Genomic DNA, 43590 nt, shown 5'->3' with positions numbered 1-43590 from the left:
GGGCCGTGGCCGCCCTCATCGCCCGCGCCACCGTCACCCACCTTCCCGGGGACGCGCGGCGCACGGACCTGGCCACCTTCACCTACTCCGACCGCCCGGTCGTCTCCCGCCCCGGCTGCCCCGTCTGCTCGGTGGCCGGGCAGGGCGAGGACCCGGTGCCGGTGGCGCCCTCGGCCCCCGTGGGGGCCCGCTACGAGCAGTCCGTGGCCATCCCGCCGGCCGCCTTCGTCGACTCCAAGGGCCACCAGCAGCACTACAAGCCCTCCAACCTGCGCCTTCAGCGCGAGTTCCGCGACTGGCCGGTCTGCCCGCGCACGCCTCTGCCGCCCGCCGACCTGGAGCGCCTCGACCAGCCCTGGCCCGTCGCGCACCCGCTCACCGATGACGGCTCCGACCCCGACCTCGTCACCCGCCCCACCCCGGCCGAGCTCGCCACGATCCTGGCGCTGTCGGTCGGCGTGCGCGAACCGCTCGGAGCCGAGCCCACCGGCCAGGGACCGGCCGAGGCCGCCCAGAGCCCGCTGAGCGCCAAGCTGCGCCGCTGGACGGCCGCCGGCGGCAACATCGGCTCGGTGACCGCCTACGTCCTCGTGCCCGAAAGCGGGCAGGCCGGACATGAGGCGAAGGAGGCGGCCGGGCAGCGGCCGGCCCCGGGCACCTACGTCTACATCGAGCGCGACCACGCCCTGGCCCTCATCGGTCCCGCCCCCGCGGCGGACGCGGAGACGGAGCCCCTGCCCGACGGCGTCGGCGCCCGGATCGTCCTGACCGGCAACGTGGACAAGGTGGCCCGCAAGTACTTCTCCTTCGCCCTGCGCATCGCCGTCCAGGACTGCGGCTGCTCCTTCGAGGTCATCCGCCTCGTCGCCGACGCCCTGGGAGTGCCGCTGCGCGCCCGGGCCCGCTGGGACGAGCAGCGCATCGCCCGGGCACTGGGCACCGACCCGGCCCGGGAGCCGGCCTGCATCGTCGTCGACCTGGGAGGCCGCCGTGCGCACTGACTTCGAGACGCTGCGCGAGCTCGTCGCCGGCTTCTCCGCCGGATCGGACACTCACCCCGCCGAGCCGAGCTCCGACGGCCTGGCCACGCGCCGCCCGCGCCCGCCGCTGGACTGCCAGGTGCCGGACGCGCTCGTCCCCGGCCCCCAGGAGCCCTACCCCTACAGCCTGCACCAGACCTTCGAGCGCCGCTCATCATCGACCACCTACGGTACCGAGCCGCTCGAGGCCGAGCCCCTCCTGGCCATGGTGCGCGACGCCCTGGCCGACGACGCGAGCACCTGGGGCCAGGACGCGGCGGCCTGCCCCCTGGAGCCCTTCGTCCTCCTCCTGCGCCCGAGTGGCGCTGAGCCGGGCATCTACCGGGTGAGGCTCGACGGCGTCGACCTCGTCCGCCCCCTGCCGCAGGCTGAGGAGATCGAGGGCATGGCGGTGCAGAAGGAGTTCGCCCGCGCCGGCGCCATCGTCTCGGTGGCCGCCAACCTCGATGAGGCCGACGCCTGGGGCGGGGCGGCCGGCTACCGCTTCACCATGGGCCGCAGCGCCGCCCTCATCTACTCGCTGCACCTGCGCGCCGTCGCCCGGGGACTGGTGGGGACGGTCTTCGCCGGCTTCGCCACCTCGGCGGTACGCCACCTGCTGGACTCCGACGGCGTCAGCCGCCACCAGATGTTCGCCGTCACCATCGCCAGTGCGCAGACGGCGTCGCCCGATGAGGCGGCCGGCTGACCCCGGTCACCAGTCGCGCGCTCCGGCGGTCCGCCGCCGGCACGACCGACCCAGAACTGCATACCGCGTCACAGAAGTTCCACAGACCACCCCGTTCGCGGGGTTGGGGCCCGGTCCCGGCAGACCGGACCCCCGGGGCCCGAACGGGCCCCGCTCCTGCCCACAAGACATCTGAGAGAAGGAGGTGAACAGCATATGACGAACAGCTCGATTGATCTCACCCTCGCCGACAGTGACTTCGGTGTCGAGGAGCTGCCCGAGGGCAACGCTCTGGGTTGTGCCTTCAGCAGCGCCAGCGCGTCCTGCCCGGCCAGCGCCGCCTCGGCCTCGTGCCCGGCCAGCGCCGCCTCGGCCTCGTGCCCGGCCTGTGCCGCCAGCGCGTCGACGACGTCCTGCTGACGACCCCATGGTGGCGGGTAGGGGACCGGGGTCCCCTACCCGCCACTGGCGGTACCCCGGAGCCCCGAGAACCGACCTGAGGGAGCCAAGAGCCCACGATGAGCACGGTGATGAGTACGGCGACGAGAACGCCGACGATCCCTGGTAGCCCCCCGACGTCTCCGATCCCGCGCCTGCGCCGCGGCGTGAGCCTCATCGTCGGGATGGACAACCAGCCGATGCTGTTCGACTCCGACTCGGGCAAGTACCACCGGCTCGGCGCGGCCGCCGCCTTCATCGTCAACCAGTTCGACGGGGTGCGCCCCCTGCCGACCATCATCGAGGAGCTGCCCCAGGACATCGACGAGGCGGGCGCCCAGCGCATCACGAGCCTGGTCGACAACCTGCGCGACAAGGGCCTCCTGTCGGGGAGCGAACCCGCCCCCGCCGTCCCCGAGGCCCCGGTGCGCACCCGGCGCACCCGCGGACGCCACACCGCCCAGCCCCGCCGGGCCCGCCACCTCAAGGTCGAGAGGCCCCGCCGCAGCGGGGGCTGGTGGCTGCCCCGCATCATCATCGCCCGCAAGTACCACCGGATCGTCGCCCCGATCGTCACCCTGCTCCAGCGCCTGCCGGCCCCCGCACTCAGCTGGGTCTTCCTGGCGCTGGCCGCCTGCGGGTACGCGGCCGGGGCCATGGCGCTCAGCTCCCTGGCCGGCGGCCCCCGCCCCGGCGTCCTCGTCTTCGTCACGGCGGTGGCGATCCAGCTGGTGAGCATCCTGCTCCACGAGTCCTGGCACGCCATCGTCGCCGGCTACCTGGGCACCCCGATCCGGGGACTGGGGGTGGCGCTCATGTTCTGGGCGATCCCCATCGCCTACGTCGACCGCACCGACTCCTACCGGGTGCGCTCCCGGCGCGGGCTGACCATGCTGGCCTTGGCCGGCATCTTCTCCGACGGCGTCGTCTGCGGCCTGGAGGCGGCCATCGCCTGGGCCTCGACGGGAACGGTGCGCCAGGTGGCCCTGACCCTGTGCGCCTTCCAGCTCACGATGCTCGTGACCAACCTCAACCCCCTCACCCAGTCCGACGGCGTCGCCGCGGTCGAGGCGGCCACCGGCTCGGTCAACCTGCGCGGGCGCTCCATGTTCGTGCTGCGCTGCGTCCTGGCCCGCCAGCCCCTGCCTCCCGCCCTGGCCGTCATGCGGCCCGCGGTGCGCTGGGGCTACTTCATCTACGGGCTGCTGTGCTCTCTTCTCGGACTGCTGGCCTTCGTGATGAGCATTGTATGGATAGGCTACTGGCTGTACGTCCTCGTGAAAGGTTTCCTCCTATGACGCAGCCGGTTCTCTCTCGTGCCGGTGCCTCCCCCTCCCGACAGCCGCAGCCCGTATCCGCCGTGACCCCCGGGGAGCCCATCCCGTCCGCTCCGTCCTCCGCCGTACCAGCGTCGGTACCGGCATCGGAGCCGGAGCCCCCGGCCCTGGCCCAGCCCGCCGTGGCCCTGCCGACCCTCGTGCGCCTGGGCGGGCTCCCGGTGCGGGCCGTCCCCGAGACCAGCGCCGCCGTCATCGGCACCCTGGACTACCTGCGCCGGCTCGACGAGGTGCTCGACGGCGCCGCGGAGCAGCTGCTCGACCCGCTCTACGAGATCGTCCCCACTCTGGACAAGACCGAGCGCCGCCCGGTCCTGCGCGCCAAGCGCTGCGTCTTCCAGGGGCGTGCCACCGACCTGTCCGAGGAGGTCCTGGCCGTCCTGCCCGCTGAGCTGCGCGCACTGCTGGAGCGCTGGGACGCCCTGGTGGCCCGCAAGGAGGAGACCCGCGCGCGCCTGGCCGTCCTGGTCGACGTCGACCTGGACCGCAGCCGCGAGCTGCTGGCGGCCGGCCTCGACGAGCCCGGCTACCAGGAGGCCCTGGCGATCGCCGCCCCGGCCCTCATCTCCACCCTGGCCGCCCGCGGCCGCAGGCTCGAGGACCCCCGCGTCCTGCGCACCCTCTACACCCTGGCCACCCGGGCCGCCCTCAAGACCAGCCCCTTCTCGGGACTGACCACCGTCAACGAGGCGGGCCGGCCGTCCACCGGGCGCAGCCACCGCATGGTGGCCACCCACCTGGCCTACCGCATCCTGAGCGCCACCGCCCAGGACCTGGCCCCCGACAGCGCCCTCTACCTCGAGCCCGCCCCTGTGCGCCGGGCCTTCAGCGCCGCTCCCGGCGCAGGCGCGGCCGGCGCCTACGGCCAGTACCCGCCCAGTGAGGCCGAGGCGGAGGCGCTGAGCGTCCTCGGCGAGCACGAGTACGGCAATGGCATGGTCTTCCGCCAGGAGACCGTCCAGCCCGCCCGCTGGCTCCAGGAGACCCACGACGCCCTGACCGGCGGCGGCATGCACGCCGTGCTCAGCGTGCGTGACGCCTGCGAGCGCGTGGGTGGCACCGACCCGCGCCTGCGCCTGGAGCGGCTGCTGGCCTCCGGCGCCATCGTGCCGCACGTGCCCTGGTACCGCGGGGAGAACCCCTTCCCGCTGCTGGCCGCCTCACTCTCACCGGAGCAGCAGCGCCAGTGGGGTAAGGACCTGGCCTGGCTGGCCCGGCTCGACGACGCCGTCGGCGCCGCCGACGGGCCCGGCCGTGCCGAGCTCCTCAACCGCACGGTGCGCCTGGCCGAGCGCGTCTTCCCCGACGGCGAGCTCGGCGAGCGCCCCAGCGGCTTCCTCTACGAGGACCGCGAGTCGACCCGCAGCTGGGTCGATCCCCTCGAGGACGCCCCCTTCGAGCAGGACGTCAAGACCCTGGGCGATCTCGCCGACCCCTGGGTGACCCGCTCCCACATCTACGACCTCATGGTGGCCCGGTTCGTCTCGCTGTTCGGCAACGGTGGGGTGTGCAAGGACCCGCTCGCCTTCTTCATGACCATCGCCCACGCCCCCGACGGCGACCAGGAGATGCTGCGCGCCGCCGGGCTCGACTACGCCGCCGGCCCCGACACGGAGCGTGCCGCCCTGTCCGGCGGGCTCTCCGGCTCGCCGAGGCACCTGGGCGCCTTCCTCCAGCCGGTGGCCCCCAGCGCCCGGACCTACGCCGCCGGCGGGGGGCTGACCGTCGTCAACGCCTTCACCAACGCCAACGGCTCCCTCCAGGCCCGCTTCCACCGGCTCCTGGGCTCCGGCTTCCGGGAGCGCCTGGCCACACGGATCCGCACTGCCTGGGGCACCGAGCGGGTCCTGGAGATCCAGGCCAGCACCGAGTGCAACACCGGTCAGGCCGTCTCCTGCGGGCTTCTGCCGCCGCTGGGCCTGCCCGGTGAGCCGGGGGCGCCGGACGCGGTCCCCCTCAGCTCCCTGCGGCTCGTCCACGACCCGGCCACGAGCACCCTGTTCCTGGCCGACGACGCCGGGCCCGTGGGACTGGCCTACCTGGGCCTGACCCCCCAGTACCTCCTGGGCGGCTACCTGTCCTGGCTGGTGCTGCTGAGCGACCCGTGGTCCCGGCTGCCCCCGTTCGCGGATCACTGGACCAGCCGCCGTCGGGACCTGGGCGGGCCCCTGCCCGACGAGGTGATGCACTCCGAGCGGACCGTGGCCGGCCGGTTGGTGACCCGGCGCGAGTCCTGGACCTTCCCGGCCGACCAGATCGCCCCGCTCATGGACCGCGACCTGACCACGACCCTGCTGCACATGGACGACCTGCGCAAGCAGTGGGACATACCGACGGAGGTGTTCGTCCACCAGCACATGCCCTCCCAGGGCGCCACCTTCGACCAGCACAAGCCTCGCTACGTGGACCTCACCTCGCCGGTCTCGCTGTTGGCGCTGCGCGGCTGGATCGACCCCGGCGCCGCCCACATCAGCTTCGTCGAGGCCCTCCCGGCCCGCGGCCAGGCCCTGGGGCTCACCCAGGACGGTGAGCCGACGGTGGCCGAGTACCTGGTGGGACTCCAGTGGCCCAAGAACCTGGGAGGCATGGCATGAGCACCTACGACGACGCCCAGCCCAACCGGCGGGAGCAGCGCAACCAGCCCAGCCGGCTCATCCGCTCCCGGAGGCTGCGCTGGCTCGGTGGGCGCTCGCGGGCCGGTGAGCAGGCGGAGCGCTCCGAGGCCGGTCAGCCCGGTCAGGGCGCCTCGACCCCGCAGGTGGGTGGATCGATCCCGGGGATCCAGCCCCTGGAGATGGCGGCCGCCGACTTCGGCAACCTGCGCGCCCAGCACAGCTCGATGCGTCAGCGGGGGGCGGCGCTGGCCAACCAGCATGAGAGCGTCGGCTGGCTGTACGCGCGGATTTACTGCGCCGGCGGGGACGACACCGACGCCCTGCTGCCCGAGATCGCCCAGTGGCTGGCCCGGGCCCGCGGACAGTGGGACATCCGCTCGGCACACTTCCTGCGCTTCGTCGACCTGCGCGGGCACCACATCCGGCTGCGGCTCAAGGCCGTTGAGGGTGTCCTGGACGACGCCTACGCGAGCATGCGCGAGCTGGGGGCCGTGGCCCAGCGCACCGAGGTGCGCACGGTCGAGCGTCTCGTCACCGACCCGATGACCGGCGGGATCGGTGCCAGCCGGCCCGGCATCACCTTCGGTGTCTACGGCCCCGAGTACGACAAGTACGGGGGAGTGGCCGGCGTCGAGGAGGCCGAGCGGCACTTCTACGTCTCCAGCCGATGGTGCCTGGACCACCAGGTCTGGCAGATCCCGCGTCCGGTGCCGCGGGCGGCTCTGGCGGCGCGGTTCCTGGCTCTGGCGGCCCGCAGCGCGCCGCTGCCCGAGGCCGAGCTGCTCTCCGCCCACCTGCGGATGTGGGGCTCGCGGCTTCCCGCCCACCTGCGTGACGGCAGCGCCCTGGGGCCGATCGTCCAGCAGCTGCTGGAGGTCATCGAGTTCCAGTTCGATGAGATCCCGTCCTGGAGTCAGGCGGCCGCTGCCGTCGGCGAGCTGGCAGACGACGCCGGACGCGCCATCGGGGTCATGGGGGCGGGCACCGGCGGCCGTCGGGCCCTGGACCTGCTGCACATCGACGTCAACCGGCTCGGCCTCAACCCGGCCGAGGAGTGCATCGCCGGGCTGTGCGCCCGTCAGCTCCTGACCGGGGGCGCCGTGCCCCCGGCCCAGCCTTCAGTCGCCGTCGGGTAGCCGCGCGCCGCCCTGCCGGAACCCTGAAACGCGCCGAGGTGTCCATGAGAAGGGGCCCTGAGTGTCGATGAAGGGCTGGAAGTGTCCACGGTGCTGACATCAACACTGCGCTGATCTCCCAGCCTGAGAAGAAACCCCGGGATTCCAACGTTCTGTGTCAGGTGCTTCGAGGGTCGGCGCGCTGATGTCAGCACCGTGGACACCCGGCCATTGCCGGACCCGCCGGCGGGGCCTCAGTCGTCCAGGTGGGAGACGAGCTCGGCGGCCAAGCCCGTGTAGGTGGCGGGCGCCAGGGCGAGCAGTCGCGCCTCGACGTCGTCGGGCATGCCGAGCCCGGAGATGAACTCGCGCATCCCCTCGGGCGTGACCTTCTTGCCGCGGGTGAGCTCCTTGAGGCGCTCGTAGGGGTCGGCCATGCCGGTTGCCCCGGCGACAGCGGCCGCCCGCATGGCCTGCTGGACGGGTTCGCCGAGCACCTCCCAGGTCGCCTCGAGGTCCTCCTCCAGGCGGGAGCGGTCGACGTCGAGCCCGGCCAGGCCCCGGCGGATATTGTCCACGGCCAGCAGCGAGTGCCCCAGGGCCACGCCCACGTTGCGCTGCGTGGTGGAGTCGGTGAGGTCCCGCTGGAGGCGGGAGGTGACGAGCGTGGCGGCCAGCGTGTCCAGCAGCGAGCAGGAGATCTCCAGGTTGGCCTCGCCGTTCTCGAAGCGGATCGGGTTGACCTTGTGCGGCATGGTTGACGAGCCGGTGGATCCCTGCGCGCTCAGGCGCTGGTGGAAGTAGCCCAGGGAGATGTAGGTCCACACATCCGTGGCCAGGTTGTGGGCGATCCGGTTGAAGCGGGCGACGTCGGAGTAGAGCTCGGCCTGCCAGTCGTGGGACTCGATCTGCGTGGTCAGCGGGTTCCAGGTCAGGCCCAGGTGCTCCACGAAGCCGCGGCCCACGGCCTGCCAGTCGGCGCCGGGAACGGAGACGACGTGCGCGCCGAAGGTGCCGGTGGCGCCATTGATCTTGCCCAGGTACTCGGTGGACTCGACGCGGCGCACCTGACGGCGCAGCCGGTGGGCCAGGACCGCCAGCTCCTTGCCGAGCGTGGTGGGGGTGGCCGGCTGGCCGTGCGTGCGCGCCAGCATGGCGGCGTCGGCGTACTCGTGGGCCATGGCGGCCAGGTCCTCGACCAGCCCGCGCGCGGCCGGCAGCCACACCTGCTCGATGGCGGCGCGGATCGTCAGGGCGTAGGAGAGGTTGTTGATGTCCTCGCTGGTGCAGAAGATGTGGACGATCTCGCCGACCGTGGGCAGCACGGTGGGGCCGCCGTCGGCGCCGACGACGCCGGGGGCCTGGGCGGCCGCGGTCAGGCGCCGTTTGAGGAGGTACTCGACGGCCTTGACGTCGTGGCGGGTCTCGGCCTCGATGGCGCCGAGCTCGGCGATCTCCTGGGCCCCGAAGTCCTCGACGACACCGCGCAGGTAGGCCTTCTCCGTCTCACTCAGGCGAGGGGCGCCGGGCAGGACGCCGCCGTCGGTGAGGTGGATGAGCCACTCGACCTCGACCTGCAGGCGGGCCCGGTTGAGCGCGGCCTCGGAGAGGTGATTGACCAGTGGGGCGGCGACGGCGCGGTAGCGGCCGTCCAGGGGGCCCAGAGCGATGGCGGGGGAGATGGTGGAGAGATCGGCCATGCCGCTCATTGTGGCAGGTTGCCACCGATCTCTGCGAGCGGGGCGTCCTGGGCGGTGACGAGGGCGGGCTGCGCCTCGGGCCGGCGGTGGCGGTAGGCGTTCACGATGACATAGAGCAGGATGCCGGCCGACGGCAGGTTGATGGCGGCAGCGGGCTCATGGCTGTAGAGGCCGTGACCGAGCAGAGCGGTCGCCAGCCCCAGGCCGATGACGGCCAGCGCGAGGACCGAGGGACCCGGGATGCGCTGCGACGGCTCGGCACGCTGAACGTGCTGGGCCTGGAGAAGGATGAGACTGACCGTCAGCAGGCTCAGAGGGGTCAGGAGGGAGGTTTGCCAGCCGAATAGGCCGCCACCGACGGTCAGGGCCAGAACGGTGGTGGCAAGTGTGAAGACGACTGGAGGGAGGAGTCGCATGGTAGATGACCTCGTAGGGCGGACATGGTGGGGAATGGTATGACCGGGCAAAATCCTGCCGGATTCTTGTGGCATTTTCAACAAGTGGTCCGTCGTCATTGGTGGGGAGCACTACCCAGTTGCCGTCACCCTATACGGCATGCCGTCCCTGGAACTGTGAAATCAGCCCTGACCAGGGAGAATGCAATGTGTCCGTGACGCCATAGGTGCCGTGCGGGTCAGTGTATAATGCGGTTATGACGACGGGCCGGGTCCAGCACGGAGCGGCAGTCAGAGTTCTGGTGGAGCAGGACCTGGCCAGTGAGCAGATGCTGGCTCTTATGCGCGAGGCCGCGGGACTGCCCGACGCCGAGCTGCGCAGGATCATTGCTGAGGAGCTAGTGCTCATGGAGGTCGTGGGTACGGGCCCGCGGGGCGCGCCCACGTCGGTAGCTGCCTACGTGTCTCGACCCGATGACGTCGTGTTGGAGTACATTGCCGTGGCTCCGGGGCTACGTGGCGACGGAATCGGGCGGACGCTCGTTGATGCCCTTGCCAGTGCGTCGGGGCAGGTTGTCGCCGAGACCGACGACGACGCCGTCGGCTTCTACCGGGCGCTCGACTTCGATATCGGCCCTGCGTCGTTGGACCCGCGCTGGCCGGGGCGCCGCCGCTACCGATGCGTGCGGCGGCCCCTCCCCCGCACGGCACGTGCCGAGAACTGCGATTCCTGACGACGACGTACTTCTCCCGCAGATGACTGCGGTCCGTCCCCAGTCATCTGCGGGAGAACGCAGTCCTCGCGGCGGAAGTACGTTCTCGATCGACCTCGTCGAGGAGTCTGGTGGCCGGGGTCGGCGGGTGACGGGGCCTATCGGGGCGAGGGCTTGCTTGCGGCGACCTCACGGGGCCGCCGGTCCCTCAGGCTGCGCACCAGGACGTAACCCAGCAGAACCAGTTCGGGCAGGATGAGGAGCGCGACGACGTCGGACCGGTAGAGGCCGCGCGCGAGAACGAGCCCGGAGAGGACGAGTCCGGCGATCCCCAGCAACCGGATTCCCGACGGCGACAGGTTGCGTTCGCCCGGATCTGAGGTCTGGGCTTGCAGCAGAACCAGGCCGAGCAGGAGCATGCACAGCGATGTGTTGAGGCTGCTGAACTGCCACCCGAGAAACAGGTTCCCGATCGAGGTGACCAGGACAGTGAGGGCGAGGACAACGATGGCGGGCTTGATGAGTCGCATGGAGAGCACCCCCGGTGAACAGATCGCGACGATGAACGGCCTCAGGATACGTCCGCTTCACGTCCGGTGGGGCTTTGGGTCAGGCCTCAGGGGCTGCTGTGCCCATGGAGCGGCCGCGGATCCAGTATGCCTGGTGCTGGATGCTGCGCCGGCTCATGCCCGAGGCGATCAGGTGGCGCCGCACCGCCTTGGTGGCGCCGCTCTCCAACGCGATGAAGACCCAGTCCAGGGCCAGGTCCCCGGTGTCCGCCCACAGGGTGCGGTCGACGGCGGCCAGCAGCTTCTCCTCGGAGACCTCGGGGTTCACGCGGATGAGCCGATGGTCGCGCGCGGCCAGGGGAAGGAAGCCGGCCTCGGGCGCCAGCATGACGACGGTGGCCGGGCTGCTCGTCGGGGAGGCGGCCACGGCGTCGGCGAGTGCGGGAGCGGAGGCCTGGTCGCCCACCAGCAGCATCCGGTCGCCGGGGGACGGTGGGCGGTAACTGGTGCCGCCCATCATCTGGACGGATACGGTGGCTCCCGGCTTGACCCGCTTCGCCCACCGCGACGCCGGGCCGCTGGGCTCATGGTGCAGGACCAGGATGATGGCGGTGGCGTGCTCGCGGTTGATGCGGGTGAGGGTGTAGGCGCGCTGGTGCTGGCGGCCACCCTGCTGGATCCACATCCGCGCCCAGGCGGTGGGCGGCAGTATGGCGGTGTTGGCGCCCAGCAGGCTCGGGCAGTGGACGGTCAGCTCCGTGTAGGGTGCCAGCTCGCGCACCCCGGTCACCGTGAGCTTGTGCTCCGGCACCCGCAGTGCCTTGAGTACTGTGCCTTGAAATCCCCTCCCACCACGTGCCATCTGCGTGCTCGCCTCCCGGTCGTCTGATCTCGCGTGATCTCACGCTAAGGCGAACCATAACCGGAATGGATGTGGGATTCCTTAGGGAACCCTGCCGAGAACAGTGGAGAAAATGCCGAAAGAATTCCGGTAGCGCCCGGGGTGGAGGAGGTGACATACCGGGGTGCCGTCGCCGGAGGGCCTGTGCCGGTGAGCCGCTGCCTCAGGCCATCGGGTCCCAGCTGGGCAGCATGATGGGCTCGGTCTCCAGGGCGGCGCGGACCGCCTCCGGCAGGCGGCTTGCGCGCACGACGACCTCGAAGACGTACTCGTCGAACCAGGAGTCGCTCATCGTGTGAAAGCCCTTGTCCCCGAGCTTGTCGCCCCAGGAGTTCTCCACCCGCCAGCGCCGCGGGACGCCGTCGACCAGGTCGACGCCGGTCAGGCACATGGCGTGCGTGAGCGCCGACTCGCGCGCCACCAGCCGCTCGGCCTTCGTCATCGACAGCTCCACCCCGTACAGGCCCTCGTAGTCGTGCAGGGCGGCGTCCCAGATTCCGGCCTTCTTGTCCCGCTGCCTGGCGACGTCGCAGGCGAACCACACCGGCTCGCCGTCCTGGATCGCGGCGATCGCGGCGGCCTTGAGCACCTCGAGCTCGGCGGTGACGTGGTCCTGGACCGGTTCCCCCACCATGACGTCGCTGCGGCCCATGCCGTAACGCGTGTTGACCGCGATCTCGGGGCGCGGGTCGTGGGCCAGGACCACGAACTCCTCCACCCCGGTGACGTAGCGCTGCGCGAACTCCCGCGGCGTGAGCGTCCCGACCCGGTGAAATTCCTTGTTCTTATCGCGGTACTGCCATACGAACTCGTCGGGCGGGGTGCCCAGGTGGATGCACAGCATCCGGTGAACCTGCTCCAGGGCCGTGCGCCGCAGAGGCTCGGGGTCGACGCCGTCGGCCACCGCGGTCCGCAGGCGCAGGGCCGTGCGCCGCAGCAGCGTGGCCAGGTGCTCATTCATCGCCTCGGAGTCACCGGCCGAGACCGTGTCCGGCATGGCGTAGGCCGGCACGATCCCGTACTTGGCCACCAGGCGCGCGAACTCCGGCCACCAGCCGCCGTCGGGAATGGGGGAGTACAGGGAGGCGACGACCTCGCGGTCGTCCAGGGGACGGTCGGCCTCGGCGATGACGCGGGTCAGGAAGGCGTTGGCCTTCTCCAGCTTGTCGTAGAAGAAGGGGAAGGACTGGCTCAGCTCCAAGGAGTCGAGCTCGAGCTCCTTGATCATGGAGGCACGCAGCACATTGAGGCCGGCGAAGGCCCAGCAGCGCCCCGACTGCTTCTGGTCGGTGATCGAGGCGTCCGGGACGAGGTCGGACACGGAGGTGTCGATGGAGGTCACCACGGCCCGATCCAGGGAGACCTGCTCCACGTCCGTGGTGGCGACGGCGTTCCCGGCCAGGCGGGCGGCGGGGTCGGCGAGGAAGGCGGTATTGCGCTGGGCGACCCAGGAGGTGTCGATCGTCATGAGGCAGAGGATAGATAGATCGGCGGCGCGCTCGCGTCCCCGCCCGGCCGCTGGGCGCCGTCACCGGATGGCCTGCCGGGTGACCCGACGCCGCTAGGATCGCGGCATGACGCAGCCCCGCCAGCGACACTCCGACCCGCGGTCCGACGCCGCTCACTCCGCTTCCCGCTGGGAGGAGCGCTACGCCTCGGTCGAGCAGCTCTGGTCGGGCCGCCCCAATGACTGGCTGCCGGAGCTCGCCACCGACTGGAGCCCCGGGACCGCCCTGGAGATCGGCTGCGGCGAGGGCGCCGACGTCCTGTGGCTGGCCGAGCGCGGCTGGCAGGTGGTCGGGCTGGACCTGTCCGCCACCGCCATCGGGCGTCTGACCGGGCAGGCCGAGCGGCTCGGGGTCGCCTCGCGCGTGACCGGTCGTGTGCACGACGCCGGAGACGGCCTGCCGGCGGGGCCCTTCGACCTGGTGACGAGCTTCTACGTCCACGGCGGGCACGAGCCGGGCTCCCTGGACCTCGTGGCCCTCCTGTCCGACGCCGCCGCCCGCGTCGCCCCCGGAGGGCACCTGCTCACGGCGGTGCACGCCGTCAATCCGCCCTGGCACACCCACCACGCCCGGACCTACACGGCCGCCGAGCTCCTCGAGGGCCTGGCCGGGGCGACGGCCGGCTGGCAGGTCGTCGTCGGCGAGGAGCGCCAGCGGCAGGCGACGGGGCCCGAAGGCCAGGAGGGGTGCCGGGCCGACGCCGTCGTGTGCCTGCGCAGGCCGCCGGCCTCGGTTTGATGAACAAGCCGTGGGAACGGCCCTGAAGAAGTGCCGGAATATTCTGGGTAATCGCCAGAATGTGGTGCACACTACGTAGAAATGGCGGAATGGCGCCTATTTCTCAGCATGTTCATAGGGGAACTCGGGGGGTCCGCTCAGGATCGGTGGGTTACATAGTTACTGCCGCCGGACGGAACCGGTCACGAGGGTTGGGGAGCCCGATGACTGGCAGGTCTCCGAGTCTGGAACGGGTCTTAGGGAGCCCGGACCGGACGTTCTGGTGAAGGAGGCTCCGCCTCCCCGGCCTTATGGGAAGCCGGGTAGCAGGAGGACCTCGCGAGGCTTGGGCCCGCGGTCCGGGAGACCGGACCGCGGGCCGAGTCCTTTACTGAGCGGATGTGGTGTCGAGGCCGGGCTGCTGGGGGTCGGCTGTCAGTCAGTGCGGTGAGCCCCTCTCCGCCTCCCGGAGCGCTGTCCACCAGTTCTCGAGCATGAGCCTGCCCCAGGGGGTGGTGTCGTAGAAGAGCCATCTGTCATCGGGGCCGTCCATGGTCCAGAGCCTGTCGGTGCGGATGAGGTCGGTGCCCGTCGGGTCGCCATCGCGGGGATCGGGCTCATACGTGAACGGATCGCCCAGGAACAGGTCGATCATGTTGCTGGAGGCCAGCCAGGCCAGAATCGCGTGAGCCCGTTCGACGGCGGCCTCGGCGTCGAGGCTCTCCATCTCTCGCACGGTGTTGAAGGCCTCGATGCCACTGGTCTCGCACTCCGTGCCCATGAAGAGAAGCTCCACCGTCGTGGGATCCATGTGCGGGTCTCCTTCCCCGGGGATGCAGCGAGTGGGCGTCGCCGCTGATCCTCCCATCTGGTCCCTGGTCGCGCTGCCGCGTGGCGGTCCACCGGGGGCCACAGGTACCTGAATGCAGGACTGATCCACAGGGCTGAAAGCGGGCGCTGCGGTCGCCTCGGGGGCGCCCTACCGTCGAGTCATGTCTTTCTCACTGTCACGCTCCAGGTCGGACTATGACCACGCCGTCGCCCTGTTCCCCACGTCGGTCCCCGCGAGCTGGGTGGGGGCGGACTCCACCGCCTGCCAGACGGCGCTCACCAAGGCCTCCGGGCTCTTGAGCGCGTTGGCGGCGCGTTATGACACGGCCTTCTCCAAGCTCAGTGTCATCGAGTCACGCAACTCGTCGATTGGAACGAGTCCGTCATGAGCCCGGTCGCCATGGATGGCTCCAGTGGTCCGTACCCCGCCTGGAAGCAGGACCCCCATGCGACGGAATCGCCGGCCTCCAAGTCGTCGCGCCCGAAGCCCAAGACTTCCCACGCCCCGTACACCGGGCCGGCCCCGGAGGATACCGGCCACACCTGGACCATATGGGGTGGGGGCGCCGCCGTCGTGGTGGCGGGCGGAGCCGTCTCCGTGAACACGAGTGACCTCGACTCCCTGGCCAGCAGCCTCACCTCGGCCGCCGGATCCCTCGATGACGCACGAACACTCATTGCCAACGCGGTCACCGAAGTGAATGCGGTGCCGCCTCCGCCTTCACCACCACTTCAATTCGACCCTCTTGACTCGAACCTTCTTTCCCCTCCGGGTAGAAGGTGGAAGGATGTTAATGGTCAGTGCGTTCCTATTCAGGACGACGGGGATCCTTCTGATATTCGTCGTCTCATCCGCGATGGGGGTAGTGACGCACGTGTCCATACCGGTCTCGATGTCGATCTGGAAAAGTCCGAAGCGCTTGAGGCTCTGGATGCGTTGAGCACGGGGGCGGGGTCGCTCCAAGACGTCGCCAACACCCTGCGCGGCATCGCCTCCGACGTCACCGCCTGCTCCCAGGCCCACACCCTGGCCGAGGGGAAAGCCACTCCCGTGAATGGTCTTGTGGGGCCTGTGGACGTTCGGGCCTTCGACCCCGGCCTCCTCCAGTTGGCGCTGGGCCCCTCCATCGCCGCTCAGTTCCCCACGATCTCAGCTTTGCTGGCGTCGTCACCGGTGGCGGGCAGAATGCTCTACGAGCTGTTGGAGGACAACGAGGACGGCCAGGCCGTCGTCGAGGCCCTCACGCTCCTGCTCAGCGACCCGACCACCGAGCAGTGGGTCAAGGAGGACCTCGTCAGGATCGTCCTGCTGACGCGCTGGCTCAAGAACGCCAAGACCGGGCGGGAGGCCGCCACGGTCCAGACCTACCTCCAGCAGGTCTCTCAGCGCCTGGACCCCTGGGCGAAGCAGCGCCTGCCCGGACAGGTCACCGTGGGGACGCAGACCGTCGACACCAAGAGCCTCACACCCATGCAGCGCGTCGCCATGACCCTGGGGGTGAACGCCGCCGCGCTGGGGGCGGGAATCTACGGGACCCAGAGCGGCATCACGGTCACCCCCGTCGGTGGAAACGGAGCCACCGTGCTCCCGCCCGCCGCCAAGGACCCCTTCGGGCTCGCCAGCGCCGTGAAGCCCGGCATGACCGGCAAGGGCAAGGAGACCAAGTCCCCGCAGAACATCTCCGAGACCATCACCCACTGCCAGGAGGTGCAGTCCTCCAGGCGCTCCCTCGGTCAGGGCTACGAGGAGGCCGGGGTCATCTCCATCCAGCGGGTCGAGCATGCCGACGGCCGCGTCTCCTGGGTCGTCTACGTCCCCGGCACCACAGACTGGACCGTCGGTGACGGCGAACCGCAGGACCTGCTCACCAACCTCGAGGGCGTGGGAGGCACACCCACGGCCATGGAGAGCGGCGTCGTCACCGCCATGCGCCAGGCCGGTATCAAACCGGGGGAGGAGATCGCCCTCTACGGCCACTCCCAGGGCGGAATCACCGTCTCCAACATCGCCGCCGACCCGGCGATCCAGGACCGCTACAACATCACCTCGGTCCTCACCGCCGGCTCCCCCACCGCAGGAGCCGACATCCCCGACGACGTCCGCGCCCTCCACCTGGAGAACACCGGTGACGCCGTCCCCGGGCTCGACGCCGCCCCCACACCCACCGGCCCCCACCGGCAGGTCGCCATGCTCGACACCCATCAGACGAGCACGAACGGCTACCCCCACGCCTCCACTGCCTACGCCCAGGCCACTGAGGGTCTGGAGGACAAGGCCCCCGAGCTGGCCGACTGGAACAAGTCCTTCTCGCACGCCTCGGGAGCCGGCGAGCAGGGGACGACCACCACCGAGTACACCTTCGCGATCCAGCGCAACACCGACCCCAACGGGGTCTACAAGGGCGGCACCACCTACCGGGGTGCAGTGCCGTCGGCGAAGCCTTCCTACCCGCTGCCCACCCCGGCCCCGCAGCCGACGGGCCAGCACTAGGTGTTGTGGGTCATGAGGTTGCAGGCGCGCGCCGAGTCGACAATGACCGACCCGTGGGTGATACCCACCGGCGCCGGGAGGCGCTGGTCGGTATCAGCTGGAGCGGCCGACGTCGTCGGCGTCAGTCCTCGCGGCGCACGAGTATCGCGGCGATGATCGAGGAGATCACCGAGATGATGATCGAGCCGGCCACCGCCGAGCCGAAGGAGGAGACCTCCAGCCCCAGCGGCACCGAGCCGCCGGTACCCAGTGCCGCAATGTGGTCGGTGAGCCGGCCCGTCAGCGAGAGCATCGCACCGTTGATCACCAGGGCGAACAGTCCGAAGGTGATGATGTAGAGCGGAAAGGTCAGGAACTTCGCCACCGGTTTGATGAGCGAGTTCACCAGCGCCAGCACCAGGCCCAGGACCAGCAGGTTCAGCCACATCTGGGAGGTGCCCACCCCCTCGGGCACACTCAGCCCGGACAGGAGGCGCGTGGCCAGCCACAGACCGGCCGCGTTTCCAATGGTTCGTGCCACGATCTCCATGGGCCCATTCTGCCTGGGCAACCTGTGCCGGTGCCAAGATGGGGTCATGACTCCTGAAGCGACCCCAGTGCCCGGCGGATCCGAGCCGGCGACCCCCGTCGCGGCCTCGGAGGATGGCCCCTCGACGACGGTCCGCATCCGCCCCGACGTCGCCGCACTGCCCGCCTACGTGCCCGGGGCCCGGCCCGACGCCGCCGCGGCGCAGATCGCCAAGCTCTCCTCCAACGAGCTGCCCTACCCGCCGCAGGACGCGGTCGTCGAGGCCATCACCCGCGCCGCCACCGGGGTCAACCGCTACCCGGAGATGACCGGGGAGACCCTGACGCAGGCCCTCGCTCGCCGCTGGGGTGTGGAGGCCGAGCAGGTCGTCGTCGGCAACGGCTCAGTCGCCCTCATCCAGCACCTGCTCGACGCCGTCTGCCGGCCCGGCGACGAGGTCGTCGTCCCCTGGCGCTCCTTCGAGGCCTACCCGATCTGCGTGGCCGTCGCCGGGGCCCGGGCCGTGCGCGTCCCGCTGACCCCCGACGCCCGCCACGACGTTCCCGCCATGCTGGCGGCCATCACCCCGCGCACACGCGTGGTCATGGCCTGCACCCCCAACAACCCCACCGGGACGATCCTGACCGCCGACGAGCTGGCCGAGCTCGTGGCCGGGGTGCCGCGCGACGTCGTTGTCCTCGTCGACGAGGCCTACCTCGACTTCGTCACCGACCCGCGGGCCGGCGACGCCCTCACCCTCCTGGCCGGGGCCCCCAACCTCGTGGTCTCTCGGACCTTCTCCAAGGCCCACGCCCTGGCCGGGATGCGCGTGGGCTACCTCGTGTGCGAGCCGGGCCTGGCCGCCGCCATCCGCTCCGTGGCCACGCCCTTCGGGGTCAACCTGCCCGCGCAGGCCGCCGCCACCGCCGCCCTGGGGGAGGCCGAGCTGGCCCGCACCGCCGAGCGCTCGGCCGCCGTCGCCGTCGAACGCGACCGGGTCGTGGACGCCCTGCGCACCCAGGGCTGGCAGGTGCCCGAGGCCCAGGGCAACTTCTTCTGGCTCGGTGTGGGTGAGGAGACGACGGCGCTGGCCGAGCACTTCCGCGCCGCCGGCATTCTCGTGCGGCCCTTCGCCGGTGAGGGGGTGCGGGTCTCCATCGGGACGACGTCGGACAACGAGAGGGTCCTGACCGCCGCGGCCGCCTGGCGCACCGAGCGCTGAGACCTGCCGGAGCGGGGTGGGCTACGGCGTCGTCATACCGAGATGGTCACCAGGAAGGCCATACACATGACGACCTCCACGATGCCCATCGTCCCCGGGCGCAGCGGGCGGTGGCGCGTGCGCACCAGCTGCCACTGCCACAGCGGCATGACCAGCGACCGCACGGTCAGCACCACCCACAGGACGGCATGTCCCCACGGCAGCATCCCCGACGACGCCAGCCACCACGTCACCACCGCCACCGCCGCGTGCGCCGCCACCGTGCCGGCCAGCAGCACGTAGTTGAAGCGCTCGCGGATCATCGACTTGATGTAGGGCACGGTCCCGCAGAAGTAGGCGGCCGTCAGAGCGGTGACCAGCCACATCCAGGACCAGCCCGTCAGGGCGCCGCTGGGGGAGGCCCCCGGTAGGGGGGAGCTCGGCGTTCCCAGGCCCAGGAACCCGCCGTCGCCGCGCACCGCCAGACTGTAGGTGACGGCCGCCATGAGGGAGGCGGCCGTCGTCGTCGACAGCCCCGAGAGCAGCGAGCGCTCGTGACCGCGCCACACCTGGTGCAACGCGATGGCGAACAGTGGCAGCAATGGCACCGCCCATTGGATGAGGTAGGGCGCCACGAGCAGGGTGATGAGCGCCAGCGAGGCCGTCCAGCCGGTGTAGACCAGGAGCGGCAGCATGATGAGGGCGCGCTTGCGGGCCGAGCGGGTGCGCAGCCACTGCGACCAGGACCAGTAGGTGAGGTAGCTGCCCCACCACGTGGGCAGGAACAGGAGGTTCACCCAGCTGAAGCCGCCCACCACCCAGCCGACGATCGGCGGCAGCACCAGCATCGACCAGGCCCCGTGCTGGTTGGGCACCCAGGCTTTGCGGCCGGGCTGGTTGCGGATCTGCTCCTGGGTGGGGGGCTTGGGGCGCTCGGCCTGCCGGGGGCGGCCGGTGGCCAGCATGATGTCGTCCTGCGGGCCGGGCCGGGACTGCTGAGAGGGGGCCCGGCGCGGCGTGGTGGTGCCGGATGGTGCCGAGGGGGCTCCCGGCGGTGTCAGGGCCTGGTCGGCCGATGCGGCCGCAGGGCTCGTCGGGGAGTCGGTGGGTGCGGAAGACGCGGGGGAGCCCGCCGATCCGGCGGTCTGCGTGGAACGTGCAGGATCGGTGTGCGTGGAGGAGTGCTCGACGTGGTGCTTGGACGGCCTCGACGGGCGGGACTGACTCACACCCTCACCCTAATCGCTCGCCCCCGGAAGTGGCCGGGGACTTTTGCTGACGGCCGGGGACATATCACGTGTCCGGGGACGGGATTCCTGTCCCCGACGGCGTCGAAGGTCCCCGCACGGGGTGGTACGCACCTGGCCGCGCGGAATGTCCCCGCCAGCGAGCGGTACATGTGCCCGCTGACTCCTGCCCCACTCAACACCGAGCCGGGCACTTTCCGCGGCCCTCAACAGAATTTCTGCAGTGCTACGCGAACGATGCCCGGTTCAGTGGTTGTCACCAGCGCACGCCGGTGGGGTGGATGCCGTGTTGGGCGAGTTCGCGGTACATGGCGGAGGCGTCGGCAGGCCAGGCGTCCTCCCAGGCCCAGCGGGCGACGTCGTAGCCGGCGCGGGTGAGGATGAGCTCACGGCGGCGCTCGTTGACGACGGTGTCTTCCGCGTCCTTGCCGTAGCTGTTCTTGCGGTACTTGATGCGGCCGTCGAACTCGCCGGCCACCATGGTGTGGGGCCAGAGGAAGTCGAGGCGGTAGGTCTGGCCGTCGATATGAACCTCATGCTGGAGATCGGGGCGGGGCAGGGTGGCCTGCCACATGCGTACGCGGGAGAGGGACTCTCCGGGGGACTCGGAGCGCTCATCGGTCAGGTGGATGGCGGTGCGGGCACTGCGGATGCCGCGGGCGCCGGTGGCCAGGCGGTCGACGGCGTCGGTCAGCTCGGTGCGGGTGCACAGGTGGGAGGCCAGGGCGGCGTCCATGGCACAGACCCCCTGAGTGAGCCCGCCCCACCGGGCCAGATCAACGAGTGTGTCGGCGACGGATGAGGTGTGGGCGCCGGATGTGTTCAGCAGGTCGCCCAGGCCGGGGCGGCGGTGGCGTTGAAGCAGTGCTGTGCGCGCACGGGCCTCGCTGACTCGGAGGCACTGAACTCGCCCGGGGAGGCGGCCCACCAGGGGCAGCCCGAGCCACACGGCCGCTGATGGGCCGAGCAGGACGATGTCGCCATGAGTCTTGGTCATGGCGGCCCGGATGAGGGTCGTGTGCCTCAGGTCGGGTCTGGCCTCCTTCCACTCCTGGGAGGGCACGTAGGTCCCCGGGGCGATCCGGGTGAGTCCCGGGCCGGTGAACAGTCGGGATGCCCCGGCCATGACCGGATCAGAGGTGAGGAGCAACGGCAGCGACGGTGCTGTGCTGAGAGTGTGGGAGACGGTGGTGCGTTCGAGTGCGGTGATACTCATGCCCCTCATCGTGGGGCGAAGCACGGGAGGAGGCGCCCGACGTCGTCGGCCTTGTGGAGGCGGCTTGCATCAGGTGACCTGTGGCGCCCGGCGAGTCGCCATCTGTGGGGACTTTTCGCGTGTGCGGGGACCTGTGCTCGCGGCCGGGGACTTTTGCTGACGGCCGGGGACATATCACGTGTCCGGGGACGGGATTCCTGTCCCCGACGGCGTCGAAGGTCCCCGTACGGGGTGGTACGCACCTGGCTGCGCGGAATGTCCCCGCCCGGAGCCGTGTGCGGTGGGGCGCTCAGGCCAGGGTGAGCCGCATCTGGTGCCAGAGCGCGCCGCTGTGGTGGGAGGCGGACAGGCCCTCGTCGACGAACCCCAGGCGCGCGTAGAAGGGCACGAGGTCGTCGAGGCAGGTGAGCACCAGGCCCTGGCGGCCGTGGGCGCGTGTCGTCTCGATGACGGTGCGCAGCAGGCGGGTGGCCAGCCCCTGCCCCTGTGCGGCGGGCGCCGTGGCAACGCCGAGGAGCATCTGCCAGGCCCCGTCGGGGTCGTGCATCGCGGGGGCCTCATACATCTCGTCGCTCAAATCGCGCTCGTCGGTGCACGGTCCGTTGACCAGTGCCAGCAGCATGCCGCCCTCATCCTCGATGAGCCAGAAGTGGTCGGCATAGGTCGCCATCCGCTCGGCGATCGTGGCCGGACTGGCCGCATGCTCGGGTGGGAAGCAGATGGCTTCCAGGGCGGCGGCCATAGCTGCGTCCTGCGCCTGCTCCGCCTGGGCCGTCCGGGCCGTACGGATGTGGAGAACCGGGGAGTCGGTGGTGCCCATACCCATATTTTCACCAGTCGGTAGCCAAGCGTCGAGTATTCGCCGGCGTCTCCGCGCGCCCCGAGGTCACGGCCGGGGACATTCCGCGCATGCGGGGACATTCTTCTGCGGCCGGGGACACATTGCGCGTTCGGGGACAGGCATCCCGTCCCCGACGGCGTCGAATGCCCCCGCCCGGAACGGCGCGCACCCGGCCGCGCGGAATGTCCCCGTGAGCAGGGAGGGGGGTGCCAGGGAGGGAGGCAGACAGACGCCGAGCCGGGCATTTCCCGCGGCCCCCGACAGAATTTCTGTGGGGCTGCGCGAGACATGCCCGGCTTGGTGGGGTGGTGCGAGGCAGGAAGGCGCCTCCGCCGTCAGCCGCCCAGGGCCGCGGCGACCACCTTCTTGGCCTCCTCCTGCACCTGCGCCAGGTGCTCGGCGCCCTGGAAGGACTCGGCGTAGATCTTGTAGACGTCCTCCGTGCCCGAGGGGCGTGCGGCGAACCAGGCGTCCTCGGTGGTGACCTTGAGCCCGCCGATGGCGGCGCCGTTGCCGGGCGCGTTGACCAGTCGGGCGGTGATCTCCTGGCCGGCCAGCTCGGTGGCCGTCACGTCCTCGGCGGCCAGGGCGGCGAGCTTGGCCTTCTCCTCCTTGGAAGCGGCGGCGTCGATGCGGGCGTAGGCGCTGGCGCCGAAGCGCTCCACCTGCTCCTCGTGCAGCTGGGAGGGGGACTTGCCGGTGACGGCGATGATCTCGCTGGCCAGCAGAGCCAGGATGATGCCGTCCTTGTCCGTGGTCCACACGGTGCCGTCCTTGCGCAGGAAGGAGGCTCCCGCGCTCTCCTCGCCGCCGAAGCCGATCGAGCCGTCGAGCAGCCCGGGCACGAAGTGCTTGAAGCCCACCGGTACCTCGATGAGGGTGCGTCCGATCGCGGCGGCCACCCGGTCGATGAGGCTGGAGGAGACCAGCGTCTTACCGACGGCGGCGTTGGCGGGCCAGCCGGGCCGGTGGGTGAACAGGTACTCGATGGCCACGGCCAGGAAGTGGTTGGGGTTCATGAGTCCGCCGTCGGGGGTGACGATGCCGTGGCGGTCGGAGTCGGCGTCGTTCCCGGTGGCGACGTCGTAGGGGGTCTTGCCCTCGGCGTCGGGCGTCATCGTGGAGCGCAGCGAGGCCATGGCGTTGGGGGAGGAGCAGTCCATACGGATCTTGCCGTCCCAGTCCAGGGTCATGAAGTGCCAGGCCGGGTCCACCTCGGGGTTGACCACCGTGAGCTCCAGGCCGTAGCGCTCACCGATCGCGCCCCAGTAGTCCACCGAGGCGCCACCCAGCGGGTCAGCACCGATGCGCACGCCGGCCTTGCGGATCGCCTCGAGGTCGATGACGCTCTCCAGGTCGGCGACGTAGGTCTCCAGGTAGTCGTGCTTGATGATGTGGGGGCCGTCGAGTGCCTCGGTGACCGGGACCCGCGGGACGTCCTGCCACCCGGAGGCGAGTAGCTCGTTGGCGCGGTTGGCGATCCACGTGGTGGCCTCTGAGCCTGCCGGGCCGCCGGTGGGCGGGTTGTACTTGAAGCCGCCGTCGCGCGGCGGGTTGTGGGAGGGGGTCACCACGATGCCGTCGGCCAGGCCGGGCCCGCTCGTGCGCACCCCCGCCTTGGTCCCGGCGCCGTTGGCCAGAAGGATGGAGTGCGAGACGGCCGGGGTGGGCGTGTAGGCGCCGCGGGCGTCGACGGCGGTGGTGACCCCGGCCCCGGCGAGCACCTCAACGGCGGTGCGCCAGGCGGGCTCGGACAGGGCGTGCGTGTCTCGGCCCAGGTAGAGGGTGCCGTCGGTGCCCTGGGAGCGGCGGTACTCCACGATGGCGGCGGTCGTGGCCACGATATGGGCCTCATTGAAGGCGGTGTCCAGAGAGGATCCGCGGTGCCCGGAGGTACCGAAGACGACCTTCTGAGCCGGGACGGCGGGGTCGGGGACGAGGTCGTAGTAGGCGGAGACGACCTCGTCGACGTCGATGAGGTCTTCGGGCTGTGCTGGCTGTCCTGCGCGTGCGTGCATGGGCTCAGTGTGTCACGTGCCACTGACTGGATCAGCCCGTTTCGCTGTGCGAAACACTGATCGTTCCGAGGCTGGGACGCGGTGGCCGGCGGGGTCGGGATGCCGCACGACGTCGTCGTAGGAGGCCCCGCTGCGAGGGTCTGGGAGGGGTGCCATAGGTCCTGGGTGACCTGGGGGGTGAGATAGGCGGCTCCCACCGCACCTTCAATCTGATAGTCAGATGATGGTGTCGTACCGCGATCCTTCTGAACTATTTTTTGTGCCGGGAATTTTCCTGCCCCTTCGTCGCGCAAGGAGCGAACAAACGGGGGTCAGACCAAACGACAACATAGAAAGTATACAGGGAAATAGCCCGAAGGGATAGTTCAAAGGGATGTTTGAGACTCCGGGGAACGTAACTTTGTAGACCGGGCAGAAAAATAGTGACAAGAGTGGAATAACCAGTAAACTATTTACAACCAAACAAACCTTGGCACCATCAACATTATAGCCGGAACAAAGCAGTGCAATCCACCCTAAATGAATCACTACTGCAGGACCTAATATATAGGGTGTGAAAGAGTCTTCAATCAGGCCTTGGTTCACTACCATGATCCATTCGTAGAAAAACCATAACTCTGATAAACCTAAGAAGATTAGAGTGACGGTAGTAAACATTCCTGCGCGAGAATCTAGGAAGCCAGTTTTGTCTGAGATCAAAATACTCGATGAAGCAGTTTCAACGTCATGTTTACGAAGAATTCCGTTCATTAGGTACTGTGTCGGTCTAATAATAAAATTCGACACAAATAGCGCAACCGGGAAAAGAATGGCATACAGGGAAACGGGGTTGAGGAAGAATTTAACTAAGAAGTAAGAACTGAAAATGAATGCGATGATAGTCATCAGTCGCCAACGTTTAGCGAGTATAAGATTCAGCCTAGCTCCTAGTATTTTGTAGTCAGTTAGAGACTGCTTTACGTCAAGACCTACATCTCTAGCCAAACAGGTTCCAACTATTTTGGGAGTGAGCATATCCTGCGCAAAATAATTAAGGTGATCGAAGAGCGGATTTCCCTCAGACCCAACTGGCAAACTAACAACACGATCTGGCAAATTTGGAAAAGGAATTCTTCCTACTATATCATGAGAGGTGCTGATTTCCACCCACTCTAATTTTGGAATTTCTTCAACTTTTGAAGTAAATGTCTTATTTACTATGATTGCAGATATTACGCAAATAATCATAGTGAACACAAAGAGTAATGGCGGGATGAAAAGAATGTATGCCAGACTCCGGGTGTCTAGGTGTGTGAATGGCAGTTGAGAAATTATGATGCTCCCTCTTGAGTCTACTGGAATTAACATAGTTAAAATATATGGAGTGAAGTTTCCAAACTGACTCAAGATATATTTTAAATATTGAGAAAAAAATGACAGCGCGTAGAACGATGCCGGAACGTTAATCGAGTTAATGAATAAAAGTACCCAAATTGCAAGTATTTTTTTCTATTTTCGCATGCGGACAATACGGTAATTGGTCGAAGTCCGGAACCCACTCCGATTAAGCGAGAAATATTGCGCCTGTGTCGTGACTTAAAAAGTTGTTTATGCGCGAGAAACCCACCCTGTGAGTGAGCGAGCACTGTCACACTATTTGAGTAAGAGCAAATTCGCGATACTGCTTCGTCGATTCTTGTAGAAATTTCTGAAGCTTGCCCCACGGTTTGAGACGCCGCGACTCTAACATGTCCGATTAAATTGTACTTTCTATGAAAAATTTCCAACTTTTCGCGAAACGTCCAGGACAAGGCTGCGATAAGGGAAATTATCAGTGCTGATGGAATAATTCCAATAAAGCGAAAGCAGAGAAAAGTATATAGGATTAACGTCGATGCGAGGGTGACCGCTCCTGTCAATAGAAGAAAGCGGACGGCGAAACGGACAACTGGACCAAGTGGACGTTTCTCGGAAGTGATCCTCTCCAAATCTTCAGAGTCTGGGGTGAGGAGAAACAAAGGCGCCAGTGGAAGCCGAGATAATGTCCACCAAATCATTTCTTTAACTGCGGGTCTACTGAATGCATCAGACCAGATGCATTCCTGAAAAGAAATTGTGCGACGGTCTGAACCTTTTGTCAGATATACAGTTCTGTCGAACCCGGAGTCGGTTTCTTCGCAACACCACCCCTGCCCGCTGGCCACACTCCTAATTTCATCAACGATCGGACGCGTCCAATTTAGAAGGTCTCCTGACTTTTGATTTCCGATTTCATGAATAAGCAATATGGAGGCGTCAAACGGTTTGTTTTCTGTTTTGGGGTGCTTCATAGGTCGATTCCGATGGTGCCGGCGCTGCCTTTTTCTCTTTGCTTTCTGGATTGCGTACATTTTGGGCATCTCGTTGTTCCGCTCTTTGTGTTGCAAATTGATGGCGCAATTTGGGAGTCTATATTGAGGAACCCGCCTCGAGGGATTCTGGTCGAGTGGACGTCAATGCTTCAAATATTGCATCATGAACCTCCTTCTGTCTCGGGTAATTTATTGTAGTTCGTCCGCCGTGTCGTTGGGAGGGTTTGGAATCTGTGTATGGAGGATTCGTCGGGTCGTCCGACCAATTGCATTTGGAAGTGCTTTTAGTCCTAGATGATGGATTTTGGGGTGATGCTGCTTGATTGTCATGTGTTGGACAGCTCAGTGGGGCGAGGTGACCCAACGGTTGCGGCAGGTCGAGCCAGGCGGTAGTGGACGTACTTCTGCAGCGAGGACTGCGATCTGAGGCGGATGACTGAGGTCAGTCCCCAGTCCTCCGCAGGAACGCGCAGTCCTCGATCTGAAGGTCCGTTGTCAATCGGCTCACGTCGGATCCGGTGTCGGACCCCGACGGCGAATCCGTTGCGGTTGCCCGGTGCACTCCCTGAAATCCGGCTTGTCCTCGGGGCATGGGTAGTCTGGCCCGGGCGCCGGCGCCACTGCGCTGCCACCCGGGCCGCCGCTCCGCTCACCAGGGACGCGGCCGAACTCCAGTGTCCAGCAGGAACGAGGAACCATGACCGTCAGCCGTATCGCCACGACCAACGCCCCCGCCGCCGTCGGCCCCTACTCCCAGGGCGTCTCCACCGGTCAGGAGGCCGGCTCGCTCGTCTTCGTCTCCGGGCAGGTGCCGCTCGACTCGGCCACCGGCGCGCTCGTCGAGGGCGACATCCAGGCCCAGGCCGAGCAGGTCCTCAAGAACGTGGGCGCCATCCTGGCCGAGGCCGGGCTCGGGTACGACGACGTCGTCAAGACCACGGTCCTGCTCGCCGACATCGCCGACTTCGCCGCCGTCAACGAGGTCTACGCCCGCTACTTCACCGGCGAGACCCTCCCGGCCCGGGCCGCCTTCGGGGTGGCCGCCCTGCCGCTGGGGGCGGGCGTCGAGATCGAGGCCGTCGCCGCCAGGTCCTGAGTCGGCCCGATCGAGAGCCATCCCCGAAGTCACGGCGCCACTCCTGAGACTGGCGCCGGTCGTACGGGTGCGAACTGGGATCGGCCGCGTCAGATGGGGCGCTGCCTTGCCCAGCACGGGGTGTTCGACCCTGCCGGTGGGGCGACCCGTTCACTAGGCTCTTTCCCGGTTCCACTTCCACGGGGTGCCCCTTGTCGGGGGCGCCCCGTGTTGCTCTCCCCATGGCAGATGACCGGACTGATGGGAAGGATGAGGCCCGGCAGGCGGGCACACGACCGCCGGTTGGCCAGCCCCCCTTCGAGACGCGACGAGAGGACGACGGATGCCGCCCACGCACCTTCCTCTCGTTGTCCGCCTCGGTGGGATCCGCTCACTGCTGGCCTTCTGCGCCATCATGACTGCGGGCCTGGCGGTCGTGCTCTCACCGGTGGTCGTGGCGGTATGGGAGCCCTTCCTCGCCGCAGTCATGCTGCTGCCGGCCCTCATGGGCGCCGGCGGGATCGCCTACTACCTGTGGCGCGGCCTGTCCGCGCGCCGAATGGCCCGGGAGGCTCGGCGTGCCTACTCCCGGGTCACTTACGACTACGAGGCCACCGAGCTCCAGGCGCGCCTCGTCCCGGAGGGGGAGGTGCGCGGCGCTCGGGTCATGGCCGACTACCGATGGTTGCGCGACGAGTACGAGAACCTGACCCGCTCCTGGCAGGACCTCGGCAGCCCGCGCGGCGCCCAGTGGTTCGAGCCGGGGATGCTCGGGAGGGTCACCGAGCTCGAGCGGCGCTCGGCCGCACTGGACTCGACCGAGGACGTCATCGTCGGCCGTGCCGCCTTCCTGACCCTGTCCTCCCGCTGGGAGCGGATCTGGCATGACGAGCAGCGTCCAGTCCTGGAGGACCTCGGCCTGCTCCTGGACCTGTGCCAGTGGATCGACTCCTGTGCATTCACGCCCGGCGGCACGGTGGAGGCGCGGGAGCTGGTCCGTGCCCACCATCAGCGCCTCAGTGAAATGACCGCTGAGCTGTCGGCCGGCCTGCTGCAGCCCTCTGCGGCGCTCGATGAGCTCGCCTGGATCGCGGCCGACGTCCGCCGTGCGACGAACGCTCTGGGGTGGACGGCGGCCGCAGGTGTGGACTCTCCTCTCGGTCCTCCCGACCTCGACGTCCAGCACTGGGTGAACGCCTCGGAATGGCTGGACGTCGTCGAGCCCGGAGGTGACGCCGGGAGCCTGTACGACGCCGACGCCTACGCCGTGGCCGGTGCGAGGATCGGTCCCCATGCGCCGTTGCGCAAAGGATTCCTCGGGGACGGGACCTTCCCGGGGTGTTGACGTCCGTACGCCTTGAACGCCGGGCCCACGCAAGGAAAAGGAAGTGCTGATGAAGCACATGAAACAGTCCGGCATCGTTGGGCTCGGCGGAATCTGGTCGGTGACGGCCTTCGTCGCCAACGTGGTGGTGAGCCTGGCCCTTGTTGCCGTGCTGCTGATTATGGTCATCTGGCCCTTCGGTGGCAGCCGCCACCCCAGTGCGGAGGTCCACGACGAGGCCGGGGTGCTCCAGGCCGAGCCACTGGTCAAGGAGATCCAGGCGATGCGCTTCCGTCGGGATGTCCACGTCGCCGTGCTCACGGTCCCAGGCTGGGACGTCGACAACCTCAACGACTCGGTGCTGGAGTACGCCCGCTCACACGCCGGCGATACGATGTCCCGTGGATCTCGACGTCGAACCCCAACTACTGGAGCGATGGCCTGGTGATCCTGGCGGTCGCCCCGGAAGCGCGGAAGGTGGGCTGCTACTTCGGTGAGGATGTCGCGGTCCCCCTGGAGCAGCAGGCGGCCATCCAGAACGCCGCCAAGGATCAGTACCGCCGGGCCGACTGGTACGGGGGCACCGTCTCCATGGCGGCCAAGACCGCGGACGTCATCGGCCGGCCCGGTGGTGGTGACGTGGGCACGACCTACGTCCTGCCCGGAATCTCGGCACTCGTGGGCGTCGCCTGGCTCTTGTACTACCTGTGGCGCGGCTTCACGGCGCGACGCCGGGCGCGTGAGGCGCTCCGCCACTATTCGCAGGTCACCCACGACTACGAGACCACCGAGCTCCTGGCCGGCACGATCCCCGAGGACGAGCCGCACGGGGCCCAGGTTATGGCCCGCTACCGCTGGTTCCGCAGCGAGTATGAGAAGGTCACCCGCTCCTGGCAGGACTTCGGCAGCCCCTACCGCACCCAGTGGTTCGGCATGTCGGTGCTGGGACGGGCCACCGAGCTGAAGAAGCGCTCCGAGCTTCTGGACTCCCTCGACGACGTCATCGCCAACACCGCCACCTTCCTGAGTCTCTCGCCCGGTTGGGACCGTGTCTGGAGCAACGAGCAGGGGCCGGTCCTGGAGGACCTGCAGTCGCTGCGGAGGCTGTGCCACCAGATCGACAGCTCCGACGCCGCTGAGAGCGGTTCGATCGTCGGGCGCACCAAGGAGGAGCGGGAGTGGATCCGCTCCCGCAAGCAACGCCTGGACGACATGACCTCCGGACTGGAGGCCGGTTCGTTCCAGCCCTCGGCCGCGCTGGACGAGCTCGACGAGATCGCCGACGAGACGAAGACGAAGGCCGCCCGGCTCGCACGCGAGGCCATTGACGCCGACACCTCCAGGTACGCCGACGAGCGCCGTCGTCGCTACGACGACACGGTCTCGTCCACGGACGCCGCCTACGCCGGCTACTGGTACCTGGACGGCGGGCACAGCAGCTACAACCCGCACTCGACGATCCGCCTCAACCCCTCCTCCCCGGCCATCTCCGCCATCGGCTCGTCCAGCTCGGGCTCCGGTGCAGGCGGGTCCTTCAGTTCCTTCACCCCGGTCTCCGACCTGGTGGTGGGGTACAGTTCGGCCTCCTCCTACACGCCGTCGAGCAGCTCCGGCTCTGGGTCCAGCTTCTCGGGAAGCAGTTTCTCCGGCGGCTACAGCGGCGGTGGCGGCTTCTCCGGGTCCGGCTCCTCCTCGAGCTTCTGAACCGGGGCGGCCGGCTCCTGCCGGCGCTGTCTCCGCTCGTTTCCGGGGTTGCCAGGCCCTCGCTACTATCGGTACTGAAAACTGCCAGTCAGTAGGGAGGTGAGCTTCGGATGGAGCAGCTGAAGCAGGACCCCGCCACACGCTCAGGCCGAACCCGTTCAGTGGTGGCCTTCACTGCCGTCATGGTCCTGGGCCTGACCCTGGTCCTCTCGCCGCTGATCGTATGGCTCTGGCCATCGAAGAAGGAGACGGTGACCACCTACCGGCCCGAGGTCGAGGTCCAGGACGAGGCCGGCGTGCTTGACAGCACAGCGCTGAGCGGCAAGCTCAAGAACCTGGAGTTCCGCAAGCAGGTCCACGTGGCCGTCCTCACGGTGCCGGGTGAGGACATCTCCAACCTCAACGACGCCGTGCTGGAGTACGCCCGCTCGCATGCGAGCGACACTGAGGTCCCGTGGGTCTCGACGTCGAACCCCAAGTACTGGAGTGACGGCCTGGTGATTCTGGCGGTGGCCCCCGACTCGCGCAAGGTGGGCTGCTACTTCGGTGAGGACGTCAAGGTGACGAGCAGCCAGGAGGGCGACATCCAGGACGCTGCCAAGTCCCAGTTCCGGCTGAAGGACTGGGACGGGGGCCTGGTCTCCATGGGGAAGGAGTCCACGAAGTACGTCGGTAAGCCTCGCAGCAACCTGAGAGACTTCTTCCTGCAGCTGTCCTTCCCGGCCTCCGTGTTCGGTGCCGCCGGTGTCGGTGTCTACCTGTGGCGAGGACTCGCGGCCCGCCGTCGGGTCGGTGAGGCGCAGCGCCACTACTCGCAGGTCGCCCATGACTACAGGGCCACTGAACAGCATGCCCAGCGGATCCCGGCCGAGGAGACCCACGGGGCGCAGGTCATGGCCCGCTACCGCTGGTTCCGTGGCGAGTACGAGAGTCTGGCCCGGTCCTGGCAGGACTTCGGCAGCCCCCGGGGCACCCAGTGGTTCGGTCTCTTCATGCTCCGGAGAGCGACCGACTTGCGAAGACGATCGACCGCGCTGGACACGCTCGACGACGTCGTCGTCAACACCGCGACCTTCCTCAATCAGGACCGCGGCTGGGAGCAGGCCTGGTACAACGAGCAGGGGCCGGTCCTGGAGGATCTCCAGGCGCTCCTCAGCCTGTGCCAGCAGATCGACATCTCCAGGAGGCTGCCGGTCAACACGATGGGTACGCGGGAGAAGGTTCGCTGGTTTTGTGAGCGCCTTTACCACATGACTGTGGACCTCTCGGCGGGCAGGCTCCAGCCGTCTCAGGCCCTCGACGAGCTCGACCGGATCGCTGACGCCACCCATGGGGAGGCCGACGGCTTGGCCCGCTACGCCATCAATGTCGATACCTCGCGGTACGCCGATGAGCGCCGTCGCCGTTTCGACAGCTACCGCGGCTCTGGTCGGTACGCGGCCTACAATGGTTCCTGGTCCCTGGGTGGTAGCTACGGCAGGTACAACCCCCATGCCACGATCCGCGTCAACTCGACGTCTCCGGCGATCGCCGGCCTCACTGGCTTCGGCAATGTGGCTTTCCGTTCCTTCGCCCCGGTCTCGTCCCTGGTGATGGGCTACAGTTCGGCGTCAACCTTCACCCCGAGCAGCGGGTTCTCGGGAGGAGGTGGCTTCTCCGGTGGCGGCTTCTCCGGGGCCGGCTCCTCCTCGAGTTTCTGAGCCGGTGGGGTGCCTCGATGCTCCGCCCACCGTCGTCGGGCCTCGACGGCGGTTCGAGTAGGGTGCGAGCCTCCGTGAACCGCATCATGGGGCGCCGACGGGCCGCCGTCGGCCTGGGAGGGGCGCGGGGTGGCCGGTAGGCTGACGGGCATGTCGAAGAAGAAGCGCCATGGGCGCCGTCCGGCCGCCGCATCGGCCAAGCCCCGCAAGCAGAGCATCGAGTTCGTCGCCCGCCCCTTCGCCGGTCTGCCGGCCGAGGAGGACCTCGTGGCGATGGCCCAGATCATCCCGGCCGCCACGGCCACCGTGCGCCTGACCGAGGAGTACGGCGGTCAGCAGGTCCAGCTCGTCACGCTTCTTCCCGAGTTCGTTCAGGGGCTCAAGCGCTCCGACGGCGAGATCCTCGTGGCCATGCAGACCTCCGTGCACTCCGGGGACGCCTCCCGCGACGTCGCCGCCGCCATCCTGGCCACCCTCGAGCTGCCTGAGGGGCAGGCCCTGCGTTCCGACGGCCTGCCCGAGCCCGGCCCGCGCCTCCAGGACGTCCTCGACACCAGTGAGCCGCCGGTGGTCTCCGTGCGCGAGACCTTCGACTTCTGGGTCGACCCCCAGGCTGCCGGCGAGAACGCGCAAGCCCGCCAGATCATCGAGGAGGCCATCGAGCGCGCCAAGGAGGAGATCGCCCCGACCCGGCCCGTTCCCGGTGTCGAGCACGCCTACTGGTGCCGGCTGGGTGCCAAGGAGTTCGTGCGCTGGGTGCGCGGGGAGGACGAGGACGAGTTCTTCAACGCCTTCGCCTGCATCTACGCCGCGCGCGAGTCCGACCTGGAGGAGGGTGCGCGCTTCGTCGGCGCCTTCCGGGCCAACGGTCTGGCCATCCCGGTGTGGGAGCTCGTGCCCGGCACGGAGGCTGAGGAGCTCACCAAGCCGCTGCAGGCCATGGGTAGGCGCCTGGACGCCGCACTGGCCGACTCCAGCCCCCTGAGTCCCGAGGTCCGCCGCGCCAAGGCCGGCATCATCTCCCGCCAGGTCAACCTCTGACCGCTCTCTCCCCCCCCCCCCCCGATATCTCCGCCCGGCCGGAGACATTCTGCGCGTTCAGGGACCCTTCCGCGCAGCCGGGGACGTTCTGCGCGTACGGGGACAGGATTCTGGTTCCCGACGGCGTCGAATGCCCCTGGTCGGAAGGGCACGCACCCGGCCGCGCGGAATGTCCCCGTCAGTGTTGGTGGCGGGGTGGGGAGACGGCCGGGAGGCGGTGGGGAAGTGACGAGGGCGTGGTGACGGGCCGGGGCGCACAGTGCGCGAATCAGGTATCGGTGATGCGCAGGCGCCGGCGCGTCACGCGCGGCAGGCCGCGTCCGTAAAGGGTGCCCTCCTTCGCCTTGACGGCGGCGACGAGCACGAAGCTCAGTGAGATGAGCAGCGCCCAGCTGCCGAACTTGCCGGCGTGCACCAGGTGCCAGCCGTCGGCCTGGTTGGGGTAGCGCCAGGCGCTCAACGCCGTGGCCAGGTTCTCCGCCAGCCACAGGAATCCCCCAATGAGGATGAAGGCCACCGTCGTCGGCATCCAGTAGCGCTCCCCACCGACAGTGAAGTGGACGGCGCTTCCCCACAGGGTGATGAGGAAACCGGCGGCAATGGCCCAGCGCAGGTCGATGATGACGTGGTGGGTGAAGAAGTTGAGGTAGGCCGCCACGGCCAGCAGACTCACCGGCCACCACCGAAAGCCGCCCACGTGCAGGTCGAGGCGCCGGAAGGCCTGGCAGATGTAGGAGCCGACGGAGGCGTACATGAAGCCGGAGAAGACCGGTACCCCGCCGACGCGCACCACCCCGGCATCCGGATAGGCCCAGGAGCCGGTGTGGACCTTGAACACCTCCAGCGCCAGCCCGATGAGGTGGAAGGCGCAGATGACGCCGAGCTCGCGCCAGGTCTCCTGCTTCAAGGCCACGAAGGCGATCTGCACAACGACGACGTAGATCAGCAGGGCGTCGTAGCGGGCAATCGGCGGATCCGTGTAGCTCCAGACCAGGGCACTCGCCGCGAGCCCAACGAAGATGGCGATGGCGAAGGCGCAGCAGGCCAGCTCCAGGAGGGCGAACTGGACCAGGCGGCGGGGGAGTAGGCGCCACCGACTCAGTGGAAGACGCGCGGTGTCGGGCACGACCGAAGTATGCCGTGCCTTGACGTCGCCCTGATACGTACCGGCCCCTCCGGGGCTCTCGTTAGCGGGGACTTTTCTTCACGGCCGGGGACATCTCGCGCGTTCGGGGACGGGATTTCTGTCCCCGACGGCGTCGAATGCCCCCGGCTGGAAGGACACGCACCCGGCCGCGCGGAATGTCCCCGTCGAGGTCGCACGTGACTCCTGAGAGGGCGGTCCTGGCCAGACTCGATGCCCATCTGGCCGACGCCATCACCGGATCGAGCGCAGTGCTCGCTTGATAATCCGTTCAGTGGCCGGGGTGGGCGACTCCTCCTGCCAACGCTCGCAGAGCTCCCTGGCCCAGGCGGGCTGGGACTTGGCGGCGTCGTTGACCCAGTTCGCCACGGAGTCCTGCACATAGCGGGAGGAGTCGGCACGCAGCGGCTCGAGCAGTGGAAGGCCCCGCTCGGGCTCCTTCTTGAGCTCGGGGATGTGCCGTGCCCACACACCCCGTGGACGTAGCGCCTCGCTGGCGAAGCGCCGAATGCGCTCCGAGGATTCTGAGGTCCAGGGCCGCAGCGCGCGGATGGCCTCGTCAAGCTGGGGCACCAAGTGCGGGCGCACTGCCATCCATGACCACTCGCGCACCCCGAAGTGCGGGTCGTCCGCGGCCGGTCTTGCCAGGGTCAACAGCGTGTCGACGTCGGCGTCCTTCTCCTGGGAGACCAGGGCGAAGACTGCCCAGCCCCGGACGGTGTCGGCCGGGTGATTAGCGAGATCCAGGCAGGCGGAGCGACCAAGGTGCGTATACAGCGCTTCTCCCATGGTCTGCATACGAGCCAGGATGCCGAGTGAGTCGGCGTGCTTGGCCGCTTCAACCAGCTCCTCTGGGGCCGCCGGCACCACCTGTGTCAGAAGGGTGGAGTGGGCGATGGCCAGGATCTCTGCCAGTGTTCGGGACTCGTCTCGTCCCGAGTTCAGGTCGGCTTGGCGCTCTGCGGCGATACTCGCGGCGGGGCTCATATGTCACTTCACCACGAGGCGGGCCACGCGCTTGAGGTGCTTCTTGTGCTGGCCGCGGCTGGCCTTACCGACCTTGCCGAAGTTGACCCATGACCGTCCGCGCATGCCCAGCTGCTTGAGGGCGGCGCCCAGGAACACCGAGCTGACGTAGTTGCCGCAGAACCGGCGCAGGAACCACGTCGGGGCGGTCGAGGTAGTGAGTACCAGCACCTGCTGGATGTGGGTGAGGTGGCCCTTCACCCCGGAGGCCGTCGCATGGTAGGCCCAGCTCTGCTTCATGACCTTGTCCACGAATCCCTTGACGATGGCCGGCACGTCACTCCACCAGATCGGGCAGATGACAATGATGCGCGAGGCCCCCTCGATGAGCTTCTGGTAGTGGCTCACCAGCGGGTCCAGCGTGCCGCCCTCGCTGAACAGGGCCAGCTCCTCGGCGGTGTAGCGCGGGTCGAAGCCGTCGGCGTAGAGGTCGACGACGTCGTAGGGCCTTCCCGCCTTGTCCAGGGCGGAGGTGGCGGCCTCGAGTACGGCGTGGTTGAAGGAGCCGTCGTAGGGGTGGGCGTAGACGATGAGGGTGCGGTCGCCCGTCTTCTTGAGGGGCTTCTTGGCTGTCATCAGCTGTCTCCAATCGTGACGATGGCGCGCAGGGCTGCGCGGATGAAGGTGGTGTCGGCGGTGGTGGCGCCGACGGCGATGAGCTGGGTGTAGCCCTGCAGGCAGGACCACACCAGGAGGTGAAGCGGCGTCGGATCGGTTCCCTGCTGTGCAGCCAGACGCTCCACCTCGCCGCGGGTCAGTGCCAGCAGTGGGTGGTCGTCGAGGCGGTCGAGTGCCGCGATGGCCGCGGGGCTGATCTGATTGAACTCGAAGAGATGCGGGTGCTCTGCGGCCAAGTCGACCAGAAGAGTCCCGATGCCGACGAGTGACTCGAGCGGATCGTCCTGGATGAGGGCGTCCGCGCGCTCGCCCAGTGAGGCCGACAGCCGGCGCGCCGCGGCCTCGAAAAGGCTCGTCTTGGACGGGAAGTGCTTGTAGCACGCGGGCGTGGTCACTCCGCAGGCGCGGGCCACCCCGCTCAGTGTCACCGCATGCCACCCGTTGGAGTCAATGAGGTCCAGGGTGGTGTCGATGAGCCGCTGACGGGTGTCCGTACTGCGCCGGTCTATCTTCACACTAGATAGGTTAATCAAGTTCACCTACCTGTCAAGGAGGTGGGTGAGGCTGTGCTCGCCCGGCCCTCTCTGTCAATCATGAGTGACCACGATGTGGTCAGGCCGGATCCGGTGGGTGCGACTCGGAGGTGGGGGCCGCTCGCCTGTGAGCGCTGCCAACGGCGGCAGCGCAGCGATGTCAGAGGGACACTGAGATGCCCCTGACCAGCGCGGATATCGGTACGGGTGAACCGCTGCCGTAGATCCTTGACACTGTCGGCGCGGCGTCCTTCAATCGTGCCACGTCCATCACAGCACAACGACAGCACGACGAAGGACCTCAACGCCGGGGCGACCCGGCCCGTCCAGAATGAGAGGAGCGCTGATGACTCGTACTGTTTGCGGCTCTGCACCGCGGTCGACGGCCATGTGTGTCAGCCTGCTGCGCTCCTGCTCATCGACCGGCTGGCGCCATCGATGCCCCTCGATCGCTACCTAGTAGCCACCTGCTGATCGCCGGCAGTCATCTTCGGGTGCTTGCGCCGGCTGGAGGGGTGGAGAGTCTCGGCTCCCCGCGTCCACTGCCGATGCCTCGGTCCGGGCTCGTCGTTGAGTCTCGCACCTCGGGATCAGATCAGTACCAGTTCCCACCCCGCGTCCGCCGCCTTCAAGCCGAGCAGGGACGCCCGCCAATTCATCCAACTTTCTTCGCCGTCAGATCCACGATGCCTATGGACCTTTGTTTCGGTTCCTGGCACCCTGGTGAAACGGCAATGTCGCCGCCGGGCCCGCACGCCATGCGGCGAGTGAAGCGAAAGGCCTGATGTCATGACCGACGACCCCTCGAAGCACTCTCCATCCGGCCCCGCCGTACCTCCGGCCGGCTCCCACACGCAGGACGCCCCCACCGGCACGGCGGACGCCACGCCTGCGCCCGTCACCAGCCCGGTGAGCACCGGGCCGCCCGAGCGGCCACCGGTCCACCCGCAGCATCCGAGCTCAGGGACCTGGCGGGCCGTCCGCACGGCCGGCGCTCACACCTCCGCCCAGGCCGCCACCCGCTCCTCGGTCCGCTCCCCCTCGGAGACCGCGGCCGCCGGCGTCGTCCTGCGCGACCTTGCCGACGAGTACGCCCAGCTCCTGTGTGCCCACGATCCCGAGGCGGCTGCCCGCACCGGACTGCCCGGCGGGACCATCCTGCCCGACTACTCGCCCGCGGGACTGGCCGAGCGTCTCAGTGCCGAGCGCTCCCTGCGTCACCGCGTGGCCGCCGTCGACCACTCGACCGGCTCCGACGAGCTCCTGCGCCGCCACCTCCTGGAGCGTCTGGAGACCTCCATCCAGTTCATCTCCGCCGGGGAGGAGGGCGGCAACCTCGGCTTCCTCTCCTCGCCGTTCCAGCAGATCGCCCGTCAGCTGCAGCGGCCCCCTGAGGCGCCCGACCGCGCCGGCTCCGACGAGGCGGACCTCGCCGAGGCCGAGGCCAAGTGGGAGGACGCCTGGAACCTGCACCGCACCCGTCTGGAGGCGCTGCCCGCCGCCCTGGAGGGGCTGGCCGCCTCCCTGTCCGCCTCCGCCGAGGCCGGTGCGATCGCCCCGCTCAGTCAGGTCGACGTCGTCGCCGGGCAGGCACGTGACCTCGCCCGACGCCGGACCCAGGGACTGCCCGAGGACCTGCCGGCCACTCTGCACGTCCAGCTCCAGGAGGCGGACATCGTCGCCCGCCGCGCCGCGCTGGACTTCGCCTCGCACCTGCGCACGACGCTCTCGCCGCGGGCGCCCCAGGCCGAGGGCGTCGGCCCTCAGCGCCACGCCCTGTGGATGCGCCGCGTCCTGGGCACTCGGGTGGACCCCGAGGAGACCTACGCCTGGGCCACTGAGGAGCTGGGGCGGGTCATCGCCGAGCAGGACGCCATCGCCGTCGACATCCTGGGGCCCGGCGCCGATGCCGGCAGCCTCAACCGGCACCTGCGCGCCGACCCGACCTACGCCCTGCGTGCGGAGGACTACACGACCTGGGCGCAGGAGGTGGCCGACGAGGCCTGGGACGCCGTGGTCGGCCGGGTCCTTGACCCGCCCGACGGTCTGGGCCGCCCCCGGGTGCGCCTCGGGGAGCTCGGAGACGGCGCCGTCCACTACGAGGAGCCGCGCGGTACCGGCGGAGAGCGTCGGCCCGGCATCGTCATGCGCTCCCTGGCCGACGGCGAGCAGCTGGTGTGGCCGTGGATGGAGCGGACCACGGTGCTGCACGAGTCGGTCCCGGGTCACCACGTCCACGTCGGTGCCCACGCCACCAGCACGCGCCTGACCGCCTGGCAGCGCTATCTGGGGTCCGTACCCGGATGTGACGAGGGGTGGGGCCTGTACGCCGAGTCCCTCGCCGACGAGCTCGGGCTCATGCCCACGCCCGAGGACCGCTTCGGTCGCCTGGCGGCACGCCGCTGGCGCCTGGCCCGGGTCCTTGTGGACCTGGGTGTCCACTCCCGGCTCCCCGTGCCCGACGACGTCGTGGCCCTTCCGGGGGCCTGCCGCGAGTGGAACCGGGCGACCGTCACCGCCGTGCTGCGCCACCACACCGTGATCTCTGAGGGGCGCCTGCGCTTCGAGGTCTCCCGGCACCTGGGGTGGCCGGCCCAACCGCTGGCCTACGCGGTGGGTGAGCGGGTCTGGCGGGCCGGTCGGCGCAGCGCCCAGGCGCAGGCCCGCGCCGAGGGCGGCGAGCTGGACCTGCGCGCCTTCCACAACCGGGGCATCGACCTGGGCAGCGTAGGGCTCGATCTGCTCGTAAGCGCCTTGCACTGACCTGCATGAAGGATGCAGAGGCGGTGCGCCGGGGTCTGGTCGTTCGTCGGCCGGACCCTGGGCTCATGTGTGGCCCGGTCTCTTCTCCGTCGCGTCTGTGGGGAGCTGCCGGAGAGCGGGGGTGGGGCGGCGTGAATGCCCCGCCGCCTGCGCCGATGACTCGGGCGGCGAGTGCCCTGGGGCTGGGCGGTCGGTGGTGAGGGCCAAGGCGTGCCGGGGCGGCAGGGGAGTCGCCCCGGCACACGGAAGGACGCGAAATGCGCCGGCGGAACCCGGCTCCATTGACGGGCTCCTTGCCTCCACTGTGCCACGAGAACCGGGCGTGACGTGCCGAAACAGGTAACTTTAGTGTCTGAATGACGAAATGTGACTCATTGCAGCAACATTTCTCAGTTTCTCCGGGGACCGTGGTCCCATGCTGAAGGTTTGACACAAATTCACCGAGGAGAGCCTGGGAGAGGCGCGGGTCGTTCCCTCCCGGCGCGTCGGCGTGTCGCGGCGACCGGCAGGACGTGCTGGGCATGGCCGGTACGTGTCCGCTGTGCGTGGAGCCTGAGGATTCCGCGCAGCATAGTACGAGAGCAGAGAACTTGACGGGCCTCACAAAAAAGGCGCGCGATAACGGGGTGCTCAGGTATCGGCTGGAGGCAGCGAGTCTGGATACCCTGGGGGCGTGAGTTCCACCAAGCGGCCCGACCAGCGCGTTGCCGTGGTCATCCCTGCCAAGGATGAGGCTGAGCGCATCGCCACCACTGTTCGGGCCTGCCGCTCCATTCCGCGGGTGGACCTCGTCATCGTCGTCGACGACGGCTCGACCGACGGAACCCAGGACCACGCCCGCGCCGCCGGCGCCGTGACGGTCCGCCACTCCGTCTCACGCGGGAAGGCCTCCGCCATGGAGACCGGGGCCTCGGTGGTCGGCATGCGCGACTACTCCGACGGTCCCGCCCGGCTGCTGCTGTTCATCGACGCCGACCTGGGGGATTCGGCCGCCTCCTGCGCCGAACTGGTGCCCCCGGTCGTCGACGGCGTCGCCGACATGTCCATCGCGGTGCCCCCCAAGCAGTCCGGGGCCGGTGGCCGCGGCCGGGTCGTGCGCGCCGCCAGGCGGGCCATCTCGCTGTCCACCGGGTGGCTGCCGGTGGCGCCGCTGTCCGGTCAGCGATGCCTGAGCCGTGAGGCCTATGAGAAGGCGGTGCCCCTGGCCGACGGCTGGGGGGTGGAGGTCGGTCTGACCATCGACGTCCTCGTGGCCGGGCTCGCCGTCATCGAGGTTCCCTGCGACATCACGCACCGTGTCACCGGTAACGACCGGGCCGGCACGATGCACCGCGCCTCCCAGTACAAGGACGTCCTGCGGGCCGTGACCCGGCGCAAGCTGCGTCGCCACCGCGTGCCGCGCGCCTCCTTCGAGAAGGCGGCCGCCGAGCAGGACCACTTCTTCGCCTACCGTGCCGTGCCGCAGCCCCCCAAGGCCGACGACGACGTCGAGGCCGCCGAGAAGCCGCACGATGGCGAGGGCTCACAGACCACTGCCTCTGAGACGGCCGAGCGCTAGCGCACCGAATCGCTCCCGGCCAGCGTCAGCGCCAGCAGGGTGGGGGCGGCGGACACCAGGATGAAACCGGCCATCGTGACGCCGGAGTCGTTGACCAGGACGGCCACGAGCGTCAGCACCCCCAGAGACTTCAGCGCCGTCGTCCCCCATTGCGCGGACAGGGACGTTCCACGCGTGGGGGGACAGGAATCCGGTCCCCCCACGCGTCGAATGTCCCCGTGGGCGGCGGGGGCGAGCCAGACGTAGGGGCTCGTGCCGGAGCGCCAGGCCCGCACCTGCCTGCGCCCCCACCACGAGGCCGCGGCCACGAGAACCACGATGCAGGCCAGGGCGATCGCCATGACCGGCTTCGTGACGAAGGGCCCGACCAGTGCATACGCCTTGCGTCCCAGCACGCCGGCGGCCGAACCGTCCACCACCTGACGGGCGAAGCGCCCCAGGTGCGTGGGCCCACCGGGGCGGAGGAGGTCGACGACGGCGAACCCGCCCACCACCAGGACCGTCGTGGCCCCAATGACCAGCCAGCGCCGCCAGCTCAGGCGCAGACCCGCCAGGCCCGCACCGAGGAAGGCCAGCGTCGGCACCAGAGTCAGGGCGCCACCCACGTCCGCGCCCAGCTGCGGGGCGCCATCAACGATCAGTGCCGCCCCGCCCAGCACGGCCGTCACAAGCAGCGCGGTCCGCCGGCCGCCGCCCAGCGCCACCCAGGCGCCGGTGATGACGACGACGAGCGCGCCGGCCACCAGCGCGAAGGCCGTATTCGACACCCCGTAGAAACGGCCCGCCACCACCGCGTTCATGCCCAGTGGGTTGTTGAAGGCCAGGGGTGCGCCCGCAGCGGCGTCGACCAACCAGGTCAGCGGGATCGCCGCCGCCACCAGCAGGGCCGTCAGGCTCGCCCCGCTGGAGGACGGAGACGACGAGGAGGGCATGGGGCTGCCCGCCTCGTCCTGATGCGGCTCGGCCGCGACGTCCCCGGAGAGGGCCTCGGCCGATCCGGCTGCCTCAGCGGCTGCCGTGGCGCCGAGTGCTGAAGGCGGAGGAATCGGGGAGGCGGTGGAGCGGGGTCGCCGGCGTCGCCGCACCAGCGCCACGGTCCCGGCGGCCAACCCCCCGATGCCGGCCGCGACCAGCACGGCCGCGGCCACAGCGACGACCGAGGCCCACACCGAGGGGGAGCCGGCCCGGGACCCCACACGCCACCAGGGGACGGTATTGACCAGTAGCAACGCCGTCGGCAGGCCGCTGAGGTAGACGGCCACCCGGGTGACCCGGCGGCGCAGAGCCGTACGCCGGCTCGCCTCCGGGTCGCGCAGCACGACGGCGGCCCAGACCAGGAGCGCCACGGCCAGCCCCATGAGCAGGGCGCCGGCCCGCATCACTGTGGCCTGAGAGGCACGGGCGTGCAGGGCGTCGTCGGCGAGCCGCGAGATGCGGGCGTCCCCGGTGGCGGCGGTGTCGGCTGTTGCAGTGCCCTCGCTGCCGGTCTGGGGCAGCGTGAGCGCCTGGCCGTCGAAGGCCGGGTCGCGGCGGCCGGCCAGGGCGGCCACGAGAGTCGGGGTGAGGTCGGTCAGCTGGGCCAGGCCGGGCTGGTGCGTGGAGTCGCCGACGACAAGGCCATCGGAGGAGCCGAGCGCGCTGGTCGTGCCCGCGGGCAGGACCGCCATCTGAGGGCCGGGGGCCTCGTCGTCGGCCAGGGAGGCGACGACGAGGCGGGTGCCGGGGCGCGCCTGCTCCTGGACCCTGCGCAGGGCGTCGTCGAGGGCGGCGATCCGCTCGGCGTCGGAGGAGGCTTCCCGGGCGGTGTCGACGACGGTCAGATCCGCGCCGGCGGTCAGGGCCTCGGCCACGGAAGGGGCCAAGGCAGGCCTGTTCGCTGAGCCCCCCGGTGCGCCCATGGTCAGCTGCGTCCCGGGACCGACGGCCTGGATCGAGACGTCACGCCCGAGCGCCCCGACCAGGGGAGTGCTGTCGGGGATCGCGGTGGTGGGGCCGGCGCAGGAAGCGGCCGGCTTGATGGCGCTTGCGCGTTTGCCCCGGCCCAGGGTGAGCCAGCCGTCGGCCGGGCAGGTGCGGTCCGCCGGAGTGCGCACGGACAGGTTCATCGGCTCGCCCTGGGAGGCGAAGGCCAGCAGGTGGGCGGCCGCCGAGTCGACGCCGTGAGAACCGGAATCCTCACCGGCGGGCGCGCGGGAGGCCTGTGCCCGCAGATCCGCCCAGGTGAGATTGTTCGTCCCCAGGACGACCACCGGCGCCGGCCGCGAGGCCGAGGCGGCATCGGGGGCCGACTGGGACGTCGACGTCGTAGGAACCGCGGCGGCGGCCAGTGCAGAGCCCACCATCGTCAGGATCATGCCGATGACCACCAGCAGCACGAGGACGTACACGACCGCGCGCACCAGGCGCTGTTGACGTCGTCGAGGTCTCACCCTGCCAGCCTACGGGGCCTGGTCGCTCACAGGTACTGGCGGGCCACAGCGACCGCCTCCCCGCCGTAGCCCCCACCGAAGAGGAAGGCGTGAATCATGATGATGTGCCAGGAGTGGAGCCCCACCCGTTCGCGCCAGCCCTCCGCCAGCGGCGAGACCTCGTGGTAGGCCGCGTAGATGCGATCCAGGTAGCGCTGCCCGAACACGCCCAGGGCCGCCAGGTCGGTCTCGGCGTGCGCCCCCTGCGCCATCGGGTCAATAAGCACGCCGACCACCGCCGGCCCGCCGGCCGCTACGTCAGCGGCCCCGCCCACGGGAGCCTCCCCGCAGGCGGACT

The 43590-nt window shown here is 69.0% G+C and carries 35 protein-coding genes and 1 pseudogene; 18 read left to right on the top strand and 18 right to left on the bottom strand.

Going from position 1 to position 43590, the window contains the following annotated elements; translation table 11 throughout:
* The 6 genes from RIV12_RS11220 to RIV12_RS11195 all read left to right on the top strand — a co-directional run.
* Window positions 1-1001: nitroreductase family protein (locus RIV12_RS11220; RefSeq protein ID WP_487274892.1), on the top strand; the 1001-nt coding region annotated here is incomplete at its 5' end.
* Window positions 991-1728 carry a nitroreductase family protein gene (locus RIV12_RS11215; protein WP_309323920.1) on the top strand — a complete coding sequence of 246 codons (738 nt, stop codon included), beginning with the start codon at window positions 991-993 and terminating at the stop codon, window positions 1726-1728. The genes RIV12_RS11220 and RIV12_RS11215, both read left to right, overlap by 11 nt.
* Window positions 1729-1923: 195 nt before the next feature.
* The gene (locus RIV12_RS11210) at window positions 1924-2127 is read left to right on the top strand and encodes a thiocillin family RiPP (protein ID WP_020992058.1); all 204 of its coding nucleotides are present in this window, start codon (window positions 1924-1926) and stop codon (window positions 2125-2127) included.
* 98 nt (window positions 2128-2225) lie between these two features.
* The gene (locus tag RIV12_RS11205; protein WP_309323918.1) at window positions 2226-3443 is read left to right on the top strand and encodes a PqqD family peptide modification chaperone; all 1218 of its coding nucleotides are present in this window, start codon (window positions 2226-2228) and stop codon (window positions 3441-3443) included.
* A complete protein-coding gene (locus RIV12_RS11200; protein ID WP_309323916.1) occupies window positions 3440-6076 on the top strand; it encodes a lantibiotic dehydratase in 2637 nt (878 codons plus the stop codon). Before RIV12_RS11205 ends, RIV12_RS11200 begins: the two co-directional genes overlap by 4 nt.
* Entirely contained in the window at window positions 6073-7233 is a 1161-nt protein-coding gene (locus tag RIV12_RS11195) for a thiopeptide-type bacteriocin biosynthesis protein (protein WP_309323914.1), read from the top strand. The genes RIV12_RS11200 and RIV12_RS11195 overlap by 4 nt, the downstream gene beginning before the upstream one ends.
* A 233-nt stretch (window positions 7234-7466) precedes the next feature.
* On the opposite strand, the gene purB is transcribed toward RIV12_RS11195, so the two are convergent.
* Together purB and RIV12_RS11185 are read right to left on the bottom strand one after the other, a co-directional pair.
* Window positions 7467-8912 carry an adenylosuccinate lyase gene (gene purB / locus RIV12_RS11190; RefSeq protein ID WP_309323912.1) on the bottom strand — a complete coding sequence of 482 codons (1446 nt, stop codon included), beginning with the start codon at window positions 8910-8912 and terminating at the stop codon, window positions 7467-7469.
* Between the two features lie 5 nt (window positions 8913-8917).
* The gene (locus RIV12_RS11185) at window positions 8918-9328 is read right to left on the bottom strand and encodes a hypothetical protein (RefSeq protein WP_309323910.1); all 411 of its coding nucleotides are present in this window, start codon (window positions 9326-9328) and stop codon (window positions 8918-8920) included.
* Window positions 9329-9564: 236 nt separating this feature from the next.
* Between RIV12_RS11185 and RIV12_RS11180 the strand changes: the two genes are divergently transcribed.
* Window positions 9565-10041, top strand: coding sequence for a GNAT family N-acetyltransferase (locus RIV12_RS11180; RefSeq protein ID WP_309323908.1), 477 nt, complete (start codon window positions 9565-9567; stop codon window positions 10039-10041).
* 137 nt (window positions 10042-10178) lie between these two features.
* On the opposite strand, the gene RIV12_RS11175 is transcribed toward RIV12_RS11180, so the two are convergent.
* From RIV12_RS11175 to RIV12_RS11165, 3 genes are all read right to left on the bottom strand, one after another.
* The gene (locus RIV12_RS11175; protein ID WP_309323906.1) at window positions 10179-10550 is read right to left on the bottom strand and encodes a hypothetical protein; all 372 of its coding nucleotides are present in this window, start codon (window positions 10548-10550) and stop codon (window positions 10179-10181) included.
* Between the two features lie 79 nt (window positions 10551-10629).
* Window positions 10630-11391, bottom strand: coding sequence for a siderophore-interacting protein (locus tag RIV12_RS11170; protein ID WP_309323904.1), 762 nt, complete (start codon window positions 11389-11391; stop codon window positions 10630-10632).
* A 202-nt stretch (window positions 11392-11593) separates the two neighbouring features.
* Window positions 11594-12898 (bottom strand): C1 family peptidase, encoded by a 1305-nt coding sequence (locus tag RIV12_RS11165; protein ID WP_309323902.1) that lies wholly within the window; start codon window positions 12896-12898, stop codon window positions 11594-11596.
* 106 nt (window positions 12899-13004) lie between these two features.
* Here RIV12_RS11165 and RIV12_RS11160 point away from each other — a divergent pair, with 106 nt between their 5' ends.
* Window positions 13005-13676, top strand: coding sequence for a class I SAM-dependent methyltransferase (locus RIV12_RS11160; RefSeq protein ID WP_309323900.1), 672 nt, complete (start codon window positions 13005-13007; stop codon window positions 13674-13676).
* Between the two features lie 418 nt (window positions 13677-14094).
* On the opposite strand, the gene RIV12_RS11155 is transcribed toward RIV12_RS11160, so the two are convergent.
* Window positions 14095-14466, bottom strand: coding sequence for a hypothetical protein (locus RIV12_RS11155; protein ID WP_075417440.1), 372 nt, complete (start codon window positions 14464-14466; stop codon window positions 14095-14097).
* Between the two features lie 181 nt (window positions 14467-14647).
* Here RIV12_RS11155 and RIV12_RS11150 point away from each other — a divergent pair, with 181 nt between their 5' ends.
* Both RIV12_RS11150 and RIV12_RS11145 read left to right on the top strand, forming a co-directional pair.
* The gene (locus tag RIV12_RS11150) at window positions 14648-14875 is read left to right on the top strand and encodes a hypothetical protein (protein ID WP_075417441.1); all 228 of its coding nucleotides are present in this window, start codon (window positions 14648-14650) and stop codon (window positions 14873-14875) included.
* Window positions 14872-16977, top strand: a complete 2106-nt coding sequence (locus RIV12_RS11145; RefSeq protein WP_309323898.1) for a hypothetical protein — start codon at window positions 14872-14874, stop codon at window positions 16975-16977. The genes RIV12_RS11150 and RIV12_RS11145 overlap by 4 nt, the downstream gene beginning before the upstream one ends.
* 121 nt (window positions 16978-17098) lie before the next feature.
* Here RIV12_RS11145 and RIV12_RS11140 read toward each other — a convergent pair whose 3' ends face one another.
* On the bottom strand, window positions 17099-17506 hold the full coding sequence (locus tag RIV12_RS11140) for a phage holin family protein (RefSeq protein WP_309323896.1): 408 nt from the start codon (window positions 17504-17506) through the stop codon (window positions 17099-17101).
* 46 nt (window positions 17507-17552) lie between these two features.
* On the opposite strand from RIV12_RS11140, the gene hisC reads away from it, so the two are divergent.
* Complete coding sequence (hisC, locus tag RIV12_RS11135) at window positions 17553-18707, top strand: histidinol-phosphate transaminase (RefSeq protein ID WP_309323894.1); 1155 nt, start codon at window positions 17553-17555, stop codon at window positions 18705-18707.
* Window positions 18708-18739: 32 nt separating this feature from the next.
* Here the strand turns inward: hisC and RIV12_RS11130 are convergent, their stop codons facing one another.
* From RIV12_RS11130 to RIV12_RS11110, 5 genes are all read right to left on the bottom strand, one after another.
* Window positions 18740-19915, bottom strand: a complete 1176-nt coding sequence (locus tag RIV12_RS11130; protein ID WP_309323892.1) for a YwiC-like family protein — start codon at window positions 19913-19915, stop codon at window positions 18740-18742.
* Window positions 19916-20189: 274 nt separating this feature from the next.
* Window positions 20190-21149: a hypothetical protein gene (locus RIV12_RS11125; RefSeq protein WP_309323890.1), complete on the bottom strand. Its 960-nt coding sequence runs from the start codon at window positions 21147-21149 to the stop codon at window positions 20190-20192.
* 289 nt (window positions 21150-21438) lie between these two features.
* Window positions 21439-21969, bottom strand: a complete 531-nt coding sequence (locus RIV12_RS11120; RefSeq protein WP_309323888.1) for a GNAT family N-acetyltransferase — start codon at window positions 21967-21969, stop codon at window positions 21439-21441.
* Window positions 21970-22325: 356 nt separating this feature from the next.
* Entirely contained in the window at window positions 22326-24008 is a 1683-nt protein-coding gene (pgm, locus tag RIV12_RS11115; RefSeq protein ID WP_309323886.1) for a phosphoglucomutase (alpha-D-glucose-1,6-bisphosphate-dependent), read from the bottom strand.
* A gap of 216 nt (window positions 24009-24224) precedes the next feature.
* Window positions 24225-25244, bottom strand: a complete 1020-nt coding sequence (locus RIV12_RS11110; protein ID WP_309323884.1) for a hypothetical protein — start codon at window positions 25242-25244, stop codon at window positions 24225-24227.
* Window positions 25245-27035: 1791 nt separating this feature from the next.
* Here RIV12_RS11110 and RIV12_RS11105 point away from each other — a divergent pair.
* The 5 genes and pseudogenes from RIV12_RS11105 (at window position 27036) to RIV12_RS11085 (ending at window position 33182) form a co-directional block, all read left to right on the top strand.
* Window positions 27036-27434 (top strand): RidA family protein, encoded by a 399-nt coding sequence (locus RIV12_RS11105; RefSeq protein ID WP_309323882.1) that lies wholly within the window; start codon window positions 27036-27038, stop codon window positions 27432-27434.
* Window positions 27435-27756: 322 nt separating this feature from the next.
* Window positions 27757-28758 (top strand): DUF5129 domain-containing protein, encoded by a 1002-nt coding sequence (locus tag RIV12_RS11100; protein WP_309323881.1) that lies wholly within the window; start codon window positions 27757-27759, stop codon window positions 28756-28758.
* Window positions 28759-28807: 49 nt separating this feature from the next.
* Window positions 28808-30441: pseudogene (locus tag RIV12_RS11095) on the top strand (DUF5129 domain-containing protein).
* Window positions 30442-30551: 110 nt separating this feature from the next.
* Window positions 30552-32141, top strand: a complete 1590-nt coding sequence (locus tag RIV12_RS11090) for a DUF5129 domain-containing protein (protein WP_309323879.1) — start codon at window positions 30552-30554, stop codon at window positions 32139-32141.
* A gap of 150 nt (window positions 32142-32291) precedes the next feature.
* Window positions 32292-33182, top strand: coding sequence for a DUF5926 family protein (locus RIV12_RS11085; RefSeq protein ID WP_309323877.1), 891 nt, complete (start codon window positions 32292-32294; stop codon window positions 33180-33182).
* A gap of 268 nt (window positions 33183-33450) precedes the next feature.
* Here the strand turns inward: RIV12_RS11085 and RIV12_RS11080 are convergent, their stop codons facing one another.
* From RIV12_RS11080 to RIV12_RS11065, 4 genes are all read right to left on the bottom strand, one after another.
* Window positions 33451-34308, bottom strand: coding sequence for a DUF817 domain-containing protein (locus RIV12_RS11080; protein ID WP_309323875.1), 858 nt, complete (start codon window positions 34306-34308; stop codon window positions 33451-33453).
* 252 nt (window positions 34309-34560) lie between these two features.
* A complete protein-coding gene (locus tag RIV12_RS11075; protein WP_309323873.1) occupies window positions 34561-35313 on the bottom strand; it encodes a DNA alkylation repair protein in 753 nt (250 codons plus the stop codon).
* Window positions 35314-35316: 3 nt separating this feature from the next.
* Entirely contained in the window at window positions 35317-35928 is a 612-nt protein-coding gene (locus RIV12_RS11070) for an NAD(P)H-dependent oxidoreductase (RefSeq protein WP_075417457.1), read from the bottom strand.
* The gene (locus RIV12_RS11065) at window positions 35928-36485 is read right to left on the bottom strand and encodes a TetR/AcrR family transcriptional regulator (protein WP_309323871.1); all 558 of its coding nucleotides are present in this window, start codon (window positions 36483-36485) and stop codon (window positions 35928-35930) included. Before RIV12_RS11065 ends, RIV12_RS11070 begins: the two co-directional genes overlap by 1 nt.
* 807 nt (window positions 36486-37292) lie before the next feature.
* Here RIV12_RS11065 and RIV12_RS11060 point away from each other — a divergent pair.
* Together RIV12_RS11060 and RIV12_RS11055 are read left to right on the top strand one after the other, a co-directional pair.
* On the top strand, window positions 37293-39266 hold the full coding sequence (locus RIV12_RS11060; protein ID WP_309323869.1) for a DUF885 domain-containing protein: 1974 nt from the start codon (window positions 37293-37295) through the stop codon (window positions 39264-39266).
* Window positions 39267-39939: 673 nt separating this feature from the next.
* Entirely contained in the window at window positions 39940-40824 is an 885-nt protein-coding gene (locus RIV12_RS11055; RefSeq protein ID WP_309323867.1) for a glycosyltransferase family 2 protein, read from the top strand.
* Here the strand turns inward: RIV12_RS11055 and RIV12_RS11050 are convergent.
* Window positions 40821-43253, bottom strand: coding sequence for a hypothetical protein (locus RIV12_RS11050; protein WP_309323865.1), 2433 nt, complete (start codon window positions 43251-43253; stop codon window positions 40821-40823). The genes RIV12_RS11055 and RIV12_RS11050 overlap by 4 nt on opposite strands.
* A 26-nt stretch (window positions 43254-43279) precedes the next feature.
* Window positions 43280-43590 (bottom strand): fructosamine kinase family protein (locus RIV12_RS11045; RefSeq protein ID WP_309323863.1); only part of this gene is annotated, 311 nt, incomplete at its 5' end.

It is taken from the genome of Actinomyces stomatis, assembly GCF_031292835.1.
Taxonomy (GTDB): domain Bacteria; phylum Actinomycetota; class Actinomycetes; order Actinomycetales; family Actinomycetaceae; genus Actinomyces; species Actinomyces stomatis.
The sequence above is the reverse complement of the archived record's forward strand: the minus strand, read 5'-3'. Positions and strand labels throughout refer to the sequence as shown.

Bases quoted from the DNA above. Each gene is read 5' to 3' on its own strand.
- RIV12_RS11210 (WP_020992058.1), top strand. From the start codon at position 1,924: ATGACGAACAGCTCGATTGATCTCACCCTCGCCGACAGTGACTTCGGT.
- RIV12_RS11205 (WP_309323918.1), top strand. From the start codon at position 2,226: ATGAGCACGGTGATGAGTACGGCGACGAGAACGCCGACGATCCCTGGT.
- RIV12_RS11200 (WP_309323916.1), top strand. From the start codon at position 3,440: ATGACGCAGCCGGTTCTCTCTCGTGCCGGTGCCTCCCCCTCCCGACAG.
- RIV12_RS11195 (WP_309323914.1), top strand. From the start codon at position 6,073: ATGAGCACCTACGACGACGCCCAGCCCAACCGGCGGGAGCAGCGCAAC.
- purB (WP_309323912.1), bottom strand. From the start codon at position 8,912: ATGGCCGATCTCTCCACCATCTCCCCCGCCATCGCTCTGGGCCCCCTG.
- RIV12_RS11185 (WP_309323910.1), bottom strand. From the start codon at position 9,328: ATGCGACTCCTCCCTCCAGTCGTCTTCACACTTGCCACCACCGTTCTG.
- RIV12_RS11180 (WP_309323908.1), top strand. From the start codon at position 9,565: ATGACGACGGGCCGGGTCCAGCACGGAGCGGCAGTCAGAGTTCTGGTG.
- RIV12_RS11175 (WP_309323906.1), bottom strand. From the start codon at position 10,550: ATGCGACTCATCAAGCCCGCCATCGTTGTCCTCGCCCTCACTGTCCTG.
- RIV12_RS11170 (WP_309323904.1), bottom strand. From the start codon at position 11,391: ATGGCACGTGGTGGGAGGGGATTTCAAGGCACAGTACTCAAGGCACTG.
- RIV12_RS11165 (WP_309323902.1), bottom strand. From the start codon at position 12,898: ATGACGATCGACACCTCCTGGGTCGCCCAGCGCAATACCGCCTTCCTC.
- RIV12_RS11160 (WP_309323900.1), top strand. From the start codon at position 13,005: ATGACGCAGCCCCGCCAGCGACACTCCGACCCGCGGTCCGACGCCGCT.
- RIV12_RS11155 (WP_075417440.1), bottom strand. From the start codon at position 14,466: ATGGATCCCACGACGGTGGAGCTTCTCTTCATGGGCACGGAGTGCGAG.
- RIV12_RS11150 (WP_075417441.1), top strand. From the start codon at position 14,648: ATGTCTTTCTCACTGTCACGCTCCAGGTCGGACTATGACCACGCCGTC.
- RIV12_RS11145 (WP_309323898.1), top strand. From the start codon at position 14,872: ATGAGCCCGGTCGCCATGGATGGCTCCAGTGGTCCGTACCCCGCCTGG.
- RIV12_RS11140 (WP_309323896.1), bottom strand. From the start codon at position 17,506: ATGGAGATCGTGGCACGAACCATTGGAAACGCGGCCGGTCTGTGGCTG.
- hisC (WP_309323894.1), top strand. From the start codon at position 17,553: ATGACTCCTGAAGCGACCCCAGTGCCCGGCGGATCCGAGCCGGCGACC.
- RIV12_RS11125 (WP_309323890.1), bottom strand. From the start codon at position 21,149: ATGAGTATCACCGCACTCGAACGCACCACCGTCTCCCACACTCTCAGC.
- RIV12_RS11120 (WP_309323888.1), bottom strand. From the start codon at position 21,969: ATGGGCACCACCGACTCCCCGGTTCTCCACATCCGTACGGCCCGGACG.
- pgm (WP_309323886.1), bottom strand. From the start codon at position 24,008: ATGCACGCACGCGCAGGACAGCCAGCACAGCCCGAAGACCTCATCGAC.
- RIV12_RS11105 (WP_309323882.1), top strand. From the start codon at position 27,036: ATGACCGTCAGCCGTATCGCCACGACCAACGCCCCCGCCGCCGTCGGC.
- RIV12_RS11100 (WP_309323881.1), top strand. From the start codon at position 27,757: ATGCCGCCCACGCACCTTCCTCTCGTTGTCCGCCTCGGTGGGATCCGC.
- RIV12_RS11090 (WP_309323879.1), top strand. From the start codon at position 30,552: ATGGAGCAGCTGAAGCAGGACCCCGCCACACGCTCAGGCCGAACCCGT.
- RIV12_RS11085 (WP_309323877.1), top strand. From the start codon at position 32,292: ATGTCGAAGAAGAAGCGCCATGGGCGCCGTCCGGCCGCCGCATCGGCC.
- RIV12_RS11075 (WP_309323873.1), bottom strand. From the start codon at position 35,313: ATGAGCCCCGCCGCGAGTATCGCCGCAGAGCGCCAAGCCGACCTGAAC.
- RIV12_RS11070 (WP_075417457.1), bottom strand. From the start codon at position 35,928: ATGACAGCCAAGAAGCCCCTCAAGAAGACGGGCGACCGCACCCTCATC.
- RIV12_RS11060 (WP_309323869.1), top strand. From the start codon at position 37,293: ATGACCGACGACCCCTCGAAGCACTCTCCATCCGGCCCCGCCGTACCT.